Source organism: Halolactibacillus halophilus (assembly GCF_900115605.1).
Classification (GTDB): domain Bacteria; phylum Bacillota; class Bacilli; order Bacillales; family Amphibacillaceae; genus Halolactibacillus; species Halolactibacillus halophilus.
Map to the genome: position 1 here is coordinate 173015 of NZ_FOXC01000001.1, position 48415 is coordinate 221429.

Here is a 48415-nt window from a genome sequence, read left to right on the forward strand (position 1 = left end):
GCGTGTTTCATTGGCTAATTCACTAATTTCTACAAATAACGCTAAAATCTTTTCCTCAAATAAATCGCGCGATGTTAAATCGTGCTTTTGCTCAATGTAATCATCGAGTTCTTTTTGACGCTTAAAAAGACTAGTAAGTTCCATATTGATGTCCTTTCTTTTTATGTAGTCCTATTTATTTTATAAGGTCCAATCAAAATACGCAAATATTAAGACAATGAGCATGACTTCAATGATCGAAAGCACCGGTAACCCAAATTTAAATAAACGGTGTTTTGTTTTATGCCGAAACAATTTCATCCCTAAAAAAGTACCTGGTGAACCAAGAAAAAAAGCAATGAGCCACAGTTGTTTCTCCGGTAGACGCCACTTATTTTTAAGTGCCTTTCGCTTATCTATACCCATTTGAAGAAAACCAATGAGATTGATGAAGATAAGAAAACCAATAAAAAAGACCATAATTTCCCTCGCATTCATTTCTTATATAACGAAAAGAGCTGTCTTCTGTATCAGAAAACAACTCTTTATCATACGTTAATTATTTGTTTAATGCTGCTTTAGCTTGTTCAGTTAACTGTGCAAAAGCTTTTTCATCAGAAATAGCAAGTTCTGCTAACATTTTACGGTTAACTTCGATACCAGCTAATTTAAGACCGTGCATAAGACGGCTGTATGAAAGATCATTCAAACGTGCTGCAGCGTTGATACGTGCGATCCATAATTTACGGAAGTCACGTTTCTTTTGCTTACGGTCACGATATGCATACTGACCTGATTTCCAAACTTGTTGTTTTGCTACTTTAAATAGGGTATGTTTTGAACCATAGTACCCTTTTGCTAATTTTAATATGCGTTTACGACGCTTGCGTGTGACTGTTCCACCTTTAACACGTGCCATAATAATTCCCTCCTAAATATCTTCCCGAAATCTAATAATTTGTTATCTTGGTAACATTTGATCAATACGCTTTTGATCGCCTTTAGATACAAGGCCACCTTTACGCAATTTACGTTTTTGCTTCGTTGATTTGTTTGCAGCTAAGTGACTAATATATGCACTTCCGCGCTTTAATTTTCCTGAAGCAGTTCTTTTGAAACGTTTTTGAGTACCTTTATGTGTTTTCATTTTTGGCATGAGTAGTTCCTCCTTAAAAGCATATAAATTAAAGCTTATTTTTCATTGATTGGCGCAAGCATTAAGAACATGCTACGGCCTTCCATTTTAGCTTTTTGCTCAACTGTTGATAAATCTTTACATTCTTCAGCCATTTGCTCAAGAACTTTACGACCTAAGTCTTTGTGTGTAATTGCACGGCCACGGAAACGGATTGAGACTTTTACTTTGTCTCCTTTTTCCAAGAACTTACGTGCATTACGTAGTTTTGTGTTAAAATCATGCTCTTCAATACCCGGGCTAAGACGGATTTCTTTGACGTTGATGATTTTTTGTTTCTTACGTGCTTCTTTTTCTTTCTTTTGTTGCTCAAAACGATATTTACCGTAATCCATGATCCGGCATACTGGCGGCTTGGCACCTGGTGCAACAAGAACTAAATCTAAATTACGTGTTGCAGCAATATCAAGCGCCTCATTACGAGACTTAACACCTAGTTGATCGCCATTAGAATCAATAAGACGAACTTCACGTGCGCGAATATTCTCATTGACATTCATATCTTTGCTAATAATCATCCACCTCCGAGATTTTTTAAAAGCGGCATGAACTATGACCGGTTCTTATTAGAACCTGACCTTCGAATAGTCATTGACAAGTGTATAAAACTTAGCCATTAAAGACAATAAAAAAAGCGTCGGTACTCGTAAGCACCCACACATATCCTGTCATCTTCAAAATTCAGAATGTGATAACCTGGCAACTACAATGATTGTGTCGATCAGGCGAGAAGCGGGTGCCTCTACTTGTCTAAAGATCATATTCAATTTCACTTTCCTTATCATAGCATCTCTTGACAAGCTTGTCAACGAAAATTAACATGTTTTGATTTATATTTTGCAAACTCTTAAAGGTGGACCCTGGCATGCGCAACATTAACACCTACTCATAAGCTTATCATTGACAGATGACAAACTCATGGCAATTTTGAAGCGTTGAATGAAAATCTTTAGCGGTACTTTATCCGGTTTATATTTCACAATTAATACCCTTCGTGTCATAATAGTAGGTAATTTATTTATCTATACTATTAATTCGCCCCACCGGATAGATATTCCTGCATGAAAAAAAGCAGCGTCAACTTATACTTAAGTTAACGCTACTTGATTGACGAGTAAATGGTTTATGCTGCTTAAAAATCGCGTTTATGATTCTTTACGTGACTTTTTCTCGATATCTTGTTTCATTAAGGCGATAAACTCATCTTGTGAAACTGTTACTTGGTCTTGTTCACCGTAACGACGCACATTGACTGCATTGTTTTCCATTTCTTTATCACCAACAACGAGCGCAAAAGGAATCTTTTCAGTTTGTGCTTCACGAATTTTGTAGCCCAGTTTTTCTTCACGCATATCTAACTCCACGCGGAAACCTTCTAATCTAAGACGGTCTTCTAACTTTTTCACATAATCCTGGTGGACATCATTTGAAACTGGGATAATCCGCGCTTGGACAGGTGCTAACCAAGTTGGGAAGGCACCTTTATACTCTTCAATTAAGAAGGCAACAAAACGTTCCATCGTTGATACAACCCCGCGGTGAATAACAACAGGACGATGGTCTTTACCGTCTTCACCAACATACGTTAAATCGAATTGCTCTGGCAAGTAGAAGTCCAGTTGCACTGTTGATAATGTCTCTTCTTTACCTAATGCTGTTTTCACTTGAACATCAAGCTTAGGACCATAAAAAGCTGCTTCACCTTCTGCTTCAGTATAGTCAAGGTCCATGTCTTCCATTGTTTCTTTTAAGAGTGCTTGGGCTTTTTCCCACATCTCATCATTATCGACATATTTTTCTGTGTTTTCTTTATCACGATAAGATAAACGGAAAGAATAATCTTCAAAGCCAAAGTCACGATATACATGTTGGATGAGTTCAACAACGCGAATAAATTCATCTTTCAATTGATCCGGACGCGCGAAAATATGAGCATCATTCAGTGTCATCGCACGAACACGTTGAAGACCCGCTAGCGCACCGGACATTTCATGACGGTGCATCATACCAAGTTCTGCGATACGAACCGGTAAATGGCGATAACTATATAATTGGTTTTTATAAACCATCATATGATGCGGACAGTTCATTGGACGAAGCACTAAGTCTTCATTATCCATTTCAAGCGTTGGGAACATGTCATCCTTATAATGATCCCAGTGCCCGCTTGTTTTATAAAGTTCAACGCTACCCAAGACCGGTGTGTAGACGTGATCATAGCCGAGTCGTTCTTCTAAATCTACAATGTAACGTTCCACCATGCGGCGGACTGTCGCCCCTTTTGGTAACCATAGTGGCAGGCCTTGGCCCACTTTCTGTGATACAGTAAAGAGATCAAGTTCTTTTCCTAATTTACGGTGATCACGTTCTTTACGTTCTTCAAGAACATGTAAATGATGCTTTAAGTCTTCTTTTTTGAAGAAAGCTGTGCCGTATATACGTTGGAGCATCTTATTGTTGCTGTCTCCGCGCCAGTAAGCACCTGAGATACTTAATAATTGAAAGACTTTTAATTTGCTCGTTTGTGGTACGTGGACACCACGGCAAAGGTCAAAGAATTCACCCTGTTCATAGATAGTGACTGTTTCATCTGCTGGAATCGCTTCTAATAGTTCCAGCTTTAAATCATCACCAATCGCCTCAAAGCGATCATACGCTTCTTGGCGGGAAACTTCCACGCGTTTAATTTCAATATTTTCATCAACAATGCGTTGCATTTCTTTCTCAATCTTCGGTAAATCCTCCGGTATTAGTTGGTGGTCCATATCGATGTCGTAATAAAAACCTTCTTCGATTGTTGGGCCGACGCCGAGCTTGACATCATCACCGAATAAACGTTTCACTGCCTGGGCCATAAGGTGAGCTGTTGAGTGACGTAAGATTTCTAAGCCTTCAGCGTCACGTGAAGTGATAATCGCAATTTCACCGTCGTGTGGCAATGGACGGCGTAAATCAAGTAAGTCACCATTCAATTTAATCGCGACTGATTGTTTTCTTAAACCGGGTGAAATCGACTGTGCAACATCTTCACCTGTTGTTCCTTGATCAAAAAGTTTTTCTGTTCCATCTGGAAAGATTAATTTGATTTGTTCTGCCATGTCTTTCACTCCTTAAAATAGTAAGTTAATCACAAAGGCCAATATAAAAACGCCTATCCCTTTGCGATTACAGCAAAGGGACAAGCGTTATGCTCGTGGTTCCACCCTCATTCCCAAACAGTTCTGTTTGGCTCATTCAAACTCATGTAACGGTGAGTATCCGCCAGCTCCTTAATTAAGTGACTTGTTCAGAAGTGGAGTTCAGAGGTGGTAATTTATAAGCGTGTGTATAGAAAACTTTCAGCACAAGGTTTTCCTCTCTAGTTACACATCAGCAAAAAATATTGTCCTCATCAAAACTTTTAGTTTTTAATTATGCTTTGTATTATAGTCTTGTCTTGTAAAAAAATCAAGAGGTGAAACAAATTTAACTTTCTCGGCGATTATTCGCATGGATTAAAATCGGTGTACTTACTTGTTTGATTCGTTCAATAATCCGACCCGCTTTTAACTCTTCAATATCCCCACGTGACGTTTGTGCTAAGTGGGTTTCAAGTTGGGTTAAATTGTAATTCGAACTAAAGAAGACCGGCAGTCGCTCCATCATTCGGTATTGAAGGATAGAACCGAGCACCTCATCTCTAAACCAACTTGATAGTGACTCCGCCCCAATATCATCGATCATTAATACGGGAACTTTTTTAAACGTTTCAATTTTTTCAGATGTTGAGTCATCTTTAAATGATGATTTTATTTCACGAACGAATTCAGGCATGTAAATCAACATTGTTTCTATCCCGCGATCGGCAAACTCATTTGCTAGCGCACCCAAAAAGTAAGTCTTTCCTACACCAAACGGACCATGGAAGTAAAAACCGCGCTCAGGCAAACCTTCATCGATTTGATGCACGTACTTAAGAAGAGCTTTGATAGCCTCATGACGATCAGCGTTTTGGCTATCAATCGATTCAATTCGCGCAGCTAAAATATCTTTCGGCATATACAAGCTCTTAATTTTCGCTTGTCGACGCTTTTGTTCTTCTTCAATCCGCGTATATTTACACTTTTCATAGGTGAGGTGGAACGTGTCACCTTCTACATTCAAAATCGGCTTATACCCCGGTAGAACATTGTCAATACAGCCATGATCTGGACAATTGTCACAATCCCTATTTTGTGAATAATACTCATACAACGTCATTAACTGTCGATCAATTGCCAAATCATCAATCGCCTCATGTGTTTCAATGACAGTTTTTATCTCTGGGTCCTGTAAAATTTCTTGTTTCATTTTTTGATATGTTTCTTGAAAAGATTGATTTTTCTTCATCCATTTCTTTAAGGAAACATTAATCGGTTCCATCGTGTCACCACCTCATTTTCATTTACATCTAGGTTTTTAGAATATCTATCACTGCTTGTTTTTCTTTGCTTGGAACGATTTTAACAACGCATCAATTTCTTGATTATCAGCTGATGATGGCTGAACAGTCTGTGATGGTTTTTGCGTACTCTTCTTTGTTTCAGTCTTTTGTTTTTTAAACCAATCTGGAACGACGGCCTCACGACCTGTTTTTTTCCTTGGGTAACCCTTTTTAAAATCTTTCGATTGGTACTTCGTATGCTCTTCTTTTGCGAGTGCCATGGCGTCAGTAACTGTTTTAATTTGCTTTCTCGCCCAATGGCTCGCAATCTTTTCCATATAGGCACGAGATAGCTTCATATCTGATTTTAACATAACATAATGAATCAAAACATTCATCACACCTGGTGAGAGTGCTTGTTTTCCCATAATATCTGCAATCATTTTGATATCTTGTTTTGAAGCTTCAGCCTCACCTGATAAGTCTTCAATTAATTCCTTTGGACTCAGCGTCTCCATCTGTTCAATAAACCGTGCTTTTTTCGATTGAGGTGCCGCCTGATTTGAATTTATCGTTTCACTTTTCTTCAAGCGTTCGCGCTGGATAATCACTTGTTGTTTCGACGGCTGGACATCAATTGCATCCAAGCAAGCTTCTTTAAACGCCTCTTTATCGAGTCGGTGCTCTGAATCAATCGACCACTGTAATAGCTTGTCGACTTCAGAATTAGATAAAGTGTAAAGTACTGCCATCTGATTAATAAAGCGCTGATTTTCTCTAGATAAAATCACGTCTACATTCAGCATCCGCGACTGTAAATTTTGACTAAGCCAATCAAAATCAACAACAGTATCTGACAGCCAGTCCTTCGTTTTGGCATAATGATTAATCGCTGTTGTGTCTGTAGTTTCTTCCACTTCAATATCAACCGGTTGATGTATAAACACATCAGAAAACGTGTGTGTAATCGGCTCACCCGAAGGGGAAAATGTGGTACGCTCTAATATTTTTGATTTCAATGAATGAAATTTTTGTTTGCCGATTTGGTGATACAACATTTGACTTAACACATCATCAGATATAAAACTAACCGGTGTCATTGGTGGCTTTAAATGAAAATCATACAGCGTTTGTTGCTCATCTTCAAAGCGGTACGTTTCCAGTAATCCTATCGCTTCAATTTTCGTTCTGGCATCATAAATGGTTGTCAGAGATTGATTAAGTAACTGCATCAAGTAGTGATGAGAGTGGCGATCGTGGAAAGCAATTTGATGATAGAGCGTCATATATAAACTAAGGGCTTCAATGCCGATGATAGGCTGATACAATTGATACAGCGCTTGATATTGTTCATCTGACAAATCAAACATTTTTGTCGTTCGGTAGCCATCAGCCGGCAATACTTTTCCAATGGATTGATGCATCGCACTCTTCCTTTCTTTATGTTATCTCAAGTGTGTTGTTTTAAAATGTTACTGAATAAACAATTGTTTTCCTAATGAAAAATGAGCCGCGAGGCTCATTTATTGTTTGATAACGTGTGAATTAGTTTGTCTCATCGTCAGACAAGCGACCCGATTCACCTTTTTTATCTTCATGGATCAATTCTTTAAGCTCATCCAAAAAGACATTGATATCTTTAAATTGGCGATACACAGAGGCAAATCTAACGTAGGCCACTTCATCAATTTGACTGAGACCTTCCATCACAAGTTCACCAATATCATTGCTATCTACTTCTGATTGCCCCCGACTTCTTAAAGAGCGTTCGACATTAAGCGCTAAATCTTCAAGCTGTTCTAATGCGACCGGGCGTTTTTCACAAGCCTTCATAAGACCTCGCACCAATTTCTCGCGACTAAATGTTTCGCGGACGCCTTCTTTTTTAACGACGATCAAGGGCATTTCTTCGATGCGTTCAAAGGTCGTAAATCGATGCGCACAAGCCTCGCATTCGCGTCGACGTCTAATCGCTTGATTATCTTCAATTGGTCGTGAATCTAATACCCGTGTATGTTTATCATGGCAGTTAGGACACCGCATCGTTTAACAACCTCCTTTTCAGCTAATTTATTATGATTACGAAGACCGGATCAGTCAACTAATTCCATTTCTTTTTTTAGATCGTCATACAGTTTCGTAATCAAATTATGACTAAAACCTAAATCAAACAAACCACCTTCAGTTGTGACGGATAAATCTACTGATGTGCGGAAGGGCTTCACCATAATAATAGTTACGACAACAAACGCACGACGCTTGCCTTTGTAATTAACGGTAATTTCCCCACGTTCTTGTGAAGATGCTTTAACCTCACAATTTGAATTCTTTTTAAAATAATTCATAACCGCATCGAATCCACGATCTTTCGTTGTTTTAAAATATTTACTTTCTAAATTTTTATCCCAATGTTTTTCTGCTGTTTCAGAATGATTGTTAAAATACTTATTAAATCCTTCTTTAAATCCCATCGTTACACCTCATCATTTACTTTTTCTTATGCTTTTATATACATGTATTTTATATTTTAACATGTTTAGCTTAAGAAAACGATAACAATGTTTGGATTTCCGTGTTCTTTATACAAAACAATCAAAATCATTGTTAAGATGCAAAAACTCCTCTTAGCAAATAATGACTAAGAGGAGTGACTATTAAAGTGATTCGGATTTTGGTACTTGAATAGGACCAAGACCTCTTGGTACTTCGACACGTTCTAATCGTTTTGAATCTAAGCTCTCAGCGATATAATCACAAGCAACGTTTGGATCAATAACATCTCCACACGTATAAACGTCAATACTCGCATAGCCGTGTTCCGGAAAACTATGAATCGTTAAGTGTGATTCAGAAATAATCACCACGCCACTCACACCTTGTGGTGCAAATTTATGAAATGCGACTTCTCTAATTTCAGCACCCGATTTAAGTGCTGCATCAACAAAAATTTGTTCAATCTTTCCCATATCATTTAAAATATCAATGTTGCAATCCCACATTTCAGCAATAACGTGTCTTCCCATTGTGTCCATTATAAACACTCCCCCTGTTTCTGTTTTTGTAAAATGTAAGCTTAATTGCCACGGGGGAAAGTTAGTCCAAAGAGGTCCTAACCCTTTAAGCAATCAACGGCTCATTTTCATATTGTTGTGCATCTAATCAAAATACACACGCAGGAAAATTATATATCGAAATATGTCTTCCTGCAACTATTTTTTTAAAATAGAATGTTATTTTCGCATGTGCCAATCCTTACAACTACCAGCGTAAGGGCAGCTAATTTCACTGCTTCCTCTCTTGTGACAAATACTTTTTGTATAATGTGTCGCATTGTTTATATGTTTCGTCTAAAGAACCGTTGTTATTGATGACATCGGTCGCTAAATCTTTTTTCATTTCAATCGACCACTGCGTTTTAATTCGTTTTTTTGCTTCTTGTCTCGTAAGCTTATTTCTTTTCATTAAACGCTCAAGCTGGACAGCTTCAGTCGTGTAAACAACAATGATGCGATCAACTAGATTGGTAAAGCCGCCTTCAAACAATAACGGAATATCTAAAATAATAAGCGGCTCACTTTGGTTCATATATCTATCTCGGCGGCTAACTATTTCTTTAACAATCGCCGGATGCATTAGGTCATCGAGCTTTTGCCTTAAGGTATCATCATTAAAAATCATTTGACCGAGTAACGTACGGTCCAGTGAACCATCTGTTTGAATAATCTCCTCACCAAATGTCTGTTTTAGCCGCGTCAGTATAGGCTTACCCGGCTCAACGATTTCACGAGCAATTCGATCAGCATCAATGACCGGTACTTGTTTTGTTTTAAACCATTCCACAACCGTACTTTTACCAGTCGCAATGCTACCGCTCAGACCAACGACACACGACATACGCTCACTCCTCTGGTTGTTTGATTACTTGGCAGACTGGACAATAATGTGTGCCACGTCCAGATACCTTTGTTTTTTCAATCGGTGTATCACAAACTGGACAGGGTTTGTCGGTTTGACCATACACATTAAGTGTTTGTTGGAACATACCCATATTGCCATCGGCATTCGTATAACTTCTAATCGTTGTCCCGCCTTGTTTTACTGCTTCTTGAATGACCGCTTGGGCTTCTATTAAAAGACGTTTAACCTCTGATTGACTTAAAGCGTGTCCTTTTGTCATCGGATGAACATTAGAACGAAAAAGTGTCTCATCGACATAAATATTACCTAAACCGGCAAGCAATTGTTGGTCGAGTAAAATATTTTTAATCGCCCGCGTTGATTTTATAATTTTCGGATACAAGTGATTGAATTCAACTGGGTCTAAATATAAGTCCACGCCCACTTGTTTCATCGGTAATGCTTCAAGCGCTTCACCTTTAGGAAAGAGATGCATTGTGCCAAACTTTCGAACATCATTGTATTGGAGACTTGTTCCATCAGTAAACGTAAAAATAACATGAGTATGTTTATTTTCTGGTTCGCTATTGGAGTGAGTGGAAAACTTTCCTTCCATTCGTAAATGTGACACCATTTCAACATCATTAAAAATAAATAACAGGAATTTTCCCCGACGTTTAATATCGCGAATGGTTTGTCCTTTAAGCATCAGTTCAAACACGTGACTATCATCTGGCTTTTTAATTATTTTAGCAAAACGTACATCAACGGACGCAATCGTTTTATCAATGATTAATGTTTTTAGTGTACGCCTTACCGTTTCTACTTCTGGTAATTCTGGCATTGATCATTCTCCGTTCTTATTTCGCATCATACCATGTCGGACCGTGCGCATAATCGACTTTTAGTGGTACAGATAGTTCAACAGTCTGTTCCATCACCTCTGGTACAATTCTTTTTAATTGGTCAATTTCTTCTTTAGGTGCTTCTAATATCAGTTCATCGTGTACTTGCAGTAGCATATTCGCTCGTAGGCCTTCTGCAGTTAAACGCTCAGTTAAATCAATCATGGCTTTTTTAATAATATCAGCCGCACTACCTTGAATCGGTGTATTCATCGCGGTACGCTCAGCAAAGCTTCGCTGATTAAAATTACGACTTGTGATATCTGGTAAATAACGGCGGCGGTGCATCAAGGTAGTCACGTAGCCTTGTTGTTTTGCTTCTTTTACAATTTCATCCATGTATATTTTTACACCTGGATAACTATTAAAATAACGATCAATAAAAGCTTGTGCTTCTTTACGAGTAATCCCTAAATTTTGTGATAATCCGTAATCACTAATGCCGTAGACAATTCCGAAGTTAACCGCTTTGGCTTGACGGCGCATTAAACTATCGACGTCTGCTTCTTCCACGTGGAAAACATCCATGGCGGTTTGCGTATGAATGTCACGGTCATCCTTAAATGCCTGAATGAGTTTCTCATCACCGGCAATATGGGCAAGGACACGCAACTCAATTTGAGAGTAGTCACAGGCAAACATTTCCCAATTGTTTTCACTAGGAACAAAGGCTTGACGTATCTTTCTGCCTTCTTCTAATCGAATCGGAATGTTTTGTAAGTTGGGATCTGTTGATGAAAGGCGCCCAGTTTGTGTCAAAGCTTGATTGAAGCGGGTGTGTATTTTCCCGTCTGCATGAATCACTTTAAGCAACCCTTCTAAATAGGTTGACTGTAGTTTTTGAAGTTGACGATACAACAAAATATCTTCAATAATTGGGTGTTTCATTTTTAATTGTTCTAAAACATCCGCAGCCGTTGAATAGCCTGTCTTAGTTTTCTTTATCACCGGTAATTCAAGTTTCTCAAACAACACAACCCCAAGTTGTTTAGGCGAGTTTAAGTTAAATGATTCACCAGCGGCCTCATATATTTTTTCTTCTATCGTCTTTAAACGTTCTGCTAAGTCTTGCTGCATCACTTCTAATTTTTCTCGGTCGACCATAACGCCGAGTTCTTCCATATCGGCTAAGATCTTACTGAGTGGTAGTTCAAGAGTTTCGTATAACATCATCTGTTCATTCGTAACAAGCCCTGCTTCAATCGTTGGCTTTAATGCGTAGACGACATGTGCTTTTCTTACAATGTGATCACGTAACACGTCTTCATCAGGAATGGCTAGTTTTTTTCCTTTACCATACACATCCTCATCTTCTCTTACCCCAATCGAATCATAACGAGATGCAATGGACGGGATATCATGATTGTTTTCTGATGGATTCACTAAATAGGAGCCTAGTAATAAATCGAACATAATACCTTTAACATCAATGCCTAAATGTTTAAAAGTAACCAATACTTTTTTTGCGTCAAAGGTATACTTTTTCATTGATTCGTCTCTTAAATACGCATGAAAAGCCGCATCTTTTTCAACAACATCCTTACTTAAAAAATAGTGATGGTCTTCGTTACTCATGCCAACACCAAGAAGCTTATCCGTATGATATTGTTCTGTTAGATAATCAACGACAAGACTTTCTTCTCCTGTAAGACTTAGCTGACTAAAATCGTTAACGACTTCAACAGTCATGTCTTTTAAAGTTTCAGTTTCTTCAATCTGGTCGGCGTCAATCATTGACATCAGTGATTTAAACTCTAATTGTTTGAATAAATCTCGCAACTCTTTCATGTCAAAACCGTCATATTTAGTCTTATCTAGTTCGACAGTAATGGGAGACTCGCGGTTAATCGTCGCCAGCTCATATGACATAAAGGCATCTTCTTTATGGGTCACTAACTTTTCTTTTAATTTTTTACCGCTGACATCATCAAGTCCATCGTATACTTTTGACAATGTTTCGAATTGTTTTAACAATTTAATTGCCGTTTTTTCACCAACTCCCGGTACACCCGGTATATTATCAGAAGCATCTCCCATTAATGCTTTCATATCAATAATTTGCGCAGGTGTTATCTCTAGTTTTTCATTGAGATAATCTGGTGTATAACTTTCTGTCTCACTGATTCCTTTTTTCGTTAGATGTACAGATGTTTTATCGGATACAAGTTGAAGCATATCCTTATCACCGGTAATAACTGCCACATCAAAACCTTTTGTTTCTGCTTGTTTTGATAATGTTCCAATAATATCATCCGCTTCATAATTCGCTAATTCATAATGGGTAAGCTGAAAAGCATCAAGCAACTCACGTGTGATGTTGAATTGTTCTGATAGTTCCGGTGGTGTTTTTTGTCGCCCACCTTTATATTCTTTATATGTGTCATGACGAAACGTCGTTTTGCCCGCATCAAAAGCGACCAGCACATGCGTTGGGGCTTCTCGTTCTAATATTGTCAACAACATCTTCGTAAAACCGAAGACTGCGTTCGTATGCACCCCTTGTGTATTTGAAAGTAGTGGTAAAGCAAAAAATGCCCGGTACAAGACACTATTACCGTCAATCAAAACTAATTTTTTATCTGACATTATGTCAACTCCTTATCCTCATTATGTATCACTATATTTATTAGACCCCGCTTATCAAATGGATGAATTACCGCCGAAACTAATCTTATCTTATCATGTTTTCATCATTTTCAAAAATGATACTTACTCAGGCGACAACAAAAAAAGAACAGACACTCATGTCTGTTCTTTTGGTAACATAATTGTAAATGTTGAGCCTTCATCAACCACACTGTCAACAAAAATCTGACCATGATGAGCTTCTACTATATGTTTCGTAATAGATAAACCTAATCCAGTGCCACCTGTATTGCGACTTCTCGCTTTATCAACGCGATAAAAGCGTTCAAAAATACGTGGCAACACTTCTGTTGCTATACCCATGCCGTTATCACTCACTTCAATTTTAACATATCCGGAGGAATTATAAGCAGCTATGGTGACTTCCCCACCATTTGGTGAATAATTAATCGCATTATAAATCAGATTCAAAATCACTTGTTTTAACCGGTCATAATCAGCCGAGAGTTCAAGTCCCTCTTCGCCAGCAATCGTTAAGTCCATGCCTTTTGCTTTTGCTTGCACTTTTGCCATTTCAACAGACTCTCTTATTAAACCATCAAGCTGAATAACTTGGTAATTCAAATGAAAATCTACCTTTTCTAACTTAGATAAGTCAAGTAAATCCTGAATCAACAACTGTAGCCGGTGACTCTCTTTATAGATAATTGAAAGAAAACGTTGTTCTAGTTCTTTATCTAATTCATCTTCTAACATTGTTTCAGCAAAGCCTTTGATTGATGTAATCGGCGTTCTTAGTTCATGTGACACATTTGCAACAAAATCTTTACGTATTTGTTCCAAACGTTTAAACTCTGTCACATCATGAAAAACAAGCACCGCACCACGCAAATCATGTTTTTGGTTAAAATAAGGTGCGCCAATCACTTCTAAATAATACGTCGTTAAGTCTTTTGTGAGGGTTATTTCATTTTTGATCGGTTGTTCATATAAAAAGACTTCTTGAACCGTTTCATCAATTTGATTTTGGTCGAGAACATCGTAGTACAATGAGTCTGTATAACGTTCTCTCGTTAACCCAAACAGATCAACAAAGCGCTTATTTACTAAATGAACATACCCTTGTTGGTCAATAAGCATGACACCACTTGCCATATTTTCAATCACGCTATTGAGTTGACGGGCATGCATCTTTTCTTGACGGTTTAAATCTTGTAAATGGCGAGCAAGCTCATTAATCGCACCTTGAAGGCGTCCTGTGTCCGCGTGAAAATCTTCATGTACGCGCACTTTATAATTCCCACTGACAAGTGAATCAATCGTTTCTACTAAATGCTTAACAGGACGGACATAATTTTTATATACTTGATAAAATAATAAAATAATCATAAAATATGCTCCGGTAAGTAGAAAGAAGACAATATATTGCGCACTACCAAAAACAAGCGGTACAATCGCAAATACAAGCACAACAAATAACACACTTACTGACAGCACTTGAGTCAAAAACAGCCGCCGATGAGTCGTCATTTTTTCGGCTCCTCCATTTTATAACCAAGTCCGCGTATCGTCTTAATATAAATTGGTTGCTTCGTATCTGGTTCGATTTTTTCTCGCAAATGACTGACGTGAACATCAACGATTCGCGTATCACCGGCAAAATCATAGTTCCACACGGCCGTAAGTAATTGATCACGTGACAATACTTTCCCTTTATGCTTGGCTAAGTAAAATAATAGTTCAAATTCTTTTCTCGTGAAGGTTAGTACTTCACCACTAAGCGTTGCTTCATATTGTTCTGGATAGATGGTTAACTCACCGATGGATAAGTATAAGGCTTCTTCTGCTTTCGGTTTATTCGTCCGCCGTAAAATGGCCTTAATACGAGCAACAACTTCTTTTGGGCTGAAAGGTTTCGTTAAGTAATCATCCGCTCCAAGTTCTAAGCCCAAGATTTTATCAAATTCATCATCTTTTGCCGTTAACATTAAAATGGGACTGTCTATCTTTTCTTGACGCAAGGCTTTGGTCACGTCAGTCCCTTCCATTCCTGGTAACATAAGATCTAACACAATTAATTCATAGTCATTTTTTATCGCTTTAGCCAGTGCTTCTGTACCTGAATAGGCGACATCAGTATTGAAGCCCGCTTTTTCTATATGGTATTGTAACAAGGTGACAATTGATTCTTCATCATCAACAATTAAGATTTTTTCACTCAACCTTTATACCCCCTTCATGTTTCATTCATATTTATCATAGCTGTTTTAATCAATAATTGAAAGACAGACTAATCAACTCACCTGTAAAATTTCATTTACAAAGTAAAGTTTTTGTAAATTTTTTGACGAATGATGCATACAAGACCTCTTTTTCTATGATTAGTAAGAAAAGAAAGAAAAAAAATCACCGCTTAAAGCGATGACTTTCGGTAACATTATTGGTTTAGGAATACCTCTTCTTTATGTGTTTGAAGCTCTTTTAACATCGATTGATAAGCACTTGTTTGAAGCTCTTTTGTTGTATCTTGATATGATTCAGCAATCGCCACCGTTTTTGTTTCGTCTTTTAACACAGCAAACCCTTCAATATAAGCTTGATTTTCCGCTTCTGGGACGTCACTATATAGGAGATTTTCTAGATAAAAAGTCATCACTTCTTTTTTCGGATCCACAAAAAAGTTAAACACACCATTTTCACGAAGCATCTGACTGTATTTATCTTCAGAAATGACATCAAAATGTTCCTCCGTAAACAGATATGCATCCACATTGTCCCTATTAATTTCATTTAACGCCACAGTCTGAAATGTTACGTCCGCTTCTTCAAGATCAAAGTCCGGTAAACTATTATCTGATAATACACCAATTATTAACGGTACACCTTCATAGCGCAATGCCACTTGATTGTCACCCTTCGCTCCATTAGTTAATACAGCAAATGATGCGATCCCAGTAAGTACGATGATTGCCATGATACCTATCCATTTTTTGCTCACCCCAACCCCTCCTAGTTATATGGTTGATTATAATTAATATTATCATCATTGTAACACATTAAAACATAAATTACAAAAAAAGGTTTTTGTATCACCCTATTAATTTTAACCTAAAAAAAGCGTACAACGACAATCGCCGTCATACGCTTCATTAGAATATTATTTACCCATGTTGCTAATAAGAGCATCTGCAAATTCACTTGTTTTCACTTCTGTTGCACCGTCCATAAGACGTGCAAAGTCATAAGTCACAACTTTAGAACCAATTGTATGATCCATTGATTTTGTAATCAAATCAGCCGCTTCAGTCCAACCTAAGTGTTCAAGCATTAATACACCTGAGAGGATAACAGATGACGGATTCACTTTATCGAGTCCAGCATATTTAGGTGCCGTTCCGTGTGTTGCTTCAAAAATCGCATGGCCTGTTTCATAGTTAATGTTTGCCCCTGGAGCAATACCAATACCACCAACTTGAGCTGCAAGCGCATCTGAAATGTAGTCACCATTTAAGTTCATCGTCGCAACCACGTCAAATTCTTTAGGACGTGTAAGAATCTGTTGTAAGAAGATATCTGCAATCGCATCTTTAACAATAATTTTACCTGCTGCTTCAGCGTCGCTCTGTGCTTGGTCAGCGGCTTCTTTACCTTCAGTTTCAACGATTTTATCATACGTTGCCCACGTAAAGACTTGGTCTTTAAATTCTGTCTCAGCTAATTCATAACCCCAGTTCTTAAAGGCACCTTCAGTGAACTTCATAATGTTGCCTTTATGCACGATCGTAACACTTTTGCGTCCTTCTTTGATTGCATAATCAATCGCGGCACGCACGATTCGTTTCGTTCCTTCTTCAGATACTGGTTTCACACCAATACCAGATGTTTCTGGGAAGCGAATATTCGTAACACCCATTTCATTTTGTAAGAAGTCGATGACTTTCTTTACTTCATCAGAACCTTTAGCCCATTCAATTCCAGCATAAATATCTTCTGTGTTTTCACGGAAGATGACCATGTCTGTGTCTTCTGGACGTTTAACAGGTGAGGGTACCCCAGCAAAATAACGAACCGGACGTAAACAGGTAAACAAATCTAGTTTCTGACGCAATGCGACATTTAATGAACGAATCCCACCACCGATTGGAGTTGTAAGTGGACCTTTGATTGCAATTTTATATTCACGAATGGCATCAAGAGTGGCTTCTGGTAACCATTCTCCTGTTTTATTGAAAGCTTTTTCACCTGCGAGTACTTCTTTCCAGACAATTGATTTTTCACCATGATAGGCTTTGTTTACAGCTGCCTGAAGAACGCGACTTGCGGCATTCCAAATATCAGGACCTGTTCCGTCGCCTTCAATAAATGGAATAATAGCATGATTGGGCGTGATTACTTTCCCTTGTTCTACGGTAATTTTTTCACCTTGTGTCATTTAGATTTCCTCCTTGAGTTATATATAGGTAAACGTTAATTAACGTTTATTCACTGGTTTAAAGGTTTGATTTTCTAGGCCAACGTATTCTGCCCGCGGACGTATGAGTCGATTGTTGGCATACTGTTCCAGCATGTGAGCAATCCATCCAGACGTTCGACTCATTGCGAAAATCGGGGTAAATAAATCATGTGGAATGCCTAAGGCATGATACATAGACGCTGAATAAAAGTCGACATTTGCTGGTAAGCCTTTTGTTTCTTTTACATAGTTTTCGATTTTTTCTGATATTTCATACCACTGTGACATGTCTTTTTGTTTTGTAATTTCTTTTGACATTTCTTTTAAATGTTTCGCTCGCGGATCGCCTTCTTTATAAACTCGGTGTCCCATTCCCATAATCTTTTCCTTATTCGCTATTTTTGCTTTCACATAAGGAATTGCCGCATCTGTTGTTTCAATTTCCATGAGCATTTTAATCACTTGTTCATTGGCTCCACCATGCAGCGGCCCCTTTAATGCACTGATAGCAGCGGTCAAGCCGGAGTAAAGATCTGATAAAGTCGCCACACAGACGCGTGCTGTGAATGTTGACGCATTGAGCTCATGATCAGCATGAAGGATAAGGGCTTTATTGAACGCTTTGCTCTCAAGCGAATTAACATCCTTTCCGTGTAACATATATAAGAAATTTTCGGCATAACTTAATTCTTGTTTAGGTTCAATAAGTGCTAAGCCGTTCCTAAACCGATGAAATGCCGTAATGATCATCGCTATTTTTGCTTGTAAGCGGATTGCTCGGTCAATATTAGAATCTCGATCTTCATGATCATGTTCGGAATCATAAAGACTGAGCATTGAAACAGCTGTTCTAAGTACATCCATGGGGTGCGCGTTTTCTATGTGCATATGTTTTAACTGTTCAATAAATGATGGGCTAAGTGTCATTTCATCAAACAATTGGGCCTTAAATTTATGTAGCGCATCTTCATTAGGCAGTTGTTTATACCATAAAAGGTAAACAACTTCTTCAAATGATGCTTGTTCAGCAAGGTCATCAATACTGTAACCAACATAACTTAATTTTCCTTTTTCAATTGATGTAATATCTGTTTGTGCAACAATGATACCTTCTAAACCTTTTGACGTTGACATCCTTCTTCCTCCTTTTTGTTATTTAAAATAACTTTATAACGTGATCAACGATATTCATTATCATATAAGCAATTCCCGCACCGATAAGCGGACCAACAGCAACTCCTTGTAAGAAAACAACTGCCAAGATTGTTCCCATTACTAATGCTGTTGTTAAATGCGGATCATTTGCAAGTAAATCGAGTCCCCCACGGGCGACCATCGACACAAACAAACCTGCACCTAATGCAATCCATCCATAATAATTTTTCACACTTTCTAATAGTTCAGAAAATCCAATTTCTCCTGTCGCAATTGGAATCAAAACTGAAAGAGTAATAATCGTCACACCTATGCTCATCCCTCGTTCTTGAATGATAGGAAATAGTTTCGTATCTAGTTTAAATAACTGTATGCCTAAAAGGACATAGACAGAAATAATAATCGCTTGGTTTTTACCAAAATAACCAAGCAGGAGTAAGATAATTAAAAATAATGTGGACTGATTAAACATAGCTTTCCAAACCACTCCCTGTTCACCATTTGTTCTTAATTAGTATCAAACGATAACATAATCAGATACATTCACTGAATAATCTTAACATAAATAGCATAAAAAATATAGTCATCTGGTGCTGATTTAAGCAAATATAGCGAAATATCAGAATCTTTTTCAAGTAAATATTCACTTTTTATACGATGTAGCTAGGAGGTCTCCCCCCTAGATGCATCGTTAAAAACGGCGATAAGTAATGACTTGGCCATTTCTCACCATTTGTTCAATTTGACGTTTTAGTAATTGTTTTAACGGTCCTCTGGAAAAAGGTAATAACAAACTAAAACCGATGGTATCTGTAATAAAACCTGGCGTTAATAAAAGTAAGCCACCAACTAAAATACAAATCCCGTCAAAGATTTGTTCACCAGGCATTTCACTGCGCTGCATTCTTTCATTGGCTTGTTGCAAGGTCTCTGCCCCTTGTTGCTTAGCTAATACGGCTCCTATAAATCCTGTCAGTAAAATAAAGCCAAAGACAGACCAACCACCAACCAATGAACCGGCCCATAAAATCACGGCTAGTTCAAGCGCTGGCATAATCAAAATCGTCAGTATGATCCACTTCCACATAATATCCCCTCACTTGTCTGTTAAACGTACTTCTGTCGTTCTTAAATAGCATACTTTTTGTTTTTATGAACTAACGCATTTATTCATAAAGTGAAAAAAGAAACAGAAAAGAAGAGACCGAAGTCTCTTCTTATTATAACAAATCTAGAGATGGTTTGGCGAATTAAAGGATGCTGGCGCGACCTGCGTAAATATCACCTTTTTTAGCATCGATGGTAATTTCTTTACCTTCTTCGATGACATCCATTGCATTATCAACGCCAACAATGATAGGAATAGAAAGATCAAGACCCACAACAGCTGCGTGTGAAGTTAATCCACCTTCAACTGTAATGACACCACTTGCTTTTTCAAGTGCTGGCATCATATCTTTATCTGTACCTAAAGTAATTAAGACATCGCCTACTTTTACTTTTTCATTTGCTTCTTCTGCATTTCTCGCAAAAACAGCACGACCGATTGTTGAACCTTTACCAATACCTTGGCCACTTGTTAGTACATCACCAATAACGTGAACTTTCATCATGTTTGTTGTACCACGTTCACCGACAGGGACACCTGCAGTGATAATGACACGGTCACCACGATAGAATTTTTCAGTTTCAAGACCACGCTCAATCGCTAAGTCAAGCACTTCGTCTGTTGTATAAGCAAATTCACCTGTAATGGCACTTACACCCCAAGATAAAGCTAATCGTCGGCTTACTTTTTCATCAAATGTTACCGCAACGATAGGTGCTTTTGGACGGTATTTTGAAATCATACGTGCTGTTTGACCACTGTTTGTTGGAGTCAGAATTGCATCTACGTCAAGGTTCATTGCTGTATGGTTAACAGATTGACTAATTGCATCTGTCATTGTCATTTCGCTCGTTTTAGATCGACGATCTAAAATGGCTTTATGATCAAGTACTGATTCTGTTTTAAGCGCAATACGGTGCATGGTTTGAACTGCTTCTACAGGATAATCCCCGGCAGCTGTTTCACCAGAAAGCATAATTGCATCTGTACCATCAAAGATTGCGTTCGCAACGTCTGATGCTTCAGCACGTGTTGGACGTGGGTTACGCTGCATTGAGTCTAACATTTGTGTTGCTGTAATGACTGGTTTACCTGCATTGTTACATTTTTGGATCATATCTTTTTGTACAACCGGTACATCTTCAGGTGGGATTTCAACACCTAAATCACCACGAGCAACCATTAAACCGTCAGCCACTTGAAGAATCGCATCTAAGTTATCGACACCTTCTTGGTTTTCAATTTTAGGGATGATGTGGATGTCTTTACCACCATTGTTATCTAGGTGCTCACGAATCATTAAAACATCAGATGCGCGACGAATAAATGAAGCCGCAACAAAATCAACGCCTTGTTCAACACCAAATAGAATATCTTTTGCATCTTTATCTGTCATACCTGGTAAGTTAACACTTACGTTAGGTACGTTTACACCTTTTTTGTTTTTAAGTAAACCTGAGTTTAATGCTTTTGTTTTAAGTTCATTTTGATCTTTAAGAATCTCAACAACTTCAAGTTCAATCAGACCATCATCAAGTAAAATTTTAGAACCTACATGAACATCATTGATTAATTCAGGATATGTTACCGCAAATTTATCTGATGTTCCAAGGAAAGATTCATCCATTGTAATATTGATATGTTGGTTTTTAACAATATCAACTTGACCGTCTGTCATCGTACCTGTACGAATTTCTGGTCCTTTAGTATCTAAAAGAATAGCGACTGTCTTACCTAGTTTTGCCGCTGCCTCGCGAATATTTTTAATACGAGCACCATGCTCTTCAAAGTCACCATGTGAAAAATTTAAACGGGCAACGTTCATTCCTGCTTCGATTAACTGCTCTAATTTCTCAGTTGATTCTGAAGCTGGTCCAATTGTACATACAATTTTAGTTCTTCTCATTTGATAAATTCCTCCTTGAATTTGTAACAACACATTTATCTATTATATTAAATAGATATTTCACTCATTAATTGGTAAATTGACATGTCCAAGCTATGCTTTTGTTTTAAAGCCTCGATAATATCGTGGTGAACAAGTTCATTTTTTTGAATACCTACCATACGGCCACCTTGGCCTTCTAGTAGTAAATCAACTGCTTTTCCACCTAAACGACTTGCAAGTACACGATCAGCACCTGTCGGGCGTCCGCCACGTTGGATATGACCTAACACGGTCACGCGCGTTTCAAAACTTGTCGCTGATTCAATCTTCTTACCATAATCAAAACCATTACCAACACCCTCAGCAAGGATAATGATACTGTGTTTCTTACCACGTTCCGATCCGCGTTTAAGTCGGTCTACGACGTTTTCAAATGGTTCGTGCTTTTCTGGGATAATAACTGATTCGGCACCGTTGGCTAGACCTGCCCACAAAGCTAAATCCCCTGCATCACGCCCCATAACCTCAATGACATAGGTACGTTCATGTGATGTTGCCGTATCTCTGATCTTATCAACCGCTTCAATAATTGTATTAAGCGCCGTATCAAAACCGATGGTATAATCCGTTCCTGCGATGTCATTATCAATGGTACCAGGAATACCGATACATGGGAAACCTTTGGCTGTAAGTTTCGCTGCACCCTGGAATGATCCGTCTCCACCGATAACGATAAGACCTTCAATACCAAATTTCTTTAATTGTTCAATCCCTTTATTCTGTCCTTCATCCGTTTTAAATTCTTCAGAACGTGCAGAATAAAGCATCGTACCACCACGTTGAATGATATCGCCGACTGAACCTACGTTTAACTGTTCGATTTTACCTTCCATCAGACCTTGATACCCATTATAGATACCAAAAACCTCCATGTCGTGGTAAATTGCTTTACGAACAACAGCACGAATAGCTGCGTTCATACCTGGAGCATCGCCCCCACTAGTTAAAACTCCAATTCTTTTCATACTTTCACCTCAATTAGCTTCTTTCTCTTTTAAAACTCACTCATTATAACATACATCATGCATGAATGTAATTTCATCTATGATTATACATGAAAGCAGTCAAAATCTCACCCCTTAATCAAGAGATTTAGGGGTGTTTTTCAAGATTATTTCATATTTTTACGAAGTTTTTAGCTTTTTTCATGCGTTTTGCCTGACAATAAGCTGAACTATTCGGTTATTTCTCCTATTTTTTTATATTTCTCCCACCTTATATTCGGTAAGCTCTGCCGATCAATAGTCGTTAAATAATTAAATGATTTTTCGATATACGTATCAACATAAGCCACTTGCATGTCAAAATCACGATGCGCCCCGCCTTTTACTTCCGGAATAATCTCATCAATGATACCTAACGCTTTTAAATCTTTGGCTGTGATTTTTAAAGATTTAGCTGCTTCCTCTGCTTTTGTTGCATCTTTCCACAATATACTTGCCGCACCTTCTGGTGAAATCACCGAATACATCGCATTTTCTAACATATGTACATGATCAGCAAGACCAATCCCTAAGGCACCGCCACTTCCTCCTTCACCAATGACAACCGCAATAATTGGTACGGTTAAATGAGCCATTTCCATTAAATTACGCGCAATGGCTTCCCCTTGTCCGCGCTCTTCGGCACCCTTTCCAGGGTGTGCTCCCTTTGTATCAATAAAACAAATAATCGGTCGGTTAAATTTTTCTGCTAGCTTCATCTGTCTAATGGCTTTACGGTAACCTTCTGGATGCGGACTCGCAAAGTTACGGTGAAGATTCTCTTTGGTGTTTTTTCCACGTTGCTGGGCCACAACAGTCACCGGCACTTCTTTATATTTCGCAATTCCAGTAATAATGGCCGGGTCATCACGATAGAGTCGATCACCATGTAATTCAATAAAATTAGTGAATAATTTCTCAATATAATCCAGTGACGTTGGTCGTTCAGGGTGTCTGGCAACCTGAATCCGGTCCCAGATTGATAGATGATCATAAATCTCTTGTTCTAGTCGTTTTAGACGTTGTTCCATCGTATTGATTTCATCATCTAATGTCAGGTTATTTTCTTCGGCCATGTTTTTTAATTCGTGTATCTTTTCTTTTAATTCAATAATTGGTTTTTCAAAAGAGAGTACTTGCTTCATAACTCGTCACGTCCTTTCGGTTGATGTAAATCAAGGACGGTCGTTAACAGTGCTTTTAATTCATGACGATGGACAACTTTATCTACTTGTCCATGTTTCAGTTGGAATTCAGCTGTTTGAAAATCATCCGGTAATTTTTCGCGAATCGTTTGTTCAATGATACGTCTACCTGCAAAGCCAATCAAAGCTTTTGGTTCAGCAAAATGATAGTCTCCAATCGAGGCAAAGCTAGCAGTAACACCACCGGTTGTTGGGTGGGTAAATACATTGATGAGACAACCCCCACTGCGATTAAACCGGTCAACAGCTATGGACGTTTTCGCCATCTGCATTAAACTGATCATGCCTTCTTGCATTCTCGCCCCACCTGACGCTGTAAAAATAATCATCGGTAATTGTTCTACGCGTGCATTTTCCAGCGCACGGGCGATTTTTTCACCAACAACAGCACCCATACTTGCCATTCTAAAAAATGGATCCATAACGACGATGGCTGTTTCATAGCCATTAATCGTTCCTTTTCCTGTCACAACCGCATCTTTTAGTCCAGTCTTGGCTTGGTCTTTCTTTAACTTTTCTTGATATTCTGGGAACTTTAGTGGGTCAGTTGTTTCCATTGACGGATCCCATTCAGTAAAGCTGTCTTCATCGATTAACGCTTTAATTCGCTCATAGGCTGTTAAGCGGTGATGCGTCCCGCAATTGGGGCACACTTTTAATTGTTGTGACCATTCTTTCTCATAATATATTTTACCGCAAGACCCGCACTTTTCGACAAGGCCTTCGGGTATTTCTTGTTTTGCTTTTTCTGTTGGAATTGACGCATACTTTTTCTTTTTATAAAAAATACTTTTAAACTGCATCAGCTATTCCCCCCTTATTCTTCCGTCGTTTGAACACCAAACGACTGGAATAAATCTTTAACTTTGCGTATATGTTGTTTATCCTCAATTGATAAATAAAAGGCATAGAGTAAATACCAAATCTTTTCTAACAACTGATTATCAATTACTGAAAGAATCACTTCAAACGTTGCTTTATAGCCACGCTTTTTCCAATAATCGTAACCGTGGCCCGACCACTTACTTTGAATATATGCGCTACCACGGATATGACCTAAGTCAATAATCACATCTTCAATCATAACGAGCGTATCATCGACATTATCTTTTGTTTCTCGGTCTTGAAAGATAAAGCCGGCGAGTAATGACAAAGTCTGATAAGACTGGTAGGGGCGTAAAAACGTCCCGTCTCCTTGCCTTGTTTCAATCAATCCCAGTAATTCAATCGCTCTCAGTCCTTCACGAATCGTTGACCGACTCAAATGCAACTCTTCAGCCATTTCACGTTCAGACGGGAGTTTATCACCCGGTTTTAATTGATCAATCTGAATATAATCCTTTATTTTTTCAAGTACATTTTGATAGGCTTTTGTATTTGAATTAGATCTTGTCAACATGCTCACCTTGACTGACGCCACTTTTAATCGCTGCTTCACTAACAGCCTTTGCAACTGCTTCAGCTACTTGTTCATCAAAAGGGTCAGGAATAACATAATCTTCATCTAATTCCGTCGCTGAAATAATCCCGGCAATCGCATGAACTGCGGCTACTTTCATCTCTTCATTGATATCTGTTGCCCTCACACTGAGGGCCCCTTTAAATATCCCCGGAAAGGCAAGGACGTTATTGACTTGATTAGGATAATCACTGCGTCCAGTTCCAATAACACGAGCACCAGCCTGTTTTGCCCGTTCAGGTGTGATTTCTGGGTCTGGGTTGGCCATCGCAAAAATGATTGGGTCACGCTTCATCGATTGAATCATCGCTTCGTCGACCAAATCTTTTAGTGAAACGCCAATAAAGACATCCGCATCTTTCATAACCGAACGCAAGTCACCTGTTTCGTTCGACTTATTTGTATAAGCTAATATCGCTTGTTTTTCAGCATTCATCCCGTTGCCTCGTCCTTTGTAGATAGCGCCTTTTGAATCACAAAGAACCATATCTTTAACGCCAAAGTAATGAAGTAATTTTACAATTGCAATACCCGCAGCACCGGCACCGTTAATGACCACTTTAATCTCAGTAAATGATTTATCAACAAGACGTAACGCATTAACTAAGCCAGCTAACGTGACAATGGCGGTCCCGTGTTGATCGTCGTGGAAAACAGGGATATTTAATCGTTCTTTTAGTGTTTGTTCAATATAAAAGCATTCAGGCGCTTTAATGTCTTCTAAATTAATGCCACCGAAAGTTGGCGCCAATAACTCGACCGTGCGGATAACTTCATCCGGGTCTTTTGTATCTAAACAAATGGGAAAAGCATCGACATCAGCAAAATTCTTGAATAAGACAGCTTTTCCTTCCATCACCGGTAACGACGCTTGCGCTCCGATCGAACCTAAACCAAGAACCGCTGTCCCGTTGGTGACGACACCAACCATATTTGATTTCATCGTATACCTGTAGGCTGCTTTCTCATCACGTTCAATTTCAAGACACGGCTCAGCCACTCCAGGTGAATAGGCTAAACTTAAATCATATTTATCATTAATCGCCACTTTTGACTGTATTGTGAGTTTACCTTGGTTAGCTTCATGCATCTGTAAAGCTTCTTTTTTTAATGTCATCTATTCATACCCACCCTTTACCTACAATTTATTATCTACTGGTCTGACCACTCTAAAAACTATCTTACACTAAATTAGTACCTAGTGTAAACAACAACCCAATGAATTCGGAAAATATCAAACTTTCTTACGATATACAATAAAAAACCGTTAGGATCATGGCCAACTAACCATAATCCCAACGGCTCTCCGTTAACGACTAATTGTCTTTTGTTTAACATTCTCTGCTCCAAACAGCTGCTCCAACTGTTTTTTCACTGCATAGTCCGTCTCTAAATAGTATTCAGGTCTTAATTTAAACACTTGTTGTGTCTCTTTTTGATACAACATAACCGGTGTATCGCCAGGATATTTTGCTACCACTGGCTTTAATTTATTTAACACTTGTTGTTCGCTCATATTGATGATTTGAATGAAGTAGGCTTGTTTATTCATTTCCTCTATTTTAATATCTTCGAAATCAAATGGTTGTACGTTTTCAATAATACCTTGTTTTTTTCCTTGTCGTTCTTCTAGTTTCGCTCGGATTAAAACAAAGGCATCCTCAACTAAAGTATGTTTATATGACCGAAACTGTTCAGGAAATATCACCATCTCAAATGTTGCATCTTCATCTGTCAATTGAATAAAAGCCATTGATTCGCCGCGTTTGGTACGAATCACGCGTACCGCTTCAACGAAGGCAACCGTTTGATAGGATTGTTTTACTAAGGCTACTTCCATTAAAAAAGTCAGACTGACACAGCCGCCTTGTCTGATCGCTTTACGATAATGTGCGAGTGGATGTGTCGATACATACATGCCGACAAGTTCTTTTTCAAAACTTAACTTTTCCATAACTGGCATCGGTTCAGTGTCTGGATAGCGCTCTTCCATTTGATAAAACCCATCTAACCAGTCAATATCACCCTGGATATCACCAAACAGCGTACCATTCTCAATTGCTGCATCTATCGATTGTAATAGGGCCCCGCGTTCAATTTCAAAAATATCAAATGTACCAGCAAGAACAAGGGTTTCAATATCTTTACGTTTCACAACGTCAAGCGGGATGCGTAAACAAAAGTCATACAGACTCTGAAACGGGGCTTGGCGACGCTCTTTGACAATCGCATCAATCACCGGATAGCTTAAACCTTTAATCGCTTTTAATCCCATCCGAATGCCCGCTTTTTCAGAGGTAAACAGGTGCAAGCTTTGATTAATATTAGGTGCCAGCATCTTGATCCCAGCACGTTTTATTTCATGGCTGTACTGCACCATTTTATCATTTGATCCGTAAGCGTCATTTAATAAAGCAGTATAAAAACTTTTCGAAAAGTGTGCTTTTAAATAGGCAAGCTGATACGAAATTAAACTATAACTCACCGCGTGACTGCGGTTGAAACCATAATTAGCAAAGTTTAAAACCCACGAAAAGACCTCGTTAATGACCGCTTCGTCATAGCCTTTTTTAACACACCCAGCTGTAAATGTCGCTTTAGCATTTTCAATTGCCGAGCGGTTCTTCTTACTGACCGCCCGGCGTAAAAGATCGGCTTCACCAAAGCTTAATCCCGCAAATTGATTGGCCACCCGCATGATTTGTTCTTGATATATCAGAACACCATAGGTGTCACGGAGAATCGGCTCTAAGTCGGGATGTAAATAGCTGACGGTTTCTTTTTGTTCTTTTCGCTTGATATACGTGTCAATGAACGCCATCGGACCGGGACGGTACAAGGCATTCACCGCCACAATATCTTCAAATCGGGTCGGCTTTAACTTCGCAAGTGTTTCTTGCATTCCTTTTGATTCTAATTGAAAAATTCCGAGTGTGCGTCCCTTTTGTAGTAACTGATACGTCAGTTGATCATCTAACACAAGTTGATCCATCGTAAATTCGGGCAAGACTTTTTTCCTTATATCTTTTACGATGTGTTCAATAATCGTTAAATTCTTTAGCCCGAGAAAGTCAATCTTTAATAAGCCAATTGACTCTAAATCCGTCATGTTGTACTGCGTAAGCAAATGGGCATCATTATCATGTGTCAGTGGTGTATGCTTGGTTAATCGGTCATGATAAATAACCACACCAGCAGCATGCGTCGACAAGTTTCTTGGTAGGTCTTCAATGACTCGGGCAACTTTAAAGAACGACTTTAATTCATCTGATTGCTTAATATAGTCCAGTAAGTCTGGTGACTCTTTTACGGCACGGGTAAGGGTGAGCGACGGATCATGTGGTAATAATTTTAAGATATAATTAAACGTATCATCCGCTAAACCGAATACTTTTGCCAGTTCACGTATCGTTGAACGGACTTTAAAGGTGCCAAACGTACCAATCTGAGCGACGTGTTCGCGCCCGTATTTTTGTTTGACGTAAGCAATGACTTTATCACGTCCATAATCGGAAAAATCAATATCTATATCTGGCATCGATACCCGCTCAGGGTTAAGAAACCGTTCAAATAGTAAATCATAATGAAGCGGATCTACTTGTGTAATATCAAGTAAATAACTGATAATTGATCCCGCCGCTGATCCCCGTCCTGGCCCCACCATAATCTGTTCTTTACGGGCATAACGAATAAAGTCTGATACGATTAAGAAGTAGTCACTGTAGCCCATCTTGTTTATGACACTGAGCTCATACTGCATTCTTTCTGTTGCCACACGATTATCCCCGTATTTATGTTTAAGTGCTTCTTCACATAGCTTAGTCAAGTACCGATGCGGCGATATATTCTCAGGAAGTGGGAATTTAGGTAACAGCCGTTCTTTAGGTGGCATGACGACATCACAGTCCTCCGTAAAGCGTCTCGTTCGCTCTCGCAATACTTTTGGGATACGCGAGGTCAGTTCATCCGCAGTTAAAAAGTGATGCCCTCCATCTTCCGCTTGATTTTGTTTCTTTTTATCCATCTGGCGTAAATAGTGATAAGCTTCTTTATCAGCCGGGCGTAAATACGTCACATTTGATAGCCAGACAGTCTGGTTATGTTCTATCAATGTAGCATTGCGACTATCACTGAGACTCACACCCACATGCGTATCAACCGGCCAGTCAGCTAAAAACTTATTTAGGTCATCTGCTTCTAACTGAGACTTATCAAAGACCGTTCTTATGACAGAAACAGGGACGATCATTTTAATATCGCCTTGATAAGCTTGTAGTGTGCGAGGTGTGACAGCCGCTTCACTCGTTTCAACCGCTGAACTTAATGCAAGTAACGCCTGGTAGCCGTGATAGTTTTTACTATAGACCATCACCTCTTCGTCACGACCTTCGATCTCGATAGATAGTGATAAACCTATAACAGGTTTTATCTGATGTGTCTGACACAGTTGATAAAATTGATAAGCACCGAAGAGCACGTGATCGTCAGTTAATACGAGCGTATCTAATTGATGCTCTTTTGCGAAGGCTAGATAGTCATTAAATTTGATTGTACTCTTCATAAAACTATAGCCACTTCTGACGCGTAAATGGGTCACTTTTTCTTCACCTCCACGAAACGTATGTTCTTCTTTTTATTTTAGCGTAAAAGCTAATTTCAAGCAACGCTTGAAACTTTCGATTTCTATATTTATCTTTCTAGTGTAGCATATTTTTCCGTTTATCCGCTCGTCTAAAACAAAAAGCAAATCTTAACAGAAAAATTAAAAACACCCGCCTTACAGGGCACTAAATTCTTCTTTTTTTAAAATAAAACAAAAAAACGATTAAGATCTTCTCTCAACCGTCTTTTTGTCACACCTATTCTATTATTCATTCTTAGCCTCACTTACTCTTCTTTTAAGATGTCTTTAAGGACAATATCACGGTCAAATGCGACTTCTTCTCCGTCTTTATCATACATAATCGTAACAGTTATCACGTCATCTTGATCAAGCGTGACATGATCAATGAACGTATCGCCAAAATCATCAGCAACGTCTAGCACATCTAATGATAGTACCCAGTCATAGATATTTTCATTTTTGTACGATAACGTAATAGAAACCCGGTTGATTGGTTCATCAAATAAGCGTTCAATAGAATATGTCCCCGGTAAATAGAGTGTATCATCGGCATTGACAAGTGTTAAGTTATTCATTTGAATGTCATGCGCATGCACATCCGTTTGATAGACGTGCAGTTGTTGTTGATGGTTTGAGTAGATCAAAGCACCAATCGTCACGACAAAAATAACAACCAATAGATAAAACTTTTTCATAAAAAACCTCCCTAGTTTTCTAATTATCATATAAATTACGATATAACGTAATTTAGCTAAAAACATTTTTATTTTTTTGTTATTTTTGTAGAATTTAATATCCAAAAAATAACTGTAAAAAAGAGAATTATAAGTATCTTTTTTACATCTATTTTTACATCAATAATCAGGGTGTAAAACACAACAACTTCAAAAAAAATGATTGCACTACTCATTTGATTTTCATTAAATAATTTACTAGTTAATCTTTCCATTCTATTTTCAATCTCCTTATAAGAATTCATATGGCTAATCAAGAATTTAAAATACGAATGCTATAGGTGAACTTGCCATTAACCAAGCCTCTTCTTTATAAGTATCTTTACTCATATATATCCACGTCTCATATATAAATTATCAATGCCTTTCAAAAATTAATACTGTTCTAAATACTTCGTAACAGCTAAAGCCGCTTGGTCTGTGTCAGCTATTTCTCCTAATGGGGTTGCTGAATTTTGCGCCACGTGAATCACCAAATTTTTGTAGCTTAAGATCATCGATTCTGAATGAACGAGGTCTTCATTGATGTCATACCCTGAGCTGATGTTATAAGCGATGAGATCATTTCCTATATGTGAATCGGTATAAGCGATTGTGATGATTAACAGGCGCGAGCTGTCTTCATTTTCGTAAAAATACCTTTCTTGTGTCGGCTCTATCGGCGCATCAAAGTCACCGCTTCTTGTAAGCCATTCCCGCTTACCAAAACTAAGATTTTGATTAACTCTAATAGCCGTAGGAATGTCCGCTGATGTATCTTTAAAGACATAACCATCAATGTTAAGGTCATCTTGTACTCGTTCAGTCAGCGTTTGATACATTTGATAACTTAACATATCATCATTCGTTTGCGTTTGTTCATAGGGTTCTGTTACTTCAAGCGGAACAAATTCCGTTTCATTAGATGCATAGGCTATTTGTAGGTAAAGCATATCCTTCATTTGATTCAGTTGTTCTAATTCTCTTCTTGATAGTGCGTCAGTACTTTTTATCAAAACGGCGCGGTTAACGGTGGCGCTTTGATCAGGTTCAAGTATAAAAAAGTCCTCTCCCGTTCCAAATGAGAGGGGTACCTCAGCATAATCGTTCAATGCTTCATCCACATAGACACGGTAGCCTAATTCTATTGGTTCTGACGTTGTATTTCTCACTGTCACTTCATACATCAAATAATCATACTGATCACGCTTCGCTTGACTATTGTTTTCATTATCAGGAATATCAGTAATCACACTCGGTTCAAAAGTAATGTCAAGTGATTCACTCGTATTCACTTCCCGATTCAACCGACTTTTTATATCTGCTGCTGTATAAACCTTACCATTTTCACTATACGGCATATCTGATGTTTGATTACTTAGCCAAAAACTGATCCCCAAGCCAATCACAACAACCAACAAGATACCGCTTACAACAAAACGTTTAATGATAACCCTCCTATTTTCTAACACACTTATTCGTTCAAGTATTAACATACCTTACCCTTTTATTATACAACCTTTTTTTGTTAATTAAACCATAAAATAAACAAAAAGAGTCATCAAGGCTTTTTAATACCAAAATTTCTCAAGTTTTATAACACTTTGCATTCTCTAACAGAGGCATTTACTCCATTCTAATTTCGAATGCGTTCCCCAAAAATAACGAATGATCGTCATACTTCTGGATGAATACTTAATCAGGTTGTTGCCCTGAATGTGCCGGCCACTGACACGCGGTCATTTCCATATTTGTGAATGTTGATTTAAAGGTAGAATCTTCTGGGCTACAGGCATAAATGCCGAACTTTATACTATCTTGAGCATTAAACATATGACAGATTCTCATCTGTTGAAAAGTTTCACCATCAACCGAACACTCGATGCAAAAATCATCTTCTCTGCGACTCAAGCGGTACCACATTGATTTAATAGTCGCTGGAATTTCTGTCGTTGCCCAATCAGAGTAACCATTGTTTGTGACGACACTTCCTAAATGTTGAAAATGCTCGTTCTCATACTCAATCGACCCTTTAATCCAGTTATCACTATCAAGATATACAACAACGCCACATTGATCAAAACGATGTTTACTATCAAAGTCAGTCTTCACAATGAATGAAAAAAACTTTTCCTCTGTTTCCATCTGTAGAACCGGCGCATTATCATTTCTGAAATGATAATACGTTCTTTGCCATAAGTCTGTATGTGGGTCGGTTGTAATTTCTACTTTGTCTTCGATAATGACAGAATTATTTGGTTCACGGGTCCATTCTAACTTTTTGACATCTAATTTCATAACAACGACTCCTTTTTTCGCTTTAAGCAAGTATTTCTTAGTACGCTATGACATTTTTTCATAACAGTATTGATTCAATGAGAATCAATATACCCCTAAATGCCCTTCATGTTCATTTTACTGCGCTGAGGTGCATTGACATAAAACTCTTTCGAATAAGAAAAAGAGCAGTCATTTAACTACTCTTCTTCACTTTTTTTATAAGCTCGACAGATGTCTTTTAAATCATTAACGAGTTGGTCCGCTTCTTCCCACGACTTCACTTTCGCACCTGAAGCGAGCGGGTGACCACCACCGTTATATTGAGCAGCTAATGTATTAATATGCGGTCCTTTAGAACGAAGACGCACACGGATTTGGTTGGGTTCTTCTACAAAAATCACCCAAGCTTTAATCCCTAACACATCACCATATGTCCCGACTAAGACACTTGTCTCTTCTGGTGTAACACCATATGTCGCTAACACGTTTTCTGTTAACTTCGCTGAGGTGACACCTTCTTCAGACAAGTTCAAATGGTCTAATAAGTAACCTTTTAACTTGGCAACTGCTGGTTTGGTTTCATAAAGCTGATTATATAGATTTGACCGATTGAAATTAAACCGTACAAGTTCAGCAGCGACATAGAGTGTTTGTGCTGTTGTACTTGGATATAAGAACCGGCCCGTATCACCAATAATACCGGCATACATAAGTCTAGCTGCTTCATCGGTAACGGTTAATTTTTTCTTTCCAGTTGTTGCTAGTAAATAAATCATTTCTGATGTTGAGCTCATTGATGGATCAGCCCAAGAAATATCACCATATAGATCCACTTCTGGGTGATGATCAATTTTAATCAGAGTTTGACCTAACGTATAGCGGTCATCATCAATTCTAGGTGTGTTGGCCGTGTCACAAACAATAACGAGCGCTTCCTTATAGTCTTCATCTGTCACACTATCCATTTCGCCTAAAAAAGCGAGTGATGGTTCTGAGTATCCGGTCACTTTTACCGTTTTATCTTTGTAGGTCGCTTCAATAAGTTTTTTTAACCCGACTTGTGATCCTAACGCATCCGGGTCTGGACGTTCGTGACGATGTAGAATGATTGTCTCGGCCGCTTCAATCGCTTCAATAATGTGATCAATCATATTACTTTCCTCCTAGTATCGGTCAATCAATTGACCAATTAAAATGGCTTTGCCTACAATTTCTTTTTCATGATACAATTCAATATCAATTTTCACAGACTTGCGTCCCATTTCTAAAATTTTTGGATGAACGGTAACCACATTATCAATTTGAACTGGCTTGATAAAGTAAATAGAGATATTTTCAGCAACGAGGTCTCCCTTTTTCATATTGGTCAATAACCGACTAGAGACTTCGGTAATAAAGGAGACAAAGACACCATTTGATAACGTTCCTAACGCATTGGTCATTTGCGGCGTGACTTTAGATGAAAAGATAAGTTCTGATCCGTCTTTTTCAACCGAAAGTTCGCTTGTGATAATGTCATCAATCGTCTCACCAACTTGCGGTTGGCGATTTACATGTTGGAGCGCTTTTAACACGTCTTGTCTTGAAATTAATCCGATCAAACGATGATTTCCATCTTCTACCGGAACAATTTCAATTCCTTCCCATACCATCATATGTGCCGCATAAGCTAGCGACGTTTCTTTTAATACGGTAATAGGATTTTTCGTCATCACTTTTTCAACCGGTATATCGTTCGCTTTTCCAATAATATCTTTTGATGTCACAATACCAACCACACGCATCTGGTCATCAACGACCGGGTAACGCGAGTGGGTTGTTTGATCCTTTAAGTGATACCACTTTTGGAGTGGGTCGTTACGATGCAAGTAATGTGTTTTTTCATATGGCGTATAAATATCACCGACTAAAACAATTTCTTTTTTGATTAATTGATCATAAATTGCTCGGTTAATCATCGCTGCTACTGTAAACGTATCATAGCTCGTTGAAATAATCGGTAAATCAAGCTCATCAGCTAGACGTTTGATCGACTCATCGGTATCAAATCCACCGGTGATTAACACAGCTGCTCCTTCTTCAAGCGCTAAACGGTGGGCTTCCACACGATTACCAATAATCAGTAGGGAATCTTTCTCCAAATAACGCAACATCGCGTCTGTTTTCATCGCACCGATGACAAATTTATGTAACGTCTTATATAAACCCTCACGTCCACCTAACACTTGGCCATCAACAATGCCAATAATTTCAGCGTAAGTTAAATGTTCAAAGTTTTCTTTTTTCTTTTGTTCAATACGAATCGTTCCAACGCGTTCAATCGTACTAACTAACCCGCGATTTTCTGCTTCTTTAATAGCCCGGTAAGCGGTACCTTCACTAACATTTAGATCTTTAGCAATTTGTCTAACTGAAATTTTATTTCCAATTATTAAAGATTCAATATGATTTAATATCTGTTCATGTTTTGTTGCCAAGGTGTTGCACCTACTTTCTAAACTGTACTATTATCTTTAATCACAGTGTTATTATACAGTTCTTAAGTCATGAATGCAATGAACCAAAATGTTAAATTTAAAATATACCAGTTGAGATGTTTAAAGGTAATCGATTAGGGAATAGGTCAGTATATAAAAGTATAGGAGTGATAGATATGCTAGCAGAAGAATATAAACGAATTGTGATTGCGGTTGATGGGTCGCAAGCGTCCTTAAAAGCATTTAAAAAAGCAGTTCAAGTTGCTAAACGTAATGATGGAGATTTGATTATTGCCCATGTTGTTGATACAAAAACCATCTCAACAGCTGAAACCTATGATCAATCAATGATTAATCGTTCCGAATCCTATGCATCAAAATTATTAAATGACTATAAACAACAAGCAGAATCTGCTGGTGTTAGAAAAGTAGAAACCCACATTGATTACGGTTCTCCAAAAGTTCGTATTCCAAAATACGTCGCTAAATCATTTAATGCCGACCTCATCATGTGTGGGGCAACTGGTTTAAATGCGGTTGAACGTTTTCTTATAGGGAGCGTGTCTGAAAATATTGTTCGTTATGCGCCATGTGATGTTCTCGTTGTTAGAACGGATGATGAGGTTGATGACGAATAACGCGTTAGTAAAGTGATGACAAATAAATAAAGAGGCGCAACTCATATGAGTTGCGCCTCTTTTTTATAACATGATTGAATTAATATTGTCTTAAAAAGCTAAACGTTGAACGTCGCGTGCAATCATCACTTCTTCATTCGTAGGAATGACAATGACTTTCACTGGTGAGTGTGGGTAATTAACAAATGTTTCTTTACCACGCACATCATTACGCGCAGGATCCCAGTAAACGCCCATGAATTCTAGTCCTTCTAAGACGCGTTCTCGAACAGCTTTACTGTTTTCACCGATACCAGCTGTAAAGATAATCGCATCAACACCATGCATTTTTGATGCATATGAACCGATGTATTGGTGGATACGACCTGCAAAGATTTTAAGTGCTAATTCAGCACGTTCATCACCTTCAGCAGCGCGGCCTTCGATATCACGTAAATCGCTTGAGAAACCAGATAAAGCAAGCATACCACTTTCTTTATTTAGTACGTGAAGGACTTCGTTCACATCTTTACCTGTTTTGTCCATGATGTATGGAACTAAGGCAGGGTCAAGACTTCCTGAACGCGTTCCCATTGTGACACCCTCAAGTGGTGTAAAGCCCATTGTTGTATCAATTGATTTGCCATTTTGAATTGCGGCAACACTCGCACCATTACCAATGTGACAAGCAATAAGACGTAGCTTATCCAATGGCTCACCTAGTAATTCAGCTGCGCGCTCCGATACATACTTGTGGCTTGTGCCGTGGAAACCATATTTACGGATACCAAATTGCTCATAGTACTCGTATGGTAAGCTGTACAAGTATGACTCTGGCGGCATTGATTGGTGGAAGGCTGTGTCAAATACAGCAACTGCCGGTACATTTGGTAAGAGTTCTTTAAATGCACGAATACCCGTTAAGTTAGCTGGATTGTGTAATGGTGCAAGCTCTGAAACTTTTTCAATTTCTGCAATGACATCATCATTTACTACGACTGAATCACTAAAACGTTCGCCGCCGTGTACGACACGGTGACCGATTCCTTCAATTTCATCAAGTGATTTAATCACACCTGATGCTTGAAGACGCTCAAGTAATATTTCAACTGCTTTTCCGTGGTTAGGAATTTCTGTTGTTAGTTCGTCTTCAACGTCACCATATTCTAATTTGAATACAGCTTGGTCAAGTCCAATACGTTCTACTAAACCTTTGGCGATTTCTGTTTCTTCTGGCATTTCAATCAATTGAAACTTAAGTGATGAACTGCCGGCGTTGATTGCTAATACTTTAGTCAAGATCATTCAATCCTTTCGATTCCCTTTTTATTCTGTTTACATACCACTATCATTTTAACGAATATGCGACATGAATTGCAAGAATAAAGTTTTTTGTAAGCGCTTCATTAGAGAATTCAGATTATTTACCGCTTCTTTTTTAGTAGTGTTCAAACCATGTATTCATTTTCATAATAATATTTTCAGTCTTCTTTAAGTCTTTAAAACTCGGCAATTTCACCATCAACGCTTCTTTCGGCGCCTTTGTTTCTTCACCTTTTTTCTGCAAAATAAATAAACTTTTTTGGTGATCTTTTGCTTTAAAACTTTCTTCAGGTAATTCAAGTAAGCCTACCACGTGGGCACGCTCTTGAATCATTTTGTGTAGGTTCGGTGCTTGCTCACTGTTAAACAGATGATTTGGTACAACAGCAATCATAAAACCTTCCGGCTTAAGATATGTTAAGCTTTGTTCAATTAATAAGTGATGCGCGTATGTGTGGCCTTCTTTTGCTTGAACGTTGAATTCTTTCGCTCTTTCATCATCAGGATAATACCCAATTGGTAAATCGGCAATCACCACATCAACTGGGTCCAGTAATAATGGTTGAATGCTGTCTTGATGAAAAAATTCAATCTGGTGTTGTTGCAAGTCAGCACTTAGTAAACTGAGATCTAACATCGTTTCATCTACTTCAGCACCATAGGCCTTAACCGGTTTTGATAGTTGATTTATCACTGCTGTCAACATATTCCCTGTCCCAACGACTGGATCGAATAGGCGAATGTTTTCCTTTGAAGTCATAAGTTTTTCAACTAAATAACTGATATAAAAGCCAACCATATCAGGTGTGACCATGTACTTATCATATGTTGCCCCTTTAAAACTTTTTAATACCGCAAATTGAATCACTTTTCTAATCGTTTCTTTATCAGCTTGAAGTAAGCCGCTCTGTTGTAACTGTTCAACAAAATCTCGGTTCTCACCTGAGAAGTCGTTCTTTTCTTCTTCTTCAAGTAAGGATAGATTCAGTGTATGAACGAGTGCATCTAAGTACGTTAACCCTTCTTGGTCTTTTAACTTAGTAATTGAATCGTCTAATCGGTTAAATAATGTTTCAAATGTTTCCATGAAAACACGTCCTTTCTCAAGTTTCAAAGTATATCATATCTTTCACTTACTGACGAATGATTTGCGGTGAAACTTTTAGTCATACGTTGTTTATATGTTTAACCTCTCACATTTAAGGATATACTTTACTAACTTGTTTTAGTAAAGGATGAGAAAATTATGCTGAATATTTACCTTTATTTTAGTCACCGTTGTCAAGAAGATGGTGTTCTCCAAACACTTGAACCAATCATTGAACAATACCCGGTTACACTTACAGACAATATAAAAGAAGCTGACTATATTTTTTCAATCGGCGATGATGGACACTTTCTCCACACGTTACGTTCATGCAAGTTTCGAGCAGATGTTGTCTTCGTTGGTATCTCTCAAACAGAGGAAACGAACTTTTATACGACATATGGGATTCATCAGTTAGAAGACGTCATTAGAACCATTACCAATCAACCAACATTAACTAAACACGAATTGCTTAAAGTTCAGATTGATGGCAGCAAAGACTTATATGCGATCAACGAAGTGAGCGTGCGTTCAAGTATCATTAAAGCCATTGCCATCAATGTGTCAATTGATCAAACGCCTTTTGAACATTTTGTGGGTGATGGGATTATTATTTCCACACCAACAGGAAGTACTGGGTATAACCATTCTGTTGGTGGGGCTGTCATTGATCCCGATTTAGATTTACTTCAGATGACGAAAATTGCGCCCATCAATACGAATAAACATAAAACATTTCAAGCCCCACTTTGTTTATCAAGAGACAGAAAAGTAACCCTTGAAGTGATTCAAGATGGGAACGATTTCCCTATTATCGGGATTGATAATGAAGCCTATCCAGTCAATACAACGAAGAATATCCATGTCGAATTATCGAATCGTAACGTCACGTTATTATTTCAAACAAAGGATGCCTATATCCATCGATTAAAACATCTATTTATATAAGGCGGGATTACGGTAGACAATATTCCCATCAATGATGGTCATCTCAACCACAATATTAGCAAGGTCATCAGCATTCACTAGAAACGGGTTAGCTGCAAGGATGGTAAAATCCGCAGTAAAACCTGTTTTTATTTGTCCACTTGTTGCTTCTGTATTTGTTGCGATGGCACTTTTCTTTGTATAACTCTCAATCGCTTGATAGACAGTGAGTGACTCTTCTTTCGTGTAGCTTTTTTCATCAAAGATCGAACGTCGATTCACAAACGCTGCAATCCCTTTGAGCGGTGATACATCTTCAATTGGCCCATCCGAACTTCCTAATATAGGAACACCAGATTGTGCTAGCGTATTAAATCGGTATAACTGTTGGGCGCGTTCTTCTCCCAGACGATCGATGACCCACGGAAAATCTGAACTGACAAATAGCGGCTGAACATCTAACACAACCGGAACGTCTTGCATAAGCGCTATCGCTTTATCACTAACAAGTGAGGCATGAATTAGCCGGTCCGGCAACACACTAGTTGATGGGTATTGTTTTAATAATGTAACCAGTTTCTCGATAGCCCTGTCACCAATGGTATGCGCTGCAATCGCTAAGTGATGCTTTCGAGCCGTCTTAATTAGCCTTTCTAATGCTGCTTCTTCATGAATATATAAGCCTGAAGTTGCATCGTCATCACTATACGGTGCGTTTAACCACGCCGTTCGACCACCAAACGCCCCGTCGACAAATATTTTCATCGCACCAAATGTGTAATAAGGTGAAACTTGGCTTTTTAAAGGATCTGATAAATAATCCGTTAAGACATCATGGTGTACAAGCGCATGGGTTTTAAACGGCATTCTGCTTTCTTTTACATAGTTTTTAAAGGCCGCTGTGACTTTCCCATAACTCTCTGGACCAAAATAACTAAGGTCTTCGGTATGGCCGCCAACTAATCCTTTTGAGACGAGATGATCGATACTTAAACCAATCATTCGCTTTAAGTATGCCACATCCTTCGCTGGCTCACTACGCTTAATGAGCTCTTGAGCTGTATCTTTAAAATAACCGGTTAATCGTCCACTACCATCTTTTCCAATGTAGCCCCCCATCGGTGTTGGCGTCTCACGCGTGATGCCTGCGAGGGTGATAGCTAATTGATTGGCAACAAGCGCATGGCGACAAACCCGGGTCAGGACTATCGGGTGCTCCGCTGAAATCGCGTCAAGTTCTAATCGGTCAATAATACGTGTATCATCCCACTGATTATCATTAAATCCTTCAGCAATGAGCCATTCCCCCGGTTGTAATGTTTTAACTTTCTGTTCAATCGCCTCTAGCACCGCTTGCCGTGAATGAATTGTTGATAAATCGAGACGGTCGAGCTTTTCACCTAACCAAACCATGTGCACATGGTTATCAACAAACCCCGGAAAAGCTGTTGCTCCATGTAGATCAAGAATAGCATCTGTTTCTTTTATGTAATGTTTCGCTTCTGCTTTCTTACCCGCAAAAATTATCTTGCCTGCTTCAACGACAACTGCTTCAACTGTGTCCCCTTCAAAAGCCATCGTATAAAATGTCCCATTTATTATCAGTGTTCGCACGCATGATCACTCCGTTTAATTTTTACTTAAACGATAGCAGAATTTATGCAAAAAGAAAAGAGTAGCGTCTTATGAGCTACTCTTTTTTATCTTTTTTAGATTATGATTACCTGGGTACCTGATTACTGATTAATTTCTCAGTCATTTCATTCAACATTTCGTAATTTTTCTACCAGGACGATTTTGTCGTGCTATTGTATCTGGACTATGGTTCGCTTGTGCGATTTTAATTCCTTATCATGTCGTTTAGCTACTCTATTACTTTACTGTTAATCTATATCTTCGTTTTTAAAATAAATAATCTACTTCAGGTTCTTCGCTATCAAACGGTTTAATCGTGACAACTTCGGTATCATTGATACATGCTTCAATATCTGCTGTTAAATCAAGTAACCCTTCAAAATATTCCACTTTATCTTTTTTCGGTTTCGTTTTTGGCGCATTCGGTACGAATACCGTACAACAGTCATCAAACGGACGAATAGAAATTGGATAAGTACCAATCTCTTCAGCAATAGACATAATCTCACTCTTATCCATCGCAATAAGTGGTCGCATCATCGGATAATTGGTGATCGCATTAATCGCATGCATGCTTTCCATCGTTTGACTAGCCACTTGGCCTAAGCTTTCGCCTGTTGTGATGGAAAGAATATTATTTTTCGCGGCAATACGTTCGGCAATTTTTAACATCATCCGGCGCATCACAGTCATCGAATAGCCGTGTGGAATCTCACGGTGTAATTTTTGTTGCAAGGCTGTAAAGGGAACGATATGAACGTTAATCTCCCCGCCATATGTCGTTAATTCTTTTGTTAAGTCTAATACCTTTTGTTTCGCCGCTTCACTCGTATAAGGCGGGGAATAAAAGTGAATCATTTCAAGTCTTACCCCGCGCTGCATCATTAAGTAACCAGCGACTGGGCTATCAAAGCCACCGGACAGTAATAATAATGTTTTTCCAGCTGTACCAACGGGCAATCCTTTTCGCCCTGGGATCTTTTCTGATGTGACGTAAGTCGCTTCAGGTCTAATATCAACGTGTATCTCGACATCCGGTTGATGGACATCAACTGTGATACCTTCTGTATTTCTTAATAAGTGTCCGCCGACAAATTGATTCATTTGTTGCGAGTCAATTGGGAAGGTCTTGTCGGCCCGTTTTGTTGTGACTTTAAATGTTTTAATATTAGTCGCTTCAGTTAAAGCAAACAATGCCGCTTCCTTTATAGCTTCTTCCTCATTCTCGACTTTAATTGCCAAACTCATCGTCTGAATCCCAAAAATCCGTTGTAAAATCGGAATGAGTGGGGCTGGATTTACCCCATTTAAAAAGATGCTTAAACGGTCTCTTGTTGTTTTTATTTTAATATCTGGATAAGCTTTTAAATGATGGCGAATATTTTCGTGTAGTCGATTATAAAAGACTTTTCGATTTTTCCCTTTAAGTGATAATTCTCCGTAGCGAATTAATATATGATCATATTGCATAGTTTCTACCCCATAACTTGACTAAGATCTCTTAGTATTTTTTGTAGCGCTCGGTAAAAGAGCTCGATTTCTCCTTCAGAATTCTGATAAGAAAAGCTGATTCTTAAAGCTGATTTTGTTTGATCAGCTGGTAAGTTAATCGCTTTTAATACAGCACTTTCGTCCGGACTTTTTGATGCACACGCGGATTTTGTTGAAACAAAAATCCGACGTTCCTCTAATGCGTGCACAATAACTTCTGGTTTAAAGCCTGGTACAGAAAAGTTAATAATATGTGGTGCAGCATCTTCTGGTGTATTGATCACCACTTGTTTAAGTGTCGCTAAGCGTGACATGAGTTCAGCTTTTAAGGTACTTAAATGATTCGGATGATGCATTTGTTGTTCGCTCACCATCCGCATCGCTTTAACTAATGATACAATCCCAGCAATATTCTCTGTACCTGATCGTAAGTTCTTTTGTTGTCCCCCGCCATGGAAGAGTGGAAACAATTGCACATTTTCTTTTAAATACAACAAGCCAGTTCCTTTTAAACCATGGATTTTATGGCCAGATACTGACAACAAATCAATATGTGTCCCCTTAATATCTAATTCTACTTTCCCATATCCTTGTACATGATCGACATGAAAGAAAGTATATTTTTTTGTTGCTAAAAACTCTCCAATGGCTTGAACCGGTTGAATCGTACCGATTTCATTATTAATATGCATCACCGATACAAGAATTGTATCTTCACGCACGGCTTCTTTAATCGCTTCTACTTTTACAACACCTGATACATCAACCGGAACATAAGACACTTCAAAACCAAGCGTCTCAAGTGCTTTAAATACCTCTAGCACCGAAGGATGCTCAATTGTTGTGGTGACTAAATGTTTGCCATGTTTCTGGTAACGTAGGGCAATACCTTTGATTGCTAAATTATTTGATTCTGTTCCACCTGATGTGAACACGATTTCTTGACTACTAACACCAAGCATGCTTGCTGCTTGTTCATATGCTTTACGTAACAACTTGTCTGCATCATAACCCAGTTGATGTTGGCTTGACGGATTGCCGTAGTAATTTTCAGACACGGTTTGATAACTTTCAATAACCTCTTCATGCGGTTTGGTTGTCGCGCTATTATCAAAATAAATCATCAGTCGTTACTACTCAAAATATGGATAGAGGCACTTTATCACCTCAATCGAGTAGCCTCTCCTTTCTTCCTTAGAGACTTATCAACGATACTAGTATTTTCTCTAGCATCATTATAAATGATAGCTTTCTTTTCATACTTATAACAATAGTCATTCAATCATATTCCTTACTTAAATTCAAGTCATCACCCTGTTTTAACAGTCTTTAAATATAAAAGTGGCTGACTTTCATTAAAACAGCCTCAAACGATGATGACTGTTTGAGGCTTATACGTACGCTATTCACTTATTCCTAACGCAGTTAAAAGTTGGTCAACAGATACTGGTTGGTCTTTTTCAAAAGAATATAGAATATCATTCGTTGGACTACTTGCTTGTTCATAAATATTATCCGGTCTTTCATTTGTTGATTCATCATTTGTTAGTTTATTAGTTGCGGGTTGTTCGATTAGCTCAAACCGCTTTATTGAAGCAATGTATTCGGTATGCACTGGCACACTCGGTGCTTCAACTTCACGAAAACTAAATGTTGGTGTTTGTTGCACCACATAAATTGCACCAAACGCGCCCCAGATAGTTAAATTGAAAATCACCATGCTAATGATTGAAAAAACTTTCATCTCAAGTCCCTCCTGCTAAATCAGTAAGGTAACTCTATGCGTTCTTCTAATCGTTGAACCGCACCTGGTGCAATTTCTTCCAGCGCTTGAGCCGATAATTCTAAGGCTTCTTCATAATGTTCTTGATAGAAGAGTTGCTCCGCTTCAAGAAGCTTAGCTTGAAGCATCGGATATTGACTCCGGTAACGATTTGCATATTGAATTACTCTCTCTGTTAAATAAGCTTGTTCAATCATAAGTTGAACCTTCTCACTTAATATATCGACATTTGAGTGTAATTCTTTAATTTTTGTGTTCACTTGTCCCATGTTGAGTGGTTGTTCATGGAGAAGCTCTTGAATCGTCTCAATCAGGCCATGGTTATCCCTACATTGTTTCTTAATATAATCAGGAATCCCTGGCAAGTTGCTTTTTTCTAATCGTTTTTCTAAATTAAACAAGGTACGCTTTTTTGTCTCTACGACTTGTTTAGCTTCGAGTTCGTCACTTCTGATTGAGCGCACTTGATCCCTAAACTCGACATGTGATTCCTTAAACTTCTTCAAATCACCTTGGTTTAATTCTAATTGCTCTTTTAAACTTAAATACGTCTGATTGACGGATGATAAACTATTAAGCAATTGATTGTGATCTTTTTCAAGTTGATGCATCCATTTTTCAAGATTTTCGTAGAGTTCTAAATCAGACCCTTCCAGTAAATACGTTTGTTGCAGTGTTTTTACTTCCTCATCTGTTAAAACGAAGTCTTCACTTGCTGCTTGCACGTCTTTTGTAAACTGATCCATATGCTTTTCTAAGTAGTGTTTTGCTTTTGCTTCTTTTTCAAGCATGAGATAAATCTCCTGAATTCGGTCTTCTGCAGCTTGAAGCCAATCATATACAGCCGGCTCATCCGTTTGCTCAATTTGACTAATATACGTTTTCAGCTGTTTCTCCATATCTCTTAGTTCAGTCAATAACATATCATCATTGATCCGGTAACCTTCTCGCTTCATTTCTTTGATACCGTTTTTTAACTCCTGAATTTGTTCAGGTAAATCACGGTTCATCTTTTTATAAAGCAATGGAAACTCATCAATACGAAGACCAATCACCTCAAGTGATGCTTTAATATTTTCAACGTGTTGACGTGCTTCAAAATAATTCCCGTCATCACACATCGCATAAAATTCTTCGATAGCTTGTTGTTCCTGATCTAATGCTTGCTCGAAACGTTTTTCTGCTGGACCATATAAGTGTTGATTTTCTAATAAGACGTGACGCCATTCTTTCAAAATAGGTGTCACGGTTTCAATCGCTTGTCGACTTTGTTTTTCAGAATCTAATAAATCTTCTAATTCCTTCAGTATCGTTTTAATTGTCTCTTCATTTTTTGTTAGAATTGATTCAACCGTCGCTAAATTCTTTTTGGCGTACTTCACGCGAAAACGATCAGCTGCTTCTTCTGCATCAAATAAGTACTCTTCAATATCCGGTAATTCCCGCGTTAAAATATGATCCCATGTTTCTTTCCAATGTTCAAATCTCTCCTGCGTTTCACCTGAAAGGTTTAGTGCTTTCACCCGCTGCAATTCAGCACCAACTTGTCGGTGCATCACATCCATTTTCCATGCTTCCAGTTGATCCACCCGATCATAAATGCGTTTTCTTAAAATAAGCCCAATAATAATAACAATAATGGCGATTAAAACCGCGCCAATTATGTAAGAAGTAAAGTCCCCCATATAAATCCTCCTTCAATCCAGGCATGCTGTTTAGTCTGTCTGTTATGTATGACGTCACACATCATTTGATTGTTAAAATGTCCTTTTCAATCGTTATTCTTATCATACCATGAACAACCTATATTTGGCTAAAAAAATTCAAATTAATTCAGTTTTCACGTCGGTTTTTCTCGAAATGACAAATTCATTGCGAAATCAAGCTAAGCACGATATAATCACACAATAACTTAAGCTTAAACTAGGGGGATTACGATGTTTGAACCAACAGCATACAATGCAACGAAAGAAAAAAATTATCAGTTATTAATTAAGCAATTAGAAGCTCTGATTGAAGATGAACCAGACATCATCGCAAATCTTTCAAATAGTAGTGCGTTACTTAATCAATTCCTCGATGATGTCAATTGGGTTGGCTATTATTTAATGAAAGAAGGCGAACTTGTCCTCGGACCTTTTCAAGGTTTACCAGCTTGTGTCAGAATTCAAATCGGTAGCGGCGTCTGCGGGACAGCGGTCTCCAAACAAACATCACAACGCATAGAAAATGTTCATGCTTTCCCAGGACACATTGCCTGTGATGCAAACAGTCAATCAGAAATCGTTGTACCTATCATGAAAGATAAACAAGTGATTGGTGTGCTTGATATCGATAGCCCCTCACTTAATCGTTTTGATGACATGGATCAACAATATTTAGAACTATTTATTGAAACACTAGAAAAATACATCTAGCCAAAAAATTGAGCTATTTCACATTTGGGATTGACAGACATGCCAATTCATCATATAATAGACTTTGTGTAAAAAAAGGTAGCCTTTGTGAACCACCGATTGACTATTTTATTCCTTGGTCGATGAATAGACAAGGTGTATCGTGTAACTCTCTGCTGCTGGAGCGATGGTACATGAAAATAAAATGGCAAGCGATTACGGAACACATTATCTTGTTTTATGCAAAATATAATTATAAAGGAGAGAATGCACTATGGCTCGCTATACAGGTCCTGTATGGAAAAAGTCTCGTCGTCTCGGCATTTCATTAACTGGTACTGGTAAGGAGTTAGATAAACGCCCTTACGCACCTGGACAACATGGTCCAAACCAACGTAGAAAATTATCAGAATATGGTTTACAATTACAAGAGAAGCAAAAGCTTCGTTTCATGTATGGTGTAAACGAACGTCAATTCGTAACTTTATTTGAAAAGTCTTCAAAAATGCAAGGGGTACACGGTGAAAACTTCATGATTCTTCTTGAATCTCGTTTAGATAACCTTGTTTACCGCTTAGGTCTTGCGCGTACGCGTCGTCAAGCGCGTCAATTAGTAAACCATGGTCATATCACTGTTGATGGAAGTCGCGTTGACATTCCTTCATACAGCGTAACACCAGGTCAAGTTATTGCAGTACGTGAAAAATCACAAAAGCTTACAATCATTGCAGAAGCAATTGAAGTTAACGCTTTTGTACCTGAGTACGTAACTTTTGATGCTGACAAGCTAGAAGGTACTTACTCACGTCTACCAGAACGTTCTGAATTACCAGCTGAAATTAACGAAGCTCTTATTGTTGAGTGGTACTCACGTTAAGGGAAGTTTACCATCATTAACAAGAATAAAAGTCTTGAAAGTATTGATATATCAGTACTTCAAGGCTTTTTCTATTTAATTCAACAATGCAATAAAAAGTATTAAAATGAACCAGTTTCCGGCTACTTTTCCGGCTGTTTTTCCGGCTAAAAAATGAAGCGTGGGCATGCTTTTGAAAAGGAATACTTCTACACCTTTACGGCAATATTTAACGATGGCCACAGTGTGAAACTGTGTCTTTTTTATGCCCCTCTTTAACAATAACCGGCTAAAAGTAATTGCCACCTCGCTAGATCGTCCTGGTGTTACTGATATTTTGGCAAATGTAAAGACTAAGATATCACAAATATTCACGTCATTTAGCTACACAGTTAATTTTTTCATAACAAGTAATAGTTTATTCGTGATTATTTAAAACGCTTGTATAGGCCTTATATTGAATCACAGTGATATGTGTACCTGGCTCCATTTTTCAGCTAGTTCTTTCATATCCCAGAAAATCTATTGTGAATCAAGTTCATTTAGTCGTTTCTCAATTGCCATTTTGAGCTGTTCCTCTACATACTTTGAATCCACTTCAATATTAATCATATCATTATCCTCCTAGTCATGAATTAATCGTAATAGTGTTATTGATTCGCTTTAAATAGCCTGTTAACACATTCTTCACGGGTGTTGCATCACGTAATTAATTTAACGTATTTTAGGGGAAAGCAAAACGCATCTCCCTTGCATGTCAGCGCAAAATTGTGCTCATCACCAGTTATGTGGTCTCACACTCTTATTTTCAAACAATCTAATTACTTTACCATTTGTGTATTTGGCAATAGGGAATTGCGTTAAACGGCAATTAATTTTGTATGCCACTTGCCATCACTATCTACTCATGAATTAATGACTCTTTATAACG

General features: G+C 38.3%; 45 protein-coding genes and 1 other annotated feature (1 of these 46 only partly in view). Of the genes, 4 read left to right on the forward strand and 41 right to left on the reverse strand.

The genetic code is table 11. From position 1 onward, the window contains the following. The 34 genes from BM098_RS00890 to BM098_RS01055 form a co-directional block, all read right to left on the reverse strand. Positions 1-144, reverse strand: the 5' end (the start) of a protein-coding gene (locus BM098_RS00890; protein ID WP_089829418.1) for a dUTP diphosphatase. The gene continues 342 nt to the left of window position 1, outside the view; the window shows 144 of its 486 coding nt (coding positions 1-144); it begins with the start codon at positions 142-144; its stop codon lies beyond the left edge, outside the window. A 36-nt stretch (positions 145-180) separates the two neighbouring features. Continuing rightward, positions 181-459 carry a DUF1294 domain-containing protein gene (locus BM098_RS00895; RefSeq protein WP_089829420.1) on the reverse strand — a complete coding sequence of 93 codons (279 nt, stop codon included), beginning with the start codon at positions 457-459 and terminating at the stop codon, positions 181-183. A 79-nt stretch (positions 460-538) separates the two neighbouring features. Next, positions 539-898, reverse strand: a complete 360-nt coding sequence (gene rplT / locus BM098_RS00900; RefSeq protein WP_089829422.1) for a 50S ribosomal protein L20 — start codon at positions 896-898, stop codon at positions 539-541. 42 nt (positions 899-940) lie between these two features. Next, positions 941-1135 (reverse strand): 50S ribosomal protein L35, encoded by a 195-nt coding sequence (rpmI, locus tag BM098_RS00905; RefSeq protein ID WP_089829424.1) that lies wholly within the window; start codon positions 1133-1135, stop codon positions 941-943. A 35-nt stretch (positions 1136-1170) separates the two neighbouring features. Beyond that, entirely contained in the window at positions 1171-1674 is a 504-nt protein-coding gene (gene infC / locus BM098_RS00910) for a translation initiation factor IF-3 (protein ID WP_143423357.1), read from the reverse strand. Between the two features lie 122 nt (positions 1675-1796). Next, positions 1797-1928 (reverse strand) — a sequence feature (ribosomal protein L20 leader region). Between the two features lie 391 nt (positions 1929-2319). Next, entirely contained in the window at positions 2320-4272 is a 1953-nt protein-coding gene (thrS, locus tag BM098_RS00915; RefSeq protein WP_089829429.1) for a threonine--tRNA ligase, read from the reverse strand. A 367-nt stretch (positions 4273-4639) separates the two neighbouring features. Continuing rightward, entirely contained in the window at positions 4640-5575 is a 936-nt protein-coding gene (gene dnaI, locus BM098_RS00920) for a primosomal protein DnaI (protein ID WP_089829431.1), read from the reverse strand. A 48-nt stretch (positions 5576-5623) separates the two neighbouring features. Then, positions 5624-7000 (reverse strand): replication initiation and membrane attachment family protein, encoded by a 1377-nt coding sequence (locus tag BM098_RS00925; protein WP_089829433.1) that lies wholly within the window; start codon positions 6998-7000, stop codon positions 5624-5626. A 121-nt stretch (positions 7001-7121) separates the two neighbouring features. Further along, the gene (nrdR, locus tag BM098_RS00930) at positions 7122-7619 is read right to left on the reverse strand and encodes a transcriptional regulator NrdR (RefSeq protein WP_089829435.1); all 498 of its coding nucleotides are present in this window, start codon (positions 7617-7619) and stop codon (positions 7122-7124) included. Between the two features lie 50 nt (positions 7620-7669). Continuing rightward, entirely contained in the window at positions 7670-8047 is a 378-nt protein-coding gene (locus tag BM098_RS00935; protein WP_089829437.1) for a cytosolic protein, read from the reverse strand. 183 nt (positions 8048-8230) lie between these two features. Beyond that, entirely contained in the window at positions 8231-8608 is a 378-nt protein-coding gene (speD, locus tag BM098_RS00940; RefSeq protein ID WP_089829439.1) for an adenosylmethionine decarboxylase, read from the reverse strand. Between the two features lie 250 nt (positions 8609-8858). Beyond that, positions 8859-9470, reverse strand: a complete 612-nt coding sequence (gene coaE / locus BM098_RS00945; RefSeq protein WP_089829441.1) for a dephospho-CoA kinase — start codon at positions 9468-9470, stop codon at positions 8859-8861. Positions 9471-9474: 4 nt separating this feature from the next. Beyond that, positions 9475-10317, reverse strand: a complete 843-nt coding sequence (gene mutM, locus BM098_RS00950; protein ID WP_089829442.1) for a DNA-formamidopyrimidine glycosylase — start codon at positions 10315-10317, stop codon at positions 9475-9477. A 16-nt stretch (positions 10318-10333) separates the two neighbouring features. Further along, a complete protein-coding gene (gene polA, locus BM098_RS00955; RefSeq protein WP_089829444.1) occupies positions 10334-12964 on the reverse strand; it encodes a DNA polymerase I in 2631 nt (876 codons plus the stop codon). A 156-nt stretch (positions 12965-13120) separates the two neighbouring features. Beyond that, a complete protein-coding gene (pnpS, locus tag BM098_RS00960; protein ID WP_089829446.1) occupies positions 13121-14494 on the reverse strand; it encodes a two-component system histidine kinase PnpS in 1374 nt (457 codons plus the stop codon). Beyond that, the gene (locus tag BM098_RS00965; protein WP_089829448.1) at positions 14491-15186 is read right to left on the reverse strand and encodes a response regulator transcription factor; all 696 of its coding nucleotides are present in this window, start codon (positions 15184-15186) and stop codon (positions 14491-14493) included. Before BM098_RS00965 ends, pnpS begins: the two co-directional genes overlap by 4 nt. A gap of 215 nt (positions 15187-15401) precedes the next feature. Further along, positions 15402-15962 carry a hypothetical protein gene (locus tag BM098_RS00970; protein WP_089829450.1) on the reverse strand — a complete coding sequence of 187 codons (561 nt, stop codon included), beginning with the start codon at positions 15960-15962 and terminating at the stop codon, positions 15402-15404. A 159-nt stretch (positions 15963-16121) separates the two neighbouring features. Beyond that, complete coding sequence (icd, locus tag BM098_RS00975; RefSeq protein ID WP_089829452.1) at positions 16122-17396, reverse strand: NADP-dependent isocitrate dehydrogenase; 1275 nt, start codon at positions 17394-17396, stop codon at positions 16122-16124. A gap of 39 nt (positions 17397-17435) precedes the next feature. Beyond that, on the reverse strand, positions 17436-18551 hold the full coding sequence (gene citZ / locus BM098_RS00980) for a citrate synthase (protein WP_089829453.1): 1116 nt from the start codon (positions 18549-18551) through the stop codon (positions 17436-17438). A gap of 22 nt (positions 18552-18573) precedes the next feature. Beyond that, positions 18574-19044 carry a DUF441 domain-containing protein gene (locus BM098_RS00985; protein WP_089829455.1) on the reverse strand — a complete coding sequence of 157 codons (471 nt, stop codon included), beginning with the start codon at positions 19042-19044 and terminating at the stop codon, positions 18574-18576. Positions 19045-19263: 219 nt separating this feature from the next. Next, complete coding sequence (locus BM098_RS00990; protein ID WP_089829457.1) at positions 19264-19659, reverse strand: FxsA family protein; 396 nt, start codon at positions 19657-19659, stop codon at positions 19264-19266. Positions 19660-19822: 163 nt separating this feature from the next. After that, complete coding sequence (gene pyk / locus BM098_RS00995) at positions 19823-21586, reverse strand: pyruvate kinase (protein ID WP_089829459.1); 1764 nt, start codon at positions 21584-21586, stop codon at positions 19823-19825. A 47-nt stretch (positions 21587-21633) separates the two neighbouring features. Next, entirely contained in the window at positions 21634-22593 is a 960-nt protein-coding gene (gene pfkA / locus BM098_RS01000) for a 6-phosphofructokinase (RefSeq protein WP_089829461.1), read from the reverse strand. 209 nt (positions 22594-22802) lie between these two features. After that, the gene (locus BM098_RS01005; protein WP_089829463.1) at positions 22803-23756 is read right to left on the reverse strand and encodes an acetyl-CoA carboxylase carboxyltransferase subunit alpha; all 954 of its coding nucleotides are present in this window, start codon (positions 23754-23756) and stop codon (positions 22803-22805) included. Beyond that, positions 23753-24619: an acetyl-CoA carboxylase, carboxyltransferase subunit beta gene (accD, locus tag BM098_RS01010; protein ID WP_089829465.1), complete on the reverse strand. Its 867-nt coding sequence runs from the start codon at positions 24617-24619 to the stop codon at positions 23753-23755. Before accD ends, BM098_RS01005 begins: the two co-directional genes overlap by 4 nt. Before the next feature lie 14 nt (positions 24620-24633). Further along, complete coding sequence (locus BM098_RS01015; RefSeq protein ID WP_234987367.1) at positions 24634-25212, reverse strand: FadR/GntR family transcriptional regulator; 579 nt, start codon at positions 25210-25212, stop codon at positions 24634-24636. Beyond that, positions 25199-26392: an NAD(P)-dependent malic enzyme gene (locus BM098_RS01020; protein WP_089829469.1), complete on the reverse strand. Its 1194-nt coding sequence runs from the start codon at positions 26390-26392 to the stop codon at positions 25199-25201. Before BM098_RS01020 ends, BM098_RS01015 begins: the two co-directional genes overlap by 14 nt. A 192-nt stretch (positions 26393-26584) precedes the next feature. Then, complete coding sequence (locus tag BM098_RS01025; protein WP_089829471.1) at positions 26585-29872, reverse strand: DNA polymerase III subunit alpha; 3288 nt, start codon at positions 29870-29872, stop codon at positions 26585-26587. Between the two features lie 290 nt (positions 29873-30162). Continuing rightward, a complete protein-coding gene (locus BM098_RS01030; RefSeq protein WP_089829473.1) occupies positions 30163-30594 on the reverse strand; it encodes a hypothetical protein in 432 nt (143 codons plus the stop codon). 68 nt (positions 30595-30662) lie between these two features. After that, positions 30663-30848, reverse strand: a complete 186-nt coding sequence (locus tag BM098_RS01035; protein WP_089829475.1) for a hypothetical protein — start codon at positions 30846-30848, stop codon at positions 30663-30665. 159 nt (positions 30849-31007) lie between these two features. Beyond that, positions 31008-32108: a hypothetical protein gene (locus BM098_RS01040; RefSeq protein WP_089829477.1), complete on the reverse strand. Its 1101-nt coding sequence runs from the start codon at positions 32106-32108 to the stop codon at positions 31008-31010. 199 nt (positions 32109-32307) lie between these two features. Next, positions 32308-32910 carry a DUF1349 domain-containing protein gene (locus tag BM098_RS01045; RefSeq protein ID WP_089829479.1) on the reverse strand — a complete coding sequence of 201 codons (603 nt, stop codon included), beginning with the start codon at positions 32908-32910 and terminating at the stop codon, positions 32308-32310. Positions 32911-33089: 179 nt separating this feature from the next. Continuing rightward, on the reverse strand, positions 33090-34043 hold the full coding sequence (locus tag BM098_RS01050; RefSeq protein ID WP_089829482.1) for a DHH family phosphoesterase: 954 nt from the start codon (positions 34041-34043) through the stop codon (positions 33090-33092). Positions 34044-34055: 12 nt separating this feature from the next. Then, positions 34056-35369 (reverse strand): DRTGG domain-containing protein, encoded by a 1314-nt coding sequence (locus tag BM098_RS01055; protein WP_089829484.1) that lies wholly within the window; start codon positions 35367-35369, stop codon positions 34056-34058. A 176-nt stretch (positions 35370-35545) separates the two neighbouring features. Between BM098_RS01055 and BM098_RS01060 the strand changes: the two genes are divergently transcribed. Further along, positions 35546-36007 carry a universal stress protein gene (locus BM098_RS01060; RefSeq protein WP_089829485.1) on the forward strand — a complete coding sequence of 154 codons (462 nt, stop codon included), beginning with the start codon at positions 35546-35548 and terminating at the stop codon, positions 36005-36007. Positions 36008-36097: 90 nt separating this feature from the next. On the opposite strand, the gene BM098_RS01065 is transcribed toward BM098_RS01060, so the two are convergent. Continuing rightward, a complete protein-coding gene (locus BM098_RS01065) occupies positions 36098-37285 on the reverse strand; it encodes an acetate kinase (protein ID WP_089829520.1) in 1188 nt (395 codons plus the stop codon). A 139-nt stretch (positions 37286-37424) separates the two neighbouring features. Next, complete coding sequence (locus tag BM098_RS01070; RefSeq protein ID WP_089829488.1) at positions 37425-38396, reverse strand: class I SAM-dependent methyltransferase; 972 nt, start codon at positions 38394-38396, stop codon at positions 37425-37427. Between the two features lie 159 nt (positions 38397-38555). Between BM098_RS01070 and BM098_RS01075 the strand changes: the two genes are divergently transcribed. Beyond that, complete coding sequence (locus BM098_RS01075; protein WP_089829490.1) at positions 38556-39344, forward strand: NAD kinase; 789 nt, start codon at positions 38556-38558, stop codon at positions 39342-39344. Here BM098_RS01075 and BM098_RS01080 read toward each other — a convergent pair. The 5 genes from BM098_RS01080 to BM098_RS01100 form a co-directional block, all read right to left on the reverse strand. Then, positions 39333-40937, reverse strand: coding sequence for an amidohydrolase (locus tag BM098_RS01080; protein ID WP_143423356.1), 1605 nt, complete (start codon positions 40935-40937; stop codon positions 39333-39335). The two genes, BM098_RS01075 and BM098_RS01080, sit on opposite strands and share 12 nt — an antisense overlap. 288 nt (positions 40938-41225) lie before the next feature. Further along, the gene (gene thiI, locus BM098_RS01085) at positions 41226-42428 is read right to left on the reverse strand and encodes a tRNA uracil 4-sulfurtransferase ThiI (RefSeq protein ID WP_089829494.1); all 1203 of its coding nucleotides are present in this window, start codon (positions 42426-42428) and stop codon (positions 41226-41228) included. A gap of 5 nt (positions 42429-42433) precedes the next feature. Next, positions 42434-43573 carry a cysteine desulfurase family protein gene (locus BM098_RS01090; RefSeq protein WP_089829496.1) on the reverse strand — a complete coding sequence of 380 codons (1140 nt, stop codon included), beginning with the start codon at positions 43571-43573 and terminating at the stop codon, positions 42434-42436. A gap of 278 nt (positions 43574-43851) precedes the next feature. After that, positions 43852-44193 (reverse strand): hypothetical protein, encoded by a 342-nt coding sequence (locus BM098_RS01095; RefSeq protein ID WP_089829498.1) that lies wholly within the window; start codon positions 44191-44193, stop codon positions 43852-43854. Between the two features lie 20 nt (positions 44194-44213). Next, complete coding sequence (locus tag BM098_RS01100; RefSeq protein ID WP_089829500.1) at positions 44214-45917, reverse strand: septation ring formation regulator EzrA; 1704 nt, start codon at positions 45915-45917, stop codon at positions 44214-44216. A gap of 252 nt (positions 45918-46169) precedes the next feature. Here BM098_RS01100 and BM098_RS01105 point away from each other — a divergent pair, with 252 nt between their 5' ends. Together BM098_RS01105 and rpsD are read left to right on the forward strand one after the other, a co-directional pair. Further along, positions 46170-46649: a GAF domain-containing protein gene (locus tag BM098_RS01105; RefSeq protein ID WP_089829502.1), complete on the forward strand. Its 480-nt coding sequence runs from the start codon at positions 46170-46172 to the stop codon at positions 46647-46649. Positions 46650-46902: 253 nt separating this feature from the next. Then, positions 46903-47505 (forward strand): 30S ribosomal protein S4, encoded by a 603-nt coding sequence (gene rpsD / locus BM098_RS01110; protein WP_089829504.1) that lies wholly within the window; start codon positions 46903-46905, stop codon positions 47503-47505. Positions 47506-48415: the final 910 nt, after the last annotated feature.

Coding starts and splice junctions, on each gene's coding strand:
- BM098_RS01030 (WP_089829473.1), bottom strand. CDS start 30,594: ATGAAAAAGTTTTATCTATTGGTTGTTATTTTTGTCGTGACGATTGGT.
- BM098_RS00985 (WP_089829455.1), bottom strand. CDS start 19,044: ATGTTTAATCAGTCCACATTATTTTTAATTATCTTACTCCTGCTTGGT.
- BM098_RS01005 (WP_089829463.1), bottom strand. CDS start 23,756: ATGAAGCAAGTACTCTCTTTTGAAAAACCAATTATTGAATTAAAAGAA.
- BM098_RS01095 (WP_089829498.1), bottom strand. CDS start 44,193: ATGAAAGTTTTTTCAATCATTAGCATGGTGATTTTCAATTTAACTATC.
- BM098_RS01050 (WP_089829482.1), bottom strand. CDS start 34,043: ATGATTGATCACATTATTGAAGCGATTGAAGCGGCCGAGACAATCATT.
- dnaI (WP_089829431.1), bottom strand. CDS start 5,575: ATGGAACCGATTAATGTTTCCTTAAAGAAATGGATGAAGAAAAATCAA.
- BM098_RS01060 (WP_089829485.1), top strand. CDS start 35,546: ATGCTAGCAGAAGAATATAAACGAATTGTGATTGCGGTTGATGGGTCG.
- pyk (WP_089829459.1), bottom strand. CDS start 21,586: ATGAGAAGAACTAAAATTGTATGTACAATTGGACCAGCTTCAGAATCA.
- BM098_RS01020 (WP_089829469.1), bottom strand. CDS start 26,392: ATGACATTAAAAAAAGAAGCTTTACAGATGCATGAAGCTAACCAAGGT.
- BM098_RS00990 (WP_089829457.1), bottom strand. CDS start 19,659: ATGTGGAAGTGGATCATACTGACGATTTTGATTATGCCAGCGCTTGAA.
- BM098_RS01100 (WP_089829500.1), bottom strand. CDS start 45,917: ATGGGGGACTTTACTTCTTACATAATTGGCGCGGTTTTAATCGCCATT.
- BM098_RS01075 (WP_089829490.1), top strand. CDS start 38,556: ATGCTGAATATTTACCTTTATTTTAGTCACCGTTGTCAAGAAGATGGT.
- rplT (WP_089829422.1), bottom strand. CDS start 898: ATGGCACGTGTTAAAGGTGGAACAGTCACACGCAAGCGTCGTAAACGC.
- BM098_RS00935 (WP_089829437.1), bottom strand. CDS start 8,047: ATGGGATTTAAAGAAGGATTTAATAAGTATTTTAACAATCATTCTGAA.
- polA (WP_089829444.1), bottom strand. CDS start 12,964: ATGTCAGATAAAAAATTAGTTTTGATTGACGGTAATAGTGTCTTGTAC.
- BM098_RS01070 (WP_089829488.1), bottom strand. CDS start 38,396: ATGGAAACATTTGAAACATTATTTAACCGATTAGACGATTCAATTACT.
- BM098_RS01105 (WP_089829502.1), top strand. CDS start 46,170: ATGTTTGAACCAACAGCATACAATGCAACGAAAGAAAAAAATTATCAG.
- BM098_RS00925 (WP_089829433.1), bottom strand. CDS start 7,000: ATGCATCAATCCATTGGAAAAGTATTGCCGGCTGATGGCTACCGAACG.
- BM098_RS01045 (WP_089829479.1), bottom strand. CDS start 32,910: ATGAAATTAGATGTCAAAAAGTTAGAATGGACCCGTGAACCAAATAAT.
- rpmI (WP_089829424.1), bottom strand. CDS start 1,135: ATGCCAAAAATGAAAACACATAAAGGTACTCAAAAACGTTTCAAAAGA.
- coaE (WP_089829441.1), bottom strand. CDS start 9,470: ATGTCGTGTGTCGTTGGTCTGAGCGGTAGCATTGCGACTGGTAAAAGT.
- infC (WP_143423357.1), bottom strand. CDS start 1,674: ATGAATGTCAATGAGAATATTCGCGCACGTGAAGTTCGTCTTATTGAT.
- thrS (WP_089829429.1), bottom strand. CDS start 4,272: ATGGCAGAACAAATCAAATTAATCTTTCCAGATGGAACAGAAAAACTT.
- icd (WP_089829452.1), bottom strand. CDS start 17,396: ATGACACAAGGTGAAAAAATTACCGTAGAACAAGGGAAAGTAATCACG.
- BM098_RS01035 (WP_089829475.1), bottom strand. CDS start 30,848: ATGGAAAGATTAACTAGTAAATTATTTAATGAAAATCAAATGAGTAGT.
- BM098_RS00895 (WP_089829420.1), bottom strand. CDS start 459: ATGGTCTTTTTTATTGGTTTTCTTATCTTCATCAATCTCATTGGTTTT.
- pfkA (WP_089829461.1), bottom strand. CDS start 22,593: ATGAAAAGAATTGGAGTTTTAACTAGTGGGGGCGATGCTCCAGGTATG.
- nrdR (WP_089829435.1), bottom strand. CDS start 7,619: ATGCGGTGTCCTAACTGCCATGATAAACATACACGGGTATTAGATTCA.
- mutM (WP_089829442.1), bottom strand. CDS start 10,317: ATGCCAGAATTACCAGAAGTAGAAACGGTAAGGCGTACACTAAAAACA.
- pnpS (WP_089829446.1), bottom strand. CDS start 14,494: ATGACGACTCATCGGCGGCTGTTTTTGACTCAAGTGCTGTCAGTAAGT.
- thiI (WP_089829494.1), bottom strand. CDS start 42,428: ATGCAATATGATCATATATTAATTCGCTACGGAGAATTATCACTTAAA.
- rpsD (WP_089829504.1), top strand. CDS start 46,903: ATGGCTCGCTATACAGGTCCTGTATGGAAAAAGTCTCGTCGTCTCGGC.
- accD (WP_089829465.1), bottom strand. CDS start 24,619: ATGCAGTTTAAAAGTATTTTTTATAAAAAGAAAAAGTATGCGTCAATT.
- speD (WP_089829439.1), bottom strand. CDS start 8,608: ATGGACACAATGGGAAGACACGTTATTGCTGAAATGTGGGATTGCAAC.
- BM098_RS01040 (WP_089829477.1), bottom strand. CDS start 32,108: ATGTTAATACTTGAACGAATAAGTGTGTTAGAAAATAGGAGGGTTATC.
- BM098_RS01090 (WP_089829496.1), bottom strand. CDS start 43,573: ATGATTTATTTTGATAATAGCGCGACAACCAAACCGCATGAAGAGGTT.
- citZ (WP_089829453.1), bottom strand. CDS start 18,551: ATGTCAACGTCAAAAGGTTTAGAAGGTATCATTGTTGCACAAACAGAT.